The 56790-nt window shown below is 61.4% G+C and carries 52 protein-coding genes (2 of these 52 cut by a window edge); 19 read left to right on the forward strand and 33 right to left on the reverse strand.

Annotated elements, in window-relative coordinates; translation table 11 throughout:
* From hisD to ACN9MW_RS00815, 12 genes are all read right to left on the reverse strand, one after another.
* Positions 1-758 carry the 5' portion of a histidinol dehydrogenase gene (gene hisD, locus ACN9MW_RS00760; protein WP_426166618.1) on the reverse strand. 547 nt of this gene lie to the left of the window's left edge, so the window shows 758 of its 1305 coding nt (coding positions 1-758); it begins with the start codon at positions 756-758; its stop codon lies beyond the left edge, outside the window.
* Positions 758-1405 (reverse strand): ATP phosphoribosyltransferase, encoded by a 648-nt coding sequence (gene hisG / locus ACN9MW_RS00765; protein ID WP_426166620.1) that lies wholly within the window; start codon positions 1403-1405, stop codon positions 758-760. Before hisG ends, hisD begins: the two co-directional genes overlap by 1 nt.
* Positions 1406-1410: 5 nt before the next feature.
* A complete protein-coding gene (murA, locus tag ACN9MW_RS00770) occupies positions 1411-2661 on the reverse strand; it encodes a UDP-N-acetylglucosamine 1-carboxyvinyltransferase (protein ID WP_426166622.1) in 1251 nt (416 codons plus the stop codon).
* 7 nt (positions 2662-2668) lie between these two features.
* Positions 2669-2905: a BolA family protein gene (locus ACN9MW_RS00775; RefSeq protein ID WP_055938984.1), complete on the reverse strand. Its 237-nt coding sequence runs from the start codon at positions 2903-2905 to the stop codon at positions 2669-2671.
* Between the two features lie 18 nt (positions 2906-2923).
* Positions 2924-3685 (reverse strand): ABC transporter permease, encoded by a 762-nt coding sequence (locus tag ACN9MW_RS00780; protein WP_155455822.1) that lies wholly within the window; start codon positions 3683-3685, stop codon positions 2924-2926.
* Complete coding sequence (locus ACN9MW_RS00785) at positions 3682-4587, reverse strand: ABC transporter ATP-binding protein (RefSeq protein WP_426166625.1); 906 nt, start codon at positions 4585-4587, stop codon at positions 3682-3684. The genes ACN9MW_RS00780 and ACN9MW_RS00785 overlap by 4 nt, the downstream gene beginning before the upstream one ends.
* A gap of 206 nt (positions 4588-4793) precedes the next feature.
* A complete protein-coding gene (locus ACN9MW_RS00790; RefSeq protein ID WP_426166627.1) occupies positions 4794-5090 on the reverse strand; it encodes an STAS domain-containing protein in 297 nt (98 codons plus the stop codon).
* Positions 5090-5734, reverse strand: a complete 645-nt coding sequence (locus ACN9MW_RS00795) for an MlaC/ttg2D family ABC transporter substrate-binding protein (protein ID WP_426166629.1) — start codon at positions 5732-5734, stop codon at positions 5090-5092. The genes ACN9MW_RS00790 and ACN9MW_RS00795 overlap by 1 nt, the downstream gene beginning before the upstream one ends.
* A gap of 32 nt (positions 5735-5766) precedes the next feature.
* The gene (locus ACN9MW_RS00800) at positions 5767-6543 is read right to left on the reverse strand and encodes an MlaA family lipoprotein (protein ID WP_426166631.1); all 777 of its coding nucleotides are present in this window, start codon (positions 6541-6543) and stop codon (positions 5767-5769) included.
* Positions 6540-7010 carry an outer membrane lipid asymmetry maintenance protein MlaD gene (mlaD, locus tag ACN9MW_RS00805; protein WP_426166633.1) on the reverse strand — a complete coding sequence of 157 codons (471 nt, stop codon included), beginning with the start codon at positions 7008-7010 and terminating at the stop codon, positions 6540-6542. Before mlaD ends, ACN9MW_RS00800 begins: the two co-directional genes overlap by 4 nt.
* A gap of 88 nt (positions 7011-7098) precedes the next feature.
* Positions 7099-7881: a lipid asymmetry maintenance ABC transporter permease subunit MlaE gene (gene mlaE / locus ACN9MW_RS00810; protein WP_090435822.1), complete on the reverse strand. Its 783-nt coding sequence runs from the start codon at positions 7879-7881 to the stop codon at positions 7099-7101.
* A complete protein-coding gene (locus ACN9MW_RS00815) occupies positions 7878-8681 on the reverse strand; it encodes an ABC transporter ATP-binding protein (RefSeq protein WP_426166635.1) in 804 nt (267 codons plus the stop codon). Before ACN9MW_RS00815 ends, mlaE begins: the two co-directional genes overlap by 4 nt.
* 229 nt (positions 8682-8910) lie before the next feature.
* Between ACN9MW_RS00815 and ACN9MW_RS00820 the strand changes: the two genes are divergently transcribed.
* The 3 genes from ACN9MW_RS00820 to ACN9MW_RS00830 all read left to right on the forward strand — a co-directional run bounded on the left by ACN9MW_RS00820 (position 8911) and on the right by ACN9MW_RS00830 (position 12512).
* Complete coding sequence (locus ACN9MW_RS00820) at positions 8911-11226, forward strand: TonB-dependent receptor (protein WP_426166637.1); 2316 nt, start codon at positions 8911-8913, stop codon at positions 11224-11226.
* Between the two features lie 15 nt (positions 11227-11241).
* Positions 11242-11745 carry a hypothetical protein gene (locus tag ACN9MW_RS00825; protein WP_426166639.1) on the forward strand — a complete coding sequence of 168 codons (504 nt, stop codon included), beginning with the start codon at positions 11242-11244 and terminating at the stop codon, positions 11743-11745.
* A gap of 140 nt (positions 11746-11885) precedes the next feature.
* Positions 11886-12512: a class I SAM-dependent methyltransferase gene (locus ACN9MW_RS00830; RefSeq protein WP_426166641.1), complete on the forward strand. Its 627-nt coding sequence runs from the start codon at positions 11886-11888 to the stop codon at positions 12510-12512.
* Here ACN9MW_RS00830 and ACN9MW_RS00835 read toward each other — a convergent pair.
* The gene (locus tag ACN9MW_RS00835) at positions 12500-12799 is read right to left on the reverse strand and encodes a hypothetical protein (protein ID WP_426166643.1); all 300 of its coding nucleotides are present in this window, start codon (positions 12797-12799) and stop codon (positions 12500-12502) included. The genes ACN9MW_RS00830 and ACN9MW_RS00835 overlap by 13 nt on opposite strands.
* Before the next feature lie 68 nt (positions 12800-12867).
* Positions 12868-14295, reverse strand: a complete 1428-nt coding sequence (locus tag ACN9MW_RS00840) for a pectate lyase family protein (protein WP_426166645.1) — start codon at positions 14293-14295, stop codon at positions 12868-12870.
* Positions 14296-14454: 159 nt separating this feature from the next.
* On the opposite strand from ACN9MW_RS00840, the gene ACN9MW_RS00845 reads away from it, so the two are divergent.
* Entirely contained in the window at positions 14455-15528 is a 1074-nt protein-coding gene (locus ACN9MW_RS00845) for a DUF3592 domain-containing protein (protein ID WP_426166647.1), read from the forward strand.
* Here the strand turns inward: ACN9MW_RS00845 and ACN9MW_RS00850 are convergent.
* The 7 genes from ACN9MW_RS00850 to ACN9MW_RS00880 all read right to left on the reverse strand — a co-directional run bounded on the left by ACN9MW_RS00850 (position 15525) and on the right by ACN9MW_RS00880 (position 27933).
* Entirely contained in the window at positions 15525-15737 is a 213-nt protein-coding gene (locus ACN9MW_RS00850; protein ID WP_426166649.1) for a hypothetical protein, read from the reverse strand. The genes ACN9MW_RS00845 and ACN9MW_RS00850 overlap by 4 nt on opposite strands.
* A 90-nt stretch (positions 15738-15827) precedes the next feature.
* On the reverse strand, positions 15828-17291 hold the full coding sequence (locus ACN9MW_RS00855) for a glutamate synthase subunit beta (RefSeq protein ID WP_426166651.1): 1464 nt from the start codon (positions 17289-17291) through the stop codon (positions 15828-15830).
* Between the two features lie 15 nt (positions 17292-17306).
* Complete coding sequence (locus ACN9MW_RS00860; RefSeq protein ID WP_426166653.1) at positions 17307-22028, reverse strand: glutamate synthase-related protein; 4722 nt, start codon at positions 22026-22028, stop codon at positions 17307-17309.
* Positions 22029-22232: 204 nt separating this feature from the next.
* Positions 22233-22955: a transposase gene (locus ACN9MW_RS00865; RefSeq protein WP_426166657.1), complete on the reverse strand. Its 723-nt coding sequence runs from the start codon at positions 22953-22955 to the stop codon at positions 22233-22235.
* Between the two features lie 63 nt (positions 22956-23018).
* On the reverse strand, positions 23019-23699 hold the full coding sequence (locus ACN9MW_RS00870; protein WP_055939590.1) for a response regulator transcription factor: 681 nt from the start codon (positions 23697-23699) through the stop codon (positions 23019-23021).
* Between the two features lie 87 nt (positions 23700-23786).
* The gene (locus ACN9MW_RS00875; RefSeq protein WP_426166660.1) at positions 23787-24818 is read right to left on the reverse strand and encodes a PAS domain-containing sensor histidine kinase; all 1032 of its coding nucleotides are present in this window, start codon (positions 24816-24818) and stop codon (positions 23787-23789) included.
* Positions 24819-24822: 4 nt separating this feature from the next.
* Positions 24823-27933, reverse strand: coding sequence for a DEAD/DEAH box helicase (locus ACN9MW_RS00880; protein ID WP_426166662.1), 3111 nt, complete (start codon positions 27931-27933; stop codon positions 24823-24825).
* 192 nt (positions 27934-28125) lie between these two features.
* Between ACN9MW_RS00880 and ACN9MW_RS00885 the strand changes: the two genes are divergently transcribed.
* The 3 genes from ACN9MW_RS00885 (at position 28126) to ACN9MW_RS00895 (ending at position 31610) form a co-directional block, all read left to right on the forward strand.
* Positions 28126-30474, forward strand: coding sequence for a Tex family protein (locus ACN9MW_RS00885; RefSeq protein WP_426166664.1), 2349 nt, complete (start codon positions 28126-28128; stop codon positions 30472-30474).
* A 229-nt stretch (positions 30475-30703) separates the two neighbouring features.
* Positions 30704-31021 carry a Grx4 family monothiol glutaredoxin gene (gene grxD / locus ACN9MW_RS00890; RefSeq protein WP_057265627.1) on the forward strand — a complete coding sequence of 106 codons (318 nt, stop codon included), beginning with the start codon at positions 30704-30706 and terminating at the stop codon, positions 31019-31021.
* Positions 31014-31610: a UbiX family flavin prenyltransferase gene (locus ACN9MW_RS00895; protein ID WP_426166667.1), complete on the forward strand. Its 597-nt coding sequence runs from the start codon at positions 31014-31016 to the stop codon at positions 31608-31610. Before grxD ends, ACN9MW_RS00895 begins: the two co-directional genes overlap by 8 nt.
* 209 nt (positions 31611-31819) lie before the next feature.
* Here the strand turns inward: ACN9MW_RS00895 and ACN9MW_RS00900 are convergent, their stop codons facing one another.
* Entirely contained in the window at positions 31820-32230 is a 411-nt protein-coding gene (locus ACN9MW_RS00900; RefSeq protein ID WP_426166669.1) for a hypothetical protein, read from the reverse strand.
* A 269-nt stretch (positions 32231-32499) separates the two neighbouring features.
* Positions 32500-33564 carry an MBL fold metallo-hydrolase gene (locus ACN9MW_RS00905; protein WP_426166671.1) on the reverse strand — a complete coding sequence of 355 codons (1065 nt, stop codon included), beginning with the start codon at positions 33562-33564 and terminating at the stop codon, positions 32500-32502.
* 48 nt (positions 33565-33612) lie between these two features.
* Between ACN9MW_RS00905 and ACN9MW_RS00910 the strand changes: the two genes are divergently transcribed.
* The 6 genes from ACN9MW_RS00910 (at position 33613) to ACN9MW_RS00935 (ending at position 40181) form a co-directional block, all read left to right on the forward strand.
* Positions 33613-34017 (forward strand): MerR family transcriptional regulator, encoded by a 405-nt coding sequence (locus tag ACN9MW_RS00910; protein ID WP_426166673.1) that lies wholly within the window; start codon positions 33613-33615, stop codon positions 34015-34017.
* 66 nt (positions 34018-34083) lie between these two features.
* A complete protein-coding gene (locus ACN9MW_RS00915; protein WP_426166675.1) occupies positions 34084-35268 on the forward strand; it encodes an isovaleryl-CoA dehydrogenase in 1185 nt (394 codons plus the stop codon).
* Positions 35269-35291: 23 nt separating this feature from the next.
* Entirely contained in the window at positions 35292-37115 is a 1824-nt protein-coding gene (gene aceK, locus ACN9MW_RS00920) for a bifunctional isocitrate dehydrogenase kinase/phosphatase (protein ID WP_426166677.1), read from the forward strand.
* Positions 37108-38307 carry an acetyl-CoA C-acyltransferase gene (locus ACN9MW_RS00925; protein ID WP_426166679.1) on the forward strand — a complete coding sequence of 400 codons (1200 nt, stop codon included), beginning with the start codon at positions 37108-37110 and terminating at the stop codon, positions 38305-38307. The genes aceK and ACN9MW_RS00925 overlap by 8 nt, the downstream gene beginning before the upstream one ends.
* Positions 38308-38312: 5 nt before the next feature.
* A complete protein-coding gene (locus ACN9MW_RS00930) occupies positions 38313-38981 on the forward strand; it encodes an SDR family oxidoreductase (protein WP_426166681.1) in 669 nt (222 codons plus the stop codon).
* Positions 38982-39053: 72 nt separating this feature from the next.
* Positions 39054-40181: an acyl-CoA dehydrogenase family protein gene (locus tag ACN9MW_RS00935; RefSeq protein ID WP_426166683.1), complete on the forward strand. Its 1128-nt coding sequence runs from the start codon at positions 39054-39056 to the stop codon at positions 40179-40181.
* Positions 40182-40193: 12 nt separating this feature from the next.
* Here the strand turns inward: ACN9MW_RS00935 and ACN9MW_RS00940 are convergent, their stop codons facing one another.
* Positions 40194-40748: a tetratricopeptide repeat protein gene (locus ACN9MW_RS00940; protein ID WP_426166685.1), complete on the reverse strand. Its 555-nt coding sequence runs from the start codon at positions 40746-40748 to the stop codon at positions 40194-40196.
* A gap of 58 nt (positions 40749-40806) precedes the next feature.
* Here ACN9MW_RS00940 and ACN9MW_RS00945 point away from each other — a divergent pair, with 58 nt between their 5' ends.
* On the forward strand, positions 40807-41487 hold the full coding sequence (locus ACN9MW_RS00945) for a response regulator (protein ID WP_426166687.1): 681 nt from the start codon (positions 40807-40809) through the stop codon (positions 41485-41487).
* 32 nt (positions 41488-41519) lie between these two features.
* Here the strand turns inward: ACN9MW_RS00945 and ACN9MW_RS00950 are convergent, their stop codons facing one another.
* Positions 41520-42215 (reverse strand): hypothetical protein, encoded by a 696-nt coding sequence (locus ACN9MW_RS00950; RefSeq protein WP_426166689.1) that lies wholly within the window; start codon positions 42213-42215, stop codon positions 41520-41522.
* Positions 42215-43090 (reverse strand): MipA/OmpV family protein, encoded by an 876-nt coding sequence (locus tag ACN9MW_RS00955; RefSeq protein ID WP_426166691.1) that lies wholly within the window; start codon positions 43088-43090, stop codon positions 42215-42217. The genes ACN9MW_RS00950 and ACN9MW_RS00955 overlap by 1 nt, the downstream gene beginning before the upstream one ends.
* Positions 43091-43314: 224 nt before the next feature.
* Between ACN9MW_RS00955 and ACN9MW_RS00960 the strand changes: the two genes are divergently transcribed.
* The gene (locus tag ACN9MW_RS00960; RefSeq protein WP_426166693.1) at positions 43315-44619 is read left to right on the forward strand and encodes an ATP-binding protein; all 1305 of its coding nucleotides are present in this window, start codon (positions 43315-43317) and stop codon (positions 44617-44619) included.
* Here the strand turns inward: ACN9MW_RS00960 and ACN9MW_RS00965 are convergent.
* From ACN9MW_RS00965 to ACN9MW_RS00980, 4 genes are all read right to left on the reverse strand, one after another.
* Positions 44616-45527: a YihY/virulence factor BrkB family protein gene (locus ACN9MW_RS00965; RefSeq protein WP_426166695.1), complete on the reverse strand. Its 912-nt coding sequence runs from the start codon at positions 45525-45527 to the stop codon at positions 44616-44618. The two genes, ACN9MW_RS00960 and ACN9MW_RS00965, sit on opposite strands and share 4 nt — an antisense overlap.
* Positions 45528-45677: 150 nt before the next feature.
* The gene (locus tag ACN9MW_RS00970) at positions 45678-46640 is read right to left on the reverse strand and encodes a S66 peptidase family protein (protein ID WP_426166697.1); all 963 of its coding nucleotides are present in this window, start codon (positions 46638-46640) and stop codon (positions 45678-45680) included.
* Between the two features lie 112 nt (positions 46641-46752).
* Positions 46753-49509 carry a TonB-dependent receptor gene (locus ACN9MW_RS00975; RefSeq protein ID WP_426166699.1) on the reverse strand — a complete coding sequence of 919 codons (2757 nt, stop codon included), beginning with the start codon at positions 49507-49509 and terminating at the stop codon, positions 46753-46755.
* An 85-nt stretch (positions 49510-49594) separates the two neighbouring features.
* Positions 49595-51277: an ABC transporter substrate-binding protein gene (locus ACN9MW_RS00980; protein WP_426166701.1), complete on the reverse strand. Its 1683-nt coding sequence runs from the start codon at positions 51275-51277 to the stop codon at positions 49595-49597.
* Between the two features lie 133 nt (positions 51278-51410).
* Here ACN9MW_RS00980 and ACN9MW_RS00985 point away from each other — a divergent pair, with 133 nt between their 5' ends.
* Genes ACN9MW_RS00985 through ACN9MW_RS01000 form a run of 4 tightly spaced genes read left to right on the forward strand, consistent with a single transcriptional unit; the run spans position 51411 to position 54994 of the window.
* Entirely contained in the window at positions 51411-52649 is a 1239-nt protein-coding gene (locus ACN9MW_RS00985) for a nucleoside recognition domain-containing protein (protein WP_426166703.1), read from the forward strand.
* Between the two features lie 10 nt (positions 52650-52659).
* Positions 52660-54225 carry a D-alanyl-D-alanine carboxypeptidase/D-alanyl-D-alanine endopeptidase gene (gene dacB / locus ACN9MW_RS00990; RefSeq protein WP_426166705.1) on the forward strand — a complete coding sequence of 522 codons (1566 nt, stop codon included), beginning with the start codon at positions 52660-52662 and terminating at the stop codon, positions 54223-54225.
* Positions 54226-54234: 9 nt separating this feature from the next.
* Positions 54235-54495 carry a hypothetical protein gene (locus ACN9MW_RS00995; protein ID WP_426166707.1) on the forward strand — a complete coding sequence of 87 codons (261 nt, stop codon included), beginning with the start codon at positions 54235-54237 and terminating at the stop codon, positions 54493-54495.
* Positions 54479-54994, forward strand: coding sequence for a DUF2939 domain-containing protein (locus ACN9MW_RS01000; RefSeq protein ID WP_426166709.1), 516 nt, complete (start codon positions 54479-54481; stop codon positions 54992-54994). Before ACN9MW_RS00995 ends, ACN9MW_RS01000 begins: the two co-directional genes overlap by 17 nt.
* Here ACN9MW_RS01000 and ACN9MW_RS01005 read toward each other — a convergent pair.
* The 3 genes in view from ACN9MW_RS01005 to ACN9MW_RS01015 are tightly spaced (at most 13 nt apart) and all read right to left on the reverse strand, a layout consistent with a single transcriptional unit that may run on beyond the window.
* Positions 54989-55456 (reverse strand): hypothetical protein, encoded by a 468-nt coding sequence (locus ACN9MW_RS01005; RefSeq protein ID WP_426166711.1) that lies wholly within the window; start codon positions 55454-55456, stop codon positions 54989-54991. The two genes, ACN9MW_RS01000 and ACN9MW_RS01005, sit on opposite strands and share 6 nt — an antisense overlap.
* 13 nt (positions 55457-55469) lie before the next feature.
* The gene (locus ACN9MW_RS01010) at positions 55470-56081 is read right to left on the reverse strand and encodes a M15 family metallopeptidase (protein WP_426166713.1); all 612 of its coding nucleotides are present in this window, start codon (positions 56079-56081) and stop codon (positions 55470-55472) included.
* Positions 56078-56790, reverse strand: partial view of a LysR family transcriptional regulator gene (locus ACN9MW_RS01015; protein WP_426166715.1) — the 3' portion only. 193 nt of this gene lie beyond the right edge of the window; only the last 713 of its 906 coding nucleotides appear in the window; its start codon lies beyond the right edge, outside the window — the gene reads right to left on this strand; the stop codon is at positions 56078-56080. Before ACN9MW_RS01015 ends, ACN9MW_RS01010 begins: the two co-directional genes overlap by 4 nt.

Here is a 56790-nt window from a genome sequence, read left to right on the forward strand (position 1 = left end):
TCGGTAGTGCCGTCGCAGATCACCAGGATCTCGGACGGGCCGGCGATCATGTCGATGCCGACAGTGCCGAACACGCGGCGCTTGGCTGATGCCACGTAGGCATTGCCCGGGCCGACGATCTTGTCGACAGGCTGGATGGTTTCCGTACCGTGCGCCAGCGCAGCCACGGCTTGTGCACCGCCGATGCCGATCACGCGGGTCACGCCGGCGATGGCGGCGGCAGCCAGCACCATCTGGTTCTTCACGCCGTCCGGGGTCGGCACGACCATGATGATTTCTTCGACGCCGGCCACTTTCGCGGGCACGGCGTTCATCAGCACAGACGATGGATAGGCAGCCTTGCCGCCCGGGACGTAGATGCCCACGCGGTCCAGCGGCGTGATGCGCTGGCCGAGGATGGTGCCGTCGGCTTCGGTGTAGGTGAAGCCTTGTAGCTCCTGCTTCTGGCGCTCGTGGAAGACGCGGATGCGGTCGGCGGCGGTTTGCAGGGCAGCGCGCTGCGCGCCAGGCAGTGCGGCCAACGCGGCATCCAACTCCGGCTGGGTGATGTCGAAGTCGGCCATCGACGCCGCGTTGGTGCGGTCGAAGCGGTTGGTGTATTCCAGCACCGCTTCATCGCCGCGCGCGCGCACGTCGGCGATGATCTTTGCTACCGCGCCTTCGATAGCGTCATCGGTTTCAGCTTCAAAAGCCAGCAACGCGTCGAGGGTTTCCTGGAAGTCGTCTTGGGTGGAGTCGAGTTTGCGGATCATGACCATTACGCCTTCGCCAGCGAGGCGCGTTCAAATGCTTCGATAATCGGTTGCAGGCGGGCACGCTTCATCTTCAGCGCAGCCTGGTTCACAACGAGGCGCGAAGAGATGTCCATGATCTCCTCCACTTCCACCAGGTTGTTGGCGCGCAGCGTGCTGCCGGTGGAAACCACGTCGACGATCGCGTCGGACAGGCCAACCAGCGGGGCCAGCTCCATCGAGCCATACAGCTTGATCAGGTCGACGTGCACGCCCTTCTTGCCGAAGTGTTCGCGCGCGATCGAGGTGAACTTGGTCGCCACGCGCAGGCGGGCGCCCTGGCGCACCGCGGTCTCGTAATCGAAACCGGCACGCGTCGCCACCGACATGCGGCACTTCGCGATGTGCAGGTCCACCGGCTGGTACAGGCCTTCGCCGCCATGTTCCAGCAAAACGTCCTTGCCCGCCACGCCGAAGTCCGCCGCGCCATGCTGCACATAGGTCGGCACATCGGATGCGCGCACGATCAGTACGCGAATGCCAGGGTCCGAAGTAGGCAGGATCAGCTTGCGGGAGGTTTCCGGATTTTCGAGGACCTTGATGCCTGCAGCTTCCAGCAGCGGCATCGTGTCTTCAAAGATCCGGCCTTTCGACAGGGCGAGAATAAGGTCCATGATGATTATTTGATGCGGGTGATATTGGCGCCTACGGCGGACAGCTTCACTTCCATGCGGTCATAGCCGCGGTCCAGGTGGTAGATGCGGTCCACGAGGGTTTCGCCTTTGGCGGCCAGGCCGGCAATCACCAGCGACGCCGAAGCGCGCAGGTCGGTCGCCATCACCGGCGCGCCGATCAGCTGCTCGACGCCGTCGATGTAGGCGGTGTTGCCGTCGACGGAGATCTTCGAGCCCAGGCGGTTCATTTCCTGCACGTGCATGAAGCGGTTCTCGAAAATCGTTTCGGTCACCTTGCTGCTGCCGCTGGCGATCAGGTTCACCGCCATGAACTGCGCCTGCATGTCGGTCGGGAAGCCCGGGTATTCGGTGGTGCGGAAGGAAACCGGCTTTGGACGCTGGTCCATTTTCGCGCGGATCCAGTTGTCGCCCACGGTCAGCTCGACGCCCATCTCGCGCAGCTTGTCCAGCGCCACGTCGAAGATGTCGGTGCGCGTATTGCGGATAGTGATGTCGCCCCCCGCAGCCGCCACCGCGCACAGGAAGGTCGCCGCTTCGATACGGTCGGAGATCACGTCATGCTTGGCGCCGTGCAGTTCCTGCACGCCCTGGATCACCAGGCGGTCGGTGCCGATGCCATCGATCTTGGCTCCCATGGCCACCAGCAGGTGGGCCAGATCGGTCACCTCAGGCTCGCGCGCGGCGTTCTCCAGCACGGTCTCGCCTTCGGCCAGGGTGGCCGCCATCAGCAGGTTCTCGGTACCGGTCACGGTGATCATATCGGTCACGATGCGCGCGCCTTTCAGCTTCTTGCACTTGGCGTAGATATAGCCGCCGTCGATCGTGATCTCGGCGCCCATTGCCTGCAAGCCCTTGATGTGCTGGTCGACAGGGCGCGAACCGATCGCGCAGCCGCCCGGCAGCGACACCTTGGCTTCGCCGAAGCGGGCCAGCAGCGGCCCCAGGACCAGGATCGATGCGCGCATGGTCTTCACCAGCTCATACGGCGCTTCGTACTTGTCGATCTTCGAACCGTTCAGCGTGACCTTCTCGCCGTCCTGCTCAACCGACAGGCCGGTCTGGCGCAGCAGCTTGAGCATGGTCGCCACGTCGTGCAGCAGCGGCACATTGGTCAGTTCCAGGTCGCCCGCGGTCAGCAGGCCCGCGCACAGGATAGGCAGGGCAGCGTTCTTGGCGCCGGAAATCTTGATGTCGCCGACCAGGCGCTTGCCGCCGGTGATGAGCAGTTTGTCCATATTGTTCTTATCCTTGGAATTCTTCTGGGGTCAGGGTTTTCATCGACAGTGCGTGGATCTCTTCGCGCATGCGGTCGCCCAGCGCGGCATACACCAGCTGGTGGCGCTGGATCAGGCGCTTGCCGGCGAAGGCAGGCGACACGATCACGGCCTGGAAGTGCTGGCCATCGCCTTCCACTTGCAGGTGGGTGCATTCGAGGCCGGCAGCGATGTAGCTGTGGATTGCTTCTGGAGTTGTGGTCACTTTGAATTCCTCAATAAATCAGTGGCGCAAGCGGTAGCCGCTGCGCAGGAGTTTGATAGCGAGCAGCGCCAGCACCACCAGGAAGGCGGAGACGATGGCGACGCTGATCCATGGGTTCACGTCGGACTGCCCGAAGAAGCCGTAGCGGAAGCCGTCGATCATGTAGAAGAACGGGTTCGCGTGCGAGACGGCCAGCCAGAATGGCGGCAGCGAATGGATCGAATAGAACACGCCGGCCAGGAAGGTCAGCGGCACGATCAGGAAATTCTGGAAAGCAGCAAGCTGGTCGAACTTCTCGGCCCAGATGCCGGCGATCAGGCCCATGGTGCCGAGGATGGCAGCACCGAGCAGGGCAAACACCAGGATCCACAGCGGCGCGGTGAAGCTCAGGTGCGCGAACCAGGCGGTAATCGCGAACACGCCAAAGCCCACGGTAATGCCGCGCACCATCGAGGCCAGCACGTAGGCGGAAAAGATCTCCCAGTGCGACAAAGGCGTGAGCAGCACGAACACCAGGTTGCCGGTGATCTTGGACTGGATCAGCGAGGACGAGGAGTTGGCGAATGAATTCTGCAGGACGCTCATCATCACCAGGCCCGGGATCAGGAAGGCGGTATAGGTCACGCCCGGATACACCTCGACGCGGCCCGACAGCACGTGCCCGAAGATCAGCAGGTACAGCATGGCGGTCAGGATCGGCGCGGCGATCGTCTGCGTCGCTACCTTGTAAAAGCGCAGCGTCTCTTTGTAGACCAGGGTGCGGAAACCGGTGGTGATCATACGATGTTCTCGTCCATGATTTGCAGGAAGATGTCTTCCAGGTCGGCCTGCTGCAGCTGCATCTCGTCGATGCTGATGCCGCCCTGGCGCAAGCGGGCCAGGATGCCTTCGACCTCCGCGTAATCGTTGATGCGCAGGCTGTATTTGTTGTCTTCCGGCGGATGGTTCAGCAGCGGCTGCAGGTCTTCCGGCAGGGAGTTGTGCGGCAGGTGCAGCACCAGCTGCGAACCGGAGATGCGGCGAATCAATTGCGACATGGTGTCCAGCGCCACCACCTTGCCCAGCTTGAGCATGGCGACGCGCTTGCACATGGCTTGCGCTTCTTCCAGGTAGTGCGTGGTCAGCACGATCGTGTGGCCTTCGCGATTCAGGCGCGTGATGAACTGCCACAGGGTCTGGCGCAATTCCACGTCGACGCCGGCGGTCGGTTCGTCCAGCACGATGACGGGCGGCTTGTGCACCAGGGCCTGGGCCACCAGCACGCGGCGCTTCATGCCGCCGGACAGCGCGCGCATATTGGTGTCGGCCTTGTTGGCCAGGCCCAGCTCCTCCATCACCTCGTCGATCCACTTGTCGTTGTTGCCCAGGCCGAAGTAGCCGGACTGCAGGCGCAGCGTTTCGCGCACCGTGAAGAAGGGATCGAATACCAGTTCCTGCGGCACCACGCCCAGTTTGCGCCGCGCTGCGCGGAAATCGGACACCACGTCATGGCCGTGGATCTTGACGCTGCCGGCATCGGCGCGGATCAGGCCGGCGATGATGGAGATCAGGGTCGTCTTGCCGGCCCCGTTCGGCCCAAGCAAGCCAAAGAACTCGCCTTCCTCGATTTTCAGGGACACGCCGCCAAGCGCCTGCAGCGCCTTGTAGCGCTTCTGGACGTTGCTGATTTCGATTGCTGTCATGCTTACTTGTATAGATAACTGGGACAACGATGACCGTTGTAAAGGCGCGCGCTCATCAGGCGCGGTAGACGGTCAATTATATTGGAATTTTGGTTCGGGCTCGTTGAACCCGTATTTAGTTACCAGGATTTCCGGTGTCAGGTGCTGACAGGCGAAGCCTGTTGGCCCCTGATACCGCTGTTACTACGCAGGGGGTGAGGCGGGGGTCAATGATGATGCAGGTCGGCGGGCGACACGAGCGTGCACACGCCGTAGAGCTTGGTCAAGCTCTGGAGCTGTTCTGGCAGGTTGCGCAGTTCCAGCTTGATGCCGCTTTGGGCGGCAGCGCGCTGCCATGCCAGCATGACTGACACGGCAGCGGAGTCCACGGCTTCCACCTGGCTCAGGTCGAACACGGTCTGGCCGGCGCGCAGCGCAGCCAAACCATGTGCCAGCGCCTCCGTGGCGTTGGCCACGGTCAGCGACTTCAGCGACAGCTGATTGGAAACAGTGGTATCAGGCATTATTTACCTGCGGTCTTCAGCGGCTTGGAAGCCAGCTTCTTGTTCTTTTCGGACAGGGTCTTGATCAGGCCGTCGATGCCGCCCTTCGAGATTTCCGAAGCGAAAGTGCCTTTGTAGGCTTCCACCAGCCAGGCGCCCAGCACGTTGATGTCATAAATCTTCCAGCCGGCGTCGGTCTTGGCAACGCGGTAGTTCAGCTGGATCGGCTCGCCACGCGCCTGGTTCACCTGGGAACGCACTTCCACTTCAGTGTCGCCTGGGGACGAACGCATAGGCTTGAAATCGACGGTCTGGTCTTTCACCTGGGACAGCGCGCCCGAGTAGGTGAAGATCAGCAGGGTACGGAATTCGGCAGCCAGTTGCTTTTGCTGTTCAGGGGTAGCTTCACGCCAGTAGCGGCCGGCCGCGAGCGAGGTCATGCGCTGGAAGTCGACGTAAGGCAAGATCTTGGTTTCCACCAGGTCCATGACTTTCTTCTGGTTGCCGGCCTGGATGTCCTTGTCGGACTTGGCGGTTTCCAGCACTTCGGAGCTGATGCGCTTGACCAGCGCGTCCGGCGCTTCATTGGCAGGAGCAGGAGCGGCAAATGCGCTGGTAGCGAAAGCTACAGTTGCGACCGCGATCAGTTGTTTGATCAATTTCATTGTTCTTTACCTATGTAGGGTTGTGTTCCGGATCACAGGCTGGGTTTGGTTTCAGCCGGTTCCGGCATTATAGCCTGAGGCTGCTTTGGCGCCTCGTCCTCCACTTCAGGCTGCTTCTGCTTGTCCTTCGGACCGTCTTCGCCATCGTAAACCTGGCTGTTACGGCGCTGCATCCAACCGTCACGGATGAACTCGTAACGGTCGAGGGCGGCATCTTCCAGCAGTGTGGAGGCGTCCAGCAGAGCTGCACGCTGATCCACAACACGGGTAACGGTGCCGATGTTGCGCACGTTGACAGGATCTTTGTATTGCCATGGATCGGCGCTGATATCCACCGGCAGGGCGGCAGTATCGCGCACGGTGGATGGGCCCAGCAGCGGCAGCATCAGGTAGGGGCCGGACGGCACGCCCCAGGAGCCCAGGGTCTGGCCGAAATCTTCTTTATGTTTTTGCAAACCTGCTTCGGAAGCAATATCGAGCACGCCCAGCAGGCCGAAGGTCGAGTTGAAGGCCACGCGCATCAAGTCCGACATGCCATCGCCAACCTTGCCTTGCAGCAGGTTGTTGGCGGCGGTCCAGACGTCAGCCAGGTTGCCGAAGAAGTTGCTCACGCCGGTCTGGAAAAAGCCGGGGGTGACGTTCTTGTAGACGGTGGCGGTCGGCTTCAGCGCGTACTCGTCCACCTTGTCGTTGAAGTTGAACACGGCACGGTTATAGCCTTCGAACGGATCGCGCGGGTTTGGACCGGCGCAGCCGCTCAGCGTGCCAACGACGGCCAGGCTCAGGGCAAGTGTACGGAATTTGCTCATTGGGAGTCCTTTCCTTCGGCTGCCTTGCTATAGATGAACTGGTTGATCAGGTCTTCCAGCACGGTTGCGGACTGGGTGCGGGCGATACGGTCGCCAGCCACCAGGTTCTTCTCGTCGCCGCCGGCTTCGATGCCGATATACTGCTCGCCCAGCAGGCCGGCCGTCAGGATCTTGGCCGAGCTGTCTTTAGGGAACTTGAAGCCCTCTTCCATATCCAGCGTCACCACGGCTTTATACACCTTGTCGTCAAAACCGATCGACGCGACACGGCCAACCACCACGCCGGACGCCTTGACGGCAGCCTGCGGGCGCAGCGAGCCGATGTTGTCGAAACGAGCGGTCACCTGGTAGGTCTTGCCCATGGTCATCGAGCCGAGGTTGCCGGCCTTGAGTGCCAGGAACATGAGGGCGGCAGCGCCCATCACAATGAACAGACCAACCCAAACGTCGAGAGATTTACGTTGCATATCGAATCCTATAATCAGCGGTGTCAGGGCCAAACATACAACACGCTGCGCGTGTCGCATGTCAGGAGCTGACCCCGGTTGTTACTTGCTATTTGCTAAACATCAGCGCCGTCAGCATGAAGTCGAGCCACCAGATCATCAGCGAAGAGATGACCACGGTGCGCGTCGTCGCACCGGAAACGTCTTCCGGGGTAGGCTGGGCTTCATAGCCCTGGTACAGCGCGATATAGGTGATGGCTACACCGAACACCACACTTTTCACGAATCCATTGAATACGTCTTTCCACACGTCCACGCCACCCTGCATCTGCGACCAGAACGCCCCTTCGTCGACACCGATCAGCCCAACGCCGATCAGGTAGCCGCCCAGGATACCGACCGCGCTGAACATGCCGGTCAGCAGCGGAACCGAGATCACGCCAGCCCAGAAACGCGGCGCCAGCACGCGCTGGATCGGGTTCACAGCCATCATCTCCATGGCGGACAGCTGTTCGCCCGCCTTCATCAGGCCGATCTCCGCGGTCAGCGACGTACCGGCGCGGCCGGCGAACAGCAGGGCCGTGATGACCGGTCCCAGTTCGCGGGTCAGGCCCAGCGCGACCAGCAAGCCCAGCGATTCGGAAGCGCCGTATTTGTTGAGGGTGTAATAGCCCTGCAGGCCCAGCACCATGCCGACGAACAGGCCGGACAGGATAATGATCAGCAGCGAATAGTTACCGATCACATGAAGCTGCTCGACCAGCAGGCGCGGACGGCGCAGCAGGCCAGGCGACAGCCCCAGCATCGTGAAGAAGGTACGTGCGGAAAGGCCGATGCTTTCCACATAGTCGCGTGCGCCACCACCCACGCTCAGCAGGAAACGGCGCATCATTTGCGTGCTCCCAGGCCCAGGTCTTCGGCCAGCGATTTGCCCGGATAGTGGAATGGCACCGGGCCATCCGCTTCCGCGTGCACGAATTGCTTCACGTAAGGATCAGTCGAAACCATCATGTCTGCCGGAGTGCCGTGGGCAACGATCTTGCCCTGCGACAGGAAATACACATAGTCGGCAATCTGGAACGACTCTTTGACGTCGTGCGAGACCAGGATCGTGGTCGAACCGAGCGCATCGTTCAAGTTGCGGATCAGGTTGGCGGTCACGCCCATCGAGATCGGGTCGAGGCCGGCGAACGGCTCGTCGTACATGATCAATTGAGGGTCGAGCGCGATCGAGCGCGCCAGCGCCACACGGCGCGCCATGCCGCCGGAAATTTCGCCGGGCTTCAGCTTGGCAGCGTTGCGCAGGCCGACCGAATGCAGCTTCATCAGCACCAGGTCGCGGATCAGTTCTTCCGGCAGGTCGGTATGTTCGCGCAGCGGGAAAGCCACGTTTTCATACACGGTCAGGTCGGTGAACAGCGCGCCATGCTGGAACAGCATGCCCATTTTGCGGCGCAGCACGTAGAGTTCCTTGGTCTTCAGCTGGTGAACGACCTGACCCTCCACGCTGACGGTACCTTTTTGCGGGCGGATCTGGCCGCCGACCAAGCGCAGGACAGTGGTTTTGCCGCTGCCGGAGCCACCCATGACAGCTACCACCTTCCCGCGAGGAAAGTCCATATGGAGGCCGGACAGGATGGCCCGTTTTCCATAGCTGAAGTGTAAGTCCCGGATTTCGACTAAATTTGACACGGATGTCGCTCTTTGTTCTTGAGGCCACATTGTAATTCAGAAACGCTTATCTCTGCTTGGCGCGCCGTAGCGGCCCAGGTGGCACAGCTAAAGAGGCAAATTTTACAACACTAATAACCGCAAAGTCAGCAATTTACAAATTGAAACGCTTGTTGATTGGTGTTCAGTGCTGCAAGGCAGCAAATTCCTGCTATTTTAATAACTTTGGCTCATTCATAGGAAAAAAGGCATGAAAATTCGTCGGACGGTCGTTGCGTGCTCCCTGGCGGCTATCTCGGCCCAGGCCTTGGCGGATAGCGACAAGATCGAAGTGGTCACCGTGACTGCGCAAAAGCGCAAGGAAGACCCGAACAAGGTGGCGATGAGTATTTCCGCCATCAGCGGCTCGTCCCTGCTGTCGCAGCAGGTGGACGATTTCACCGACCTGACGCGGGCCGTGCCGAATATTTCCTTCACCGCCGCCACCGGCAATGGCGGCGCCGGTCCGGGAACTTCCAATATCGAAATTCGCGGCATCAGTTCCGCAGCCGGCCAGGCCACCGTCGGCATCTACCTCGGCGACGTGTCGCTCACCGTCGGCAACCTGTACACCATGGGGACGGTGGAGCCGAAGTTCTTCGACATTGACCGCGTCGAAGTGCTGCGCGGTCCGCAAGCCACGCTGTACGGCGCCAGTTCGATGGGCGGCACCATCAAGTTCGTGCCGAACGAACCGGACCTGAAGGAGCGCGAAGTCACGGCCTACGCCGAAGCCTCGTCCACCAAAGGCGGCAGCCCGGGCTATTCCACCAATGTGGTCGGCAACTTCCCGCTCATCGACAACGAACTGGCGCTGCGCATCGGCGCACAAGCCCAGCGCTCCGGTGGTTTCATCGACCAGGTCGACGGCGATGGCAAAGTACTGGCCAGCGATATCAACAAGATCAACGACCAGGAGCTGCGCGTTGCGCTGAAATGGGCGCCGACGCGCGACCTGACCATCACGCCTTCTATTTACTACCAGCGCGTGGACGCCAAGGATATCGCGGCCTTCAACCTGGATCGCCCGCCCTACCAGGCGCAAAAGCAGGTACGCGAGCCATCCATCGACAAGCTGCTGACGCCTAACCTGGCCGTCAACTGGGACTTGGGCGGAGCCGACCTGACCTCGAGCACCAGCTACTTCCAACGCAAATTCGACCGCACCCAGAACGGTTCGGCCTACAACAGTTACTCGCTGTCGACCTTCCTGACCTCGACCGACGATGGCGGCAAGGCCCCGCCCGAACTGATCGAAGCGATTGCAGGCCTGCCGTCGGCTGTGTACCTGAATAACGCAGTGCGCCAGATCTCGCAGGAGTTCCGCCTGGCGTCCAAGCCTTATGCGGCAGGCGGCTCGCCGGTAACCTGGCTGGCTGGCTATTACTTCTCCAACCAGCATACCAACCTGAATGAGAACGACCCGATCTTCGGCGTCAACGACACCTTCACCAGGTTCGGCTTCTCCAGCGCCGATCCGGACTTGCTGCCGGACTCATATCCCGGCGCCTTCCCGAACGATAACTCATTTGCCGGCGAATTCCACTACCGCGAAAAACAGCACTCAATCTTCGGCGAAGTAAATTACTACTTCTCGCCGGCGCTGCATGCCACCATTGGCGCGCGCTACCTGAAGGGCAAGTCCGCGCTTGCCCAGCGCAACAGCCTCTACCTGGCCGGAGCAGGCAACAACAGCACCACCAATCTGTCGTCGCATGCCTTCACTCCGAAATACGCGGTGACCTGGGAAGCTTCGCCTGACCACACCATCTACGGCTCTGTCGCCAAAGGCTTCCGCCTCGGCGGCTCCAATGTATTCGTGCCGCCAACCACCTGCGGTCCGGACCTGGAAGAAAACGGCCTGACTGCAGGCCCGCCAACCTATGCCTCGGACAGCCTGTGGAGCTATGAGGTCGGCAGCAAATCGCGCTTCATGCAAGGCCGCGTCGCCGTCAACGCCGACGTGTTCTACGTGAAGTGGAAGAACATCCAGCAAGGCGTGTACTTGCCGACCTGCGCCTACTCGTACAATGCCAATGCCGGCAACGCCACCAGCAAGGGCTTCGAATTCGACGTCAAGGCCAAGCCGATGGCCGGGCTGACCCTGAGTGCAGCCGGCGGCTACGTAAAGGCTGAACTGTCGAACGACGACGGCATCGCCAACGGCGTAGTCGGCGCAGTCAAAGGCGCGCAAGTGCAGGGCGTGCCGAAGTACAACGGCACCCTCACCGCGCAGTACAACTTCTCGACCGCCGGCGGCCGTAGCGCATTTGTGATGGGCGGAGTGCAGTGGGTCGGTCCTAGCAAAGGCTCGCTCAACCCCGAGCAGACCGACTACGAGCGTCCTTCTTACCACACGGCTAACTTCAGCGCCGGCATTTCGATTGACCGCTATCAATTGACCGCATTCGTGAAGAACGCCTTTGACGAAGACAAGGCAATCCAGCACCCGCAAGTCGCCTCGATCGTTCAGGGTTACCGCTTGGCGCCGCGCAGCATCGGCATGAGCATCGCTGCGAAGTTCTAAAGGAGAGATGGCGCTATGTACAAACGGATCTTGCTGTTATTTTTTCTAGCGGCCCATGCAGCACTTGCATCTGCTGCTAGCGACCGTGAACTGGAAGAGGGCCTGGCGAACGCGCTTCGCCTTAAACCCGGCACAACCGAACGTACCCGAGACTCTGGCAAAGCCATTCAAGCGTATATGCGTGAAGGAGTCGTGAACAAGCGGCCAAACGATCGCTGGGACTATACAGATTACTATCAGGTGAAGAAACCGGCTTCTTTCATGGGACATGACCTCGTCGTCATCGAAGAGGAGTACATGTCGAAGTTTATTGGTTGCTGTGTCAATCCGGGAGCTGGCGTCACGGTCAGGCTCAATGGGAGCCCACACAACCTGGAAAAATTTGCCGAAGCTAACATGTGCTCATTCGATGACAACGTAAGCGTCAAGGAAGGGTTGCGCGGCGTGCGAAACAAGACGGCGCTGCGCAAAGGGCGATACGCAACGTTGAGCTGTCGCGATAACGACACCCGTCGCTAACCTGATAGGGAACCAAAGGTCCCGACGGCCTTCGGAGTCTACATGGGCCTATGCGGTTTGGTCGGCTGGCACTTTCATCCAACCGCGGTGGTGGCACTGCTCTCCTAAAGCTAACCCATGTTTGAATAGACGTGAACCCAATGCGCGCTATCACGATTCCAGGAACCGAAGGCTATGCTGAAGATGCCGCGTGGCTGATCCCGCGCTATGAAAGCGTTTCCTTCGTCGATAAATATCGGGCTGTCTCTCATCTAATTCCTGCGGCACCAAGCACAATCCTGGATATCGGTGCCGGAACGGGTGTGGATTCTTCCTGGCTTGCCGAGCTTGGCCACGATGTCGTGGCCATAGAGCCTGTCACCGCATTCCGGGATGCTGGCATCAAGCTTCATCCCTCGCGCCGGATCGAATGGATTGATGACAGCCTTCCAGGATTGGTAAAGATCGCGCAACGCGAAAAGGAATTCGATGCTGTGTTGATTAGCGCGGTTTGGGGCCACCTTGCGCCAGATGAAAGAAGGCTGGCAATGTCCAACATTGTGCCCTTACTCAAATCTGCCGCGGTCCTCGTCATGTCGATCAGGCACGGCCTGGCTCCTGCTAATCGGCGAGTTTTCGAGATCTCTGCCGATGACACTATCGAATTGGCAAAGTCGTTCGGCCTTGAGATGACGCTGATTGCCCGCACGCCGTCAATACAGCCACTTAATTGCCAAGCGGGCGTCACCTGGTCCTGGTTAGCCTTCAAACGAAGTTATGCGCCATAGACCTTAGCCAGGATTGCGACCACCCCCAGCACGACGGTAAATAGCATGCCTGTGAGGATGCGAATTTCGACGCGGACACCGCGAATCTCCGCCCGAACGTCGCGGAAATTCTCCCTGGCCTCCGCCCGAAAGTCGCGAAAGTTCTCTCGTGTATCGTCCCTGAACTGGCTTAACAATTCTGACTGGTTTTCAGTGAAAACTTCGAGCCGCACCACTCGGTTTTCAACGTCACCATTCGGCTTACGCGTGGGGTCGCCATTCATCAGCCGCCTCGCTTTGGTATGCATGCACCGAGTTTACGCTCATGAGGAAGATCGTCAAGCGCACTGGGCTGTGCACTTGACGGGTGTGAAGATCAGTTCACCGTGATCTTGCCGGTGCCTGCGTTACTCAAGACCGATGCCTTAACAGCCGACGCGGCCAATGGTGAAACCGAATACGGCACACTCCAGCCGACCTGGTTGCTGAAGCTGCACTTGGTCGACAGGTTGAGCGCTGCGCCGTTCAACAGCGAACCGGCATCCGTGATCGCGCCGGTCTTGCTGGACGAGCCAGGGTTGGTCACGACCTGCGGGCAGCTCGAGGCGCCAGCGATATCAAATGCGTTGTTTTGCGAGATGATCTTGGCCTTGTAGGCGACGCCAATGCTGTAATGGTTCGGGTAGACAGCGTGCGAACGCGAGCCCTCGAAGTAGTTGTTATACAGGTGCACCTTGCCGAACCGTACGCGCGGGCCGCGTTCCGCCACATTCAGGAAGTGGTTGTTGTGGAAGGTTACGGTCAGGTGGCCGTCGTCAGTGGTCTTGCTGTCAGAAGAACCGATCAGGTTGTTCTTCTGGTGCAGTTCGAAGCGGTTGTTCGACACGGTCACGTAGTCTGAGCCGTTCTTCACATCCAGCGCGCCGTCGTGGCATTGCTTGACCTTGCCATTTTCGACTGGCAGCTTGTCGTCAGTGATCGAGCCGTCAGTGAAGACGTTGTGGTCGACCCAGACATTGCGGGAGTTCGAGATGGTGATGCCATCGTATTCCGAGTTCCAGTTGCCGCTGCTGCCATCGTTCGGATCCCAGACCGGGTAGAGCGAGCATGGGTTCTGGATCGTGAGATTGCGCACGATGACGTTCTGCACGCCGTTCAGCACGATGTTGCCGTTCACCAGGCGGGCGTCGTTGCCGACACCGATCAGGGTGGTGTTGCTGCCTGGTTTGATCTGCAGGCGCAGTCCCTCGTCGGTGGCGCTGGTGAATGGACCACCATTGTCGGCCGCGGCCATGTTAATGGTGCCCTGCAGTTTGATGATCTTCGGATTGTTGCCCTGCGCTTTCAGGGCAGCGACCAGTTGCGACCCAGTGTTGACCAGGTAGATGGCCGATGCCGGTGCTGCTGCGCCGCCGGTGGTGCCGCCACCTTGACCTGCCCAACCAGTGGAAGGTGCGGCTTCCTTGGTGGCGTTAGCTGCCGGCGCTGGTGCAGGGGTAGGGTCCGGGGTTGGCGTCGGGGTCGGCGTTGGCGTGGTGCTGGACAGGGGACCCACGGCGCACTTCTTGGTCACGCCTGGAGAAGGATCGCTGCCAAACGTGCTGGTAGCGCACAGGATGTCGCCAGCGAGCGTCTTGACGACCCATTTGTCCTTGATGCCATAGGAAACCTGTCGACTGCTGGTGCCGACCTTGCAGGTACCGCCCTGGTCAGCGCATTTGGAATAGCCACTGGGCCAATCGGCCGCGAATGAGCCGGCGGAATAGATCAACATCAGGGCGCCGCAAATGAAGCTTTTCTTCATAGCCTAGATATCTCCGAAAAATTGTTGAGGGAATTGACATGTAGGACAACCTTGTTCAAATAATCCATGTCATCAGACATCCTATAACATTACCGGCAGTTACGCAGAAATATTTCTATTGGACAACTACGAAAGTGTGGCTCCAGCTATACTTTGGAAATGGACAGGCTGCCTCTGACTCTCGTCGCGTTGGCTTTCGCGATCCTTTTTCCGCTCCTCGGCTTTGTTGCCGGCGTGAAGCCGCTCTATGAACACGGAGAGAATTGGTGGCGTTCCCGCACTTCCGTGGCAGTACCGGCCCGGGTCGAATCATTGGAACGGGTCGAGCATCTCAGCAGGAAAAGAATCGCGACGTATCGGGCCAAGGCCTCCTTTCGCTACACTTTCGAAGGCCGCCAATTCGTTGGCGGACAGGCCAGCTTCTATGACACTCCGGAACTTCACGGCGGCTTCCAGGACAAGTTGTACGATGAGTTAAAGAATTCTCAGCAGCGACAATCCCTGGTCGACATCTGGGTAGATCCCAGCCACCCCGAGCGCGCCGTTTTCAACCGTACGCTGGATTGGGAAACAACTGTCTGGAGCCTGCCATTTGCGCTGCTGTTCAACGGCTTCGGGCTGGCAGCCTGGGGCTACATATTTAATCTGTGGCGTCCCGGGCGCAACAAGACGATGGCTGACCGGCTCCGGGAAGGGCGGCCAATCCTGCTCGAAGGGACAGACGGCACAGCGCTGCTTTTTGTCTTTGCGCTGGCCTGGAACTCCTTTAGCTGGCCTTTCGCCACAATCGCGCTGGAACACATTCGCGCAAACGGCCTTTCGCTGGCGGCGATAGCGTTTCTGTTCCCAATCGCTGGCCTGGGTCTCATTCTGCTCACCTGGCTGCAGTTTCGGAATCGATGGTTTGCTGGACGGCCCGTTCTCGAAATTACCGGCCTTTCGCCGCTGCGTGGGTCCATCCATTTCAGCCCGGCGATCGGGCAGCGGTCGCCGCCACTTGAGCTGATGCATCATGTCAGCATCAGCCTTCGATTAGTGAAGAGCGTCAGAAGCAGCCAGAATAAGCCGATCAAGATTTGGGAACATTGCTTGCAGGACGGGCCTGTAGCCCGCGGCACCAAAGTCCTGGATTTCGTGGCCGGTCCACCACGCGAGCGCATGGGGGAACAGCTTGAACTCGTGCTTGAGCTGGCGGGCGCGAACTATTCGTTCCATTTGCCACGCAGCCGCTAGCTCCCGCCAAACACCTTCACAACCAATGCCGCAGTGCCAAGTCCCACGGTGACAATCATGCCAATCGTCGCAATTTGAAGACTAATTACCATCCGGAAATCAGCGCGGAGTTCACGAACATCTGTCAGGAGGTGCTCCGCTGTCGCTTCAAGGCGGGCCAGTCGGCTTTCAGTATCGCCCTTCTGCTTGCGGGAGGGTTCGTTCTGCATGGCAGCCTCGCTTTGAATGCGTGCTGCCAGTTTACGCTCATGGAAAACTTCGTCAAGCGCACTGGGCTGTGCGCTTGACGTGAGGCGGGATCAGCGCGGCAGGACCGAGGTGCCCATCAGGTACTCGTCGACAGCGCGGGCGCACTGACGGCCTTCACGGATCGCCCACACTACCAGCGACTGGCCACGGCGCATGTCGCCTGCTGCGAACACGCCAGGCTTGCTGGTCTTGTAGCTGTTGTCGCCTTCAGTCGCGGCGCGGGCATTGCCGCGTGCGTCCTTGTCGACACCAAAGGCGTCCAACACCTGCTGCACCGGCGAGACGAAGCCCATGGCCAGCAGCACCAGGTCGGCCTTCATTTCGAATTCCGAGTTCGGCACTTCGGTCATCTTGCCGTCTTTCCATTCGACGCGGCAGGCGACCAGCTTTTCAACCTTGCCGTTCTTGCCTTCGAGACGCTTGGTGGCGACGGCCCAGTCACGCTCGCAGCCTTCTTCGTGCGAAGACGAGGTGCGCAGCTTGGTCGGCCAGTACGGCCATACCAGCGGCTTGTTTTCCTGCTCCGGCGGCATCGGCATCAGTTCGAACTGGGTGACGCTGGCAGCGCCATGGCGGTTCGAGGTGCCAACGCAGTCGGAACCGGTATCGCCGCCGCCGATCACGATCACGTGCTTGCCGGTGGCCTTGATCTGGTCCTTGATCTTGTCGCCCGCGTTGACCTTGTTCTGCTGCGGCAGGAAATCCATCGCGAAGTGGACGCCTTTCAGTTCACGGCCCGGCACCGGCAGGTCACGTGGCTGCTCGGCGCCGCCCGCCATCACCACGGCGTCGAAATCTTTTTCCAGGTCTTCCGGGAAGATGGTTTCCTTGGAGCCGTTGGCAACGGTGGCCGGGAAGTCCTTGCCGATCAGGACGGAGGTGCGGAACTTCACGCCTTCTGCTTCCATCTGCTCGACACGGCGGTCGATGTGGTGCTTCTCCATCTTGAAGTCAGGGATGCCGTAGCGCAGCAGGCCGCCGATGCGGTCGGCCTTCTCGAACACGGTCACGTCATGGCCGGCGCGCGCCAGCTGCTGCGCAGCGGCCAGGCCTGCAGGACCGGAACCGACCACGGCAACCTTCTTGCCAGTCTTGACTTCGGCCGGCTGCGGCACGACCCAGCCGTGCTCCCAGCCTTCATCGATGATCTTGTGTTCGATCGACTTGATGCCGACCGGCAGCTCGTGGATGCCCAAGGTACAGGCGCTCTCGCAAGGCGCCGGGCAGATGCGGCCCGTGAACTCGGGGAAGTTGTTGGTCGAGTGCAGCACGTTCAGCGCTTCGCGGTAGTGGCCGCGATAGACCAGGTCATTCCAGTCCGGGATGATGTTGTTGACCGGGCAGCCCGAGTTACAGAACGGGATGCCGCAGTCCATGCAGCGCGCGCCCTGTACCTTGGCCTGGTCGTTGGTCAGGTGAATGACGAATTCTTTGTAGTTCTTGAGGCGAGCCTCGGGTGCCAGGTAGCTTTCTTCCTGGCGCTGGAATTCCATGAAACCGGTGATCTTACCCATTTTTCTGATCCTCTCTTACGCAGCGATTGCTTGAGTTTCCGCTTCGATCGCGGCGTTGTCTGCCATTTCCACCAGGGCGCGTTTGTACTCGCTCGGGAACACCTTGACGAACTTGGAACGGCTCTCGTTCCAGTTGTCGAGCAACAGGCGCGCGCGCGTGCTGCCGGTGTGTTTGAAGTGGCGCTCAATCAAGCGTTTGAGGATGATTTCATCGGCCTCCGGTTCGCCATTGCGATGCTGGCTATGCCAGGTGGCTTTGTCGACCAGCTGGTCGGCGGCCGCCTTCACTTCTTCCAGGCTCACCATGGACATATTGCACTTGCTGTGGAATTCGCCGTCCGGGTCGTACACGTAGGCGATACCGCCCGACATGCCCGCCGCGAAGTTGCGGCCGGTGGCGCCCAGCACGACCACGGTACCGCCGGTCATGTATTCGCAACCGTGGTCGCCCAAGCCTTCCACGATCGCGGTGGCGCCGGAGTTACGCACAGCGAAACGCTCGCCAGCCACGCCGTTGATGAAGGCTTCGCCGGCAACTGCACCGTACATGACGGTGTTGCCAACGATGATGTTGTTCACGGCCCAGCCGCGGAACTCGGTGTTCGGGCGCACGATGATGCGGCCGCCCGACAGGCCCTTGCCCACGTAGTCGTTGCCTTCGCCCACCAGGTCGATGGTGATGCCCGCTGCCAGGAAGGCCGCAGCCGACTGGCCTGCGGTGCCTTGCAGCTGGATGTGGATGGTGTCGTCCGGCAGGCCGGCGTGGCCGTATTTCAGGGCCACTTCGCCCGACAGCATGGTACCGACGGTGCGGTTGACGTTCTTCACCGGCGAGATGAAGGACACGCGCTCGCCCTTTTCCAGCGCAGGCTTGGCTTGTGCGATCAGCTTCAGGTCCAGTGCCTTGTCCAGGCCGTGGTCCTGCTCTTCGGTGTGGTAAATCAGCTTGCCGTCGTCCACTTTCGGCTGGTAGAACACATTGGTGAAGTCCAGGCCCTGTGCCTTCCAGTGGGTGATGGCTTTCGACTTGTCCAGCAGGTCGGCGCGGCCGATCAGTTCGTCGAAGGTGCGGATGCCCAGTTGTGCCATCAGCTGGCGCGCTTCCTCGGCGACGAAGAAGAAGTAGTTCACCACGTGCTCAGGCTTGCCCTGGAACTTCTTGCGCAGCTCCGGATCCTGGGTCGCAACGCCGACCGGGCAGGTGTTCAGGTGGCACTTGCGCATCATGATGCAGCCTTCCACCACCAGCGGTGCGGTGGCGAAACCGACTTCGTCGGCGCCCAGCAGGGCAGCGATCACCACGTCGCGGCCGGTACGCATCTGGCCGTCGGCCTGGACGCGCACACGGCTGCGCAGGCCGTTCAGCACCAAGGTCTGCTGGGTTTCGGACAGGCCCAGCTCCCATGGCGTACCGGCATGCTTGACGGAGGACAGCGGCGATGCGCCGGTGCCACCGTCATGGCCAGCCACCACGATGTGGTCGGCCTTGGCTTTCGATACGCCGGCGGCCACGGTACCGATACCGACTTCCGACACCAGCTTGACCGAGATCGAAGCGCGCGGGTTGGCGTTCTTCAGGTCGTGGATCAGCTGCGCCAGGTCTTCGATCGAGTAGATGTCGTGGTGCGGCGGCGGCGAGATCAGGCCCACGCCCGGTACCGAGAAGCGCAGCTGCGCAATGTACTCGGACACCTTGTGGCCCGGCAGCTGGCCGCCTTCGCCCGGCTTGGCGCCCTGCGCCATCTTGATCTGGATCTGGTCGGCGGAGTTCAGGTACTCCGCGGTCACGCCGAAGCGGCCGGATGCCACCTGCTTGATGCGCGAACGCAGCGAGTCGCCTTCCTGCAGCGGAATGTCGGATTCGACCTGGTCCTTGCCCAGCTCGGAAGCCAGCGTCGCACCGACCTTGATCGGGATGCCTTTCAGCTCATTGCTGTAACGGCGTGGATCTTCGCCGCCTTCACCGGTGTTGGATTTGCCGCCGATACGATTCATGGCGATGGCCAGGGTGGCGTGGGCTTCGGTCGAGATCGAGCCCAGCGACATCGCACCGGTAGCGAAACGCTTGACGATTTCCTTGGCCGGTTCCACTTCGTCCAGCGGGATTGCCTTGGTCGGATCGATCTTGAATTCGAACAGGCCGCGCAGGGTCAGGTGGCGCTTGCTCTGGTCGTTGATCAGCTGTGCATACTCTTTATAGGTCGAGTAGTTGTTGGAGCGGGTCGAGTGCTGCAGCTTGGCGATGGCGTCCGGCGTCCACAGGTGGTCTTCGCCGCGCACGCGGTACGCGTATTCGCCGCCTGCATCCAGCGCGTCCGCCAGCACCGGGTCATTGCCGAAGGCCAGCTTGTGCAGGCGCAGGCCTTCCTCGGCCACTTCGAACAGGCCGATGCCTTCCACGTTCGACTGGGTGCCGCGGAAGTACTTGTCGACCAGCTGGCGGTTCAGGCCAACGGCTTCGAAGATCTGGGCACCGCAGTAGGACATGTAGGTCGAGATGCCCATCTTCGACATCACCTTCATCAGGCCTTTGCCGACTGCCTTGGTGTAGTTGTAGATGGCGGTTTCCGGAGTCAGGTCGCCCGGCAGCGAGTGCGCCAGTTCGGCCAGCGATTCCATCGCCAGGTAAGGGTGGACTGCTTCCGCGCCGTAGCCGGCCAGCAGGGCGAAGTGGTGGGTTTCGCGGGCGGAGCCGGTTTCCACCACCAGGCCGGTGGAGGCGCGCAGGCCCTTGCTCACCAGGTGCAGGTGGATTGTCGACGTTGCCAGCAGGGCCGGGATCGCCACGCGGTCCGGACCGACGGTGCGGTCGGAAATGATCAGGATGTTGTGGCCGGACTTCACCGCGTCCACGGCTTCCGCGCACAGCGATGCCAGCGAAGCTTCCACGCCTTCCTTGCCCCAGGCCAGCGGGTAGCAGATGCTCAGCTCATAGGACTTGAACTTGCCGCCGGTGTGCTGGCTGATGGTCCGCAGGCGCGCGATGTCGTCGAAGCCCAGCACCGGCTGCGACACTTCAAGGCGCATCGGCGGGTTGACGTTGTTGGTATCCAGCAGGTTCGGTTTCGGGCCGATGAAGGACACCAGCGACATCACCATCGCTTCGCGGATCGGGTCGATCGGCGGGTTGGTTACCTGCGCGAACAGTTGCTTGAAGTAGTTGTACAGCGGCTTCAGCTTGTTGGAAGTGACGGCCAGCGGCGAGTCGTTGCCCATCGAGCCGACAGCTTCTTCGCCGTTAATTGCCATTGGCGCCAGGATGAAGCGCATGTCTTCCTGGGTATAGCCGAACACCTGCTGGCGGTCCAGCAGCGATGCGGACTGCTTCTCGCCGGCAGCCGGACCGTACTTGGCCACGTTGGCAGCGGTCTGGCTTTCGCTCATTTTGAGCTCGCCCAGCTTGATACGCACCGCGTTGATCCATGCCTTGTATGGCTTGGCGTTGGCGTAGGTGTCTTTCAGTTCCTTGTCGTCGATGATGCGGCCGGCTTCCAGGTCGATCAGGAACATCTTGCCCGGCTGCAGGCGCCATTTCTGGATGATCTTCGATTCCGGGATCGGCAGCACGCCCGATTCGGACGCCATCACGACCAGGTCGTCGTCGGTCACGATGTAGCGGGCAGGACGCAGGCCATTGCGGTCCAGGGTGCCGCCGATGTAGCGGCCGTCGGTGAAGGCCATGGCGGCCGGGCCGTCCCATGGTTCCATCATCGATGCGTAGTATTCGTAGAAGGCCTTGCGGTTGTCGTCCATCAGCGTGTGGTTTTCCCACGCTTCAGGAATCATCATCATCATCGCCTGCGCCAGCGGATAGCCCGCCATCAGCAGCAGTTCCAGCGCATTGTCGAAGCAGGCGGTGTCAGACTGGCCTTCATAGATCAGCGGGAACAGCTTCTGCAGGTCGTCGCCCAGCACGGCGGACTTCATCACGCCTTCGCGGGCGCGCATCCAGTTGAAGTTGCCCTTCACGGTGTTGATCTCGCCATTGTGCGCGATCAGGCGGTATGGGTGGGCCAGGGGCCACTCAGGGAAGGTGTTGGTCGAGAAACGCTGGTGCACCAGCGCCAGCGCGGAGATGCAGCGCGGATCCTGCAGGTCCTTGTAGTATACGCCCACCTGGTCGGCCAGCAGCAGGCCCTTGTACACGACGGTACGTGCCGACATGGACGGCACGAAGAATTCCTTGCCGTGGATCAGTTTCAGCGCCTGGATCGCGTGGCCCGACGATTTGCGGATGACGTACAGCTTGCGCTCCAGCGCGTCGGTCACCATCACGTCCTGGCCGCGGCCGATGAAGATCTGGCGGATGACCGGCTCTTTTTCGCGCACGCGCGGCGACATCGGCATCTCCGAGTCGATCGGCACGTTACGCCAGCCCAGTACGACCTGGCCTTCGATACGCACAGCGCGTTCAATTTCCTGTTCGCAAGCGATGCGGGAAGCATTTTCCTTCGGCAGGAACACCATGCCGACGCCGTATTCGCCTGGCGGCGGCAGTTCGACACCCTGCTTGGCCATTTCGTCGCGGTAGAACTGGTCCGGAATCTGGATCAGGATGCCGGCGCCGTCGCCCATCAGCTTGTCCGCGCCGACCGCACCCCTGTGGTCCAGGTTCTTCAGGATCAGCAGACCCTGTTCGACGATCGAGTGGCTCTTGTTGCCTTTGATGTGGGCGACGAAACCGACGCCACAGGCGTCATGTTCGTTGGCTGGGTTGTACAAACCTTGCGCTTGCATGCGATTCTCCGCTGAATTTTTGGTCACGAAAATCCAGAGTAATGCAGTGCACAAAATCGCGCAAGAAAAACAAATAGGGTCGGAGTCGAATTAAATCGGCGACAGTCGCGCGGAAATTTAATTGGGGACAGAGTGCCAGCCAAGACCGGTAAACCAGTGTCTGACCCATAGGGTCAGGCACTTTCGGCCCGCGTCCACCGCGTCTTAAAGGGTCTGACCCTGCGGGTCAGACCCTGGTTTACCTGTTTTGGCTGGCCGCCCCCGCTTAGCCGGCAGCACCTGCCGCTTCATGCGCCGCTCCAGTTCAGCCTTCCATTTGTCGCTGCCCAAAGGCCAGCCTTTCAGCGCCGCGCTCTCGATTGCCCGCTGGTCCACTCCAGCCAGCCCCTGCGCCGCCAGTTCTATATAGGCCGCCTCGCGCTGGAACGGCGTATTGCCCAGCGCCCAGTAGATCGGATGATCGTTCACCGCCCCATCCTGGCGAATCCCCGCATGGTGTGGATAGCTCGACCACTGGTAATGCTCCGGCCCTTCGGCCAGTCGCGCTCGGACCGCAGCGAATTCAATGTATTTAGAGCAAGAAATGAAGTAGCGCTCCGCCTCGATCACCGAGGTTTTATAGCGCCCCTGCCACAGAGTGCCGGCCCGGGAGTATTTCTGGTTGAAATAAGGGACATAGTGCCGCCCGATCCATTGCATCATGCCACCCAGGCCTTCCTCGTCGCTGGGAGAGGCTAGCAGGTGCAATTCGCCCGGCAAAAGGGTGTAGGCATGCACCGCCACCTTGTATTGGCGGGCGGCGGCGCGCATCCACGCGATGAAACTGCTGAAATCTTCAGCATCCAGGAACACTTCCTGGCCATTCAGGCCACGCTGGATGATGTAATGCGGCTGGTTGGGAACGACGAGACGAGGCAGACGGGCCATGAAAACAAAAAGGGTAGGATCGGGAAACCCCGATTCTACCCAGTTCGCTTGACTCTGTCCCTATTAAGAGAGATTGAAGCTGGCGGACAGGCTGTAACCCTCGCCGTAGGCCGAACGCAGGGGCAAATCCTGGCCCAGGCCGCTACGCGCCTTTTTGCGTAAACGATACACCAGCATGTCGACGCGGCGGCCGGCATCCGGATCGTCGCCGCCAATGCCAGCCACGATCACCTGGCGCGGCACCGGACGGGTGTTAATGGTCAGCAAGTGCAGGAAATTGCACTCTTTCTCGGTCAGGGTGATGGCCTGGCCCTGCAGTTCCAGCTGGCGGGCCGAGACCTTCAGGGTCCACTTGCTTGGAACAGGGATGGCTTCCTGCGGGCCGACGCGGCGGTCCAGCGCCTCGATATGGGCGGCCAGTTCCGGGAACTTGATCGGCTTGGTCAGGTAATGGTCGGCGCCCAGGCGCAGGCCCATGATGCGGGAGTCGAAGGCCACGCGGCCGGTCAGCACGAGCAGGCCGATCTGAGGGTACAGCTGGCGCATGCGCGGGATGACATTGAAGCCATCCTCATCCGGCAAGCCCAGGTCGAGCACGACAACGCCCACGGTGCCCTGGCTGAGGGCGGACCACATTTCCTGGGCGTTATTGGTGGTGTGAACTACATGGCCAAGTTCAGCCAGGAAATCCGCCATCTCTTCGGCGTATTCCAGGTTGTCTTCCACGATGAGTATTTGCGTCATTGATGCGCCATTTTCCATTCAGTCGCGAGCCGGGGTTTAGGGCTTGCGTCGAAGAATTATCACGGTTGGTCACGGGCTGCGCAAGCCTTAAGCAGCGACCGGGAGCCAAATCCGAAATTTCTTGCCGCTTTCAGGCAAATTTTCCACAGACAGTGTGCCGCCGTGGACCTCAACAACATTCCTGGCCATATACAGGCCGAGGCCGGAACCGGCATGCCCTGCGGCAGCCTTGCCTCGGTAACCCTTGTCGAAGAGTTTGCCTAGCTCATCATCCGGAACGGGAGCGCCGTGGTCGATGACGAGGAGTTCAACCCCGCCTTCGCTGGCTTTCCTACCCTGCAATTCTATCGCAACGTTGTCATTAGTGTACTTGAGGGCGTTATCTAAAAGTATGTCGAGACACAAACGCATGCCCTGCGGATCGCAACGCATCCATTGCGGCAAGCCTTCTGCACGCACCGTGATGTCGCCGCGACGCTGGCGCGCGGCTTCGGCCGCCGTTTCCAGCAAGGCTTCCGGCGAGATTTCGTCGGCCTGGCGCTTGCGGCCAATGCTGGCCATGCGCTCAGGGCTCAGGTATTCGTTGATCAACTCCAACAAGCGGTCGACCGACGTCTGTATCTTGCGGTAGCGCTTCTTGGTGTTTTCATCAGCATTGGCCGAAGTCATTTCCAGGCGCTGAATCGCACCGTCGATCGTGGAGAGCGGCGTGCGGAATTCATGCGACACCATGGACGCAAATTTCTTTTGCTGCTTCTCACGCTCGATGCGATCGCGGATATCGCGCACCGTGCCGACCAGGCGCAGCACGCCGCTATCGACGTCGGGCACCAGGGTCGATTCGATTTCGACCGGGATCATCACACCGTCGCGGCCCGTCATTTCCGCATCGCGCACGGTATGGCGCCGTGTGGTATCGCCGGAGGTGTAGGCTTCCAGCCGTTCCGGCAGTTCGCCCATCAAGTCGGCCGCAACCTGCTGAGCGCGGTCCGGCATGTAGCCAAACAGCTTTTCAGCAGAAGGGCTGACGTACAGCAGCTGGCCACTATCGCAGTCCAGCATCCAGTGTACGTCGCTGCTGTGGTCGAGGATCTGGCGATAGTGTTCAGCACTCAGCATGGGATCAATCCTGTAACGGTGCGAAGATCTGTTGCAGGTCTTCCTGGGTCAATGCCATCTTCTGCGATTCGCCTTCGGCCAGCACGGATTGCGCCAGGTCCGATTTCTTCTGCTGCAGCAGCTGGATCTTTTCTTCCAGCGTGCCCTTGGCGATCAGCTTGTACACAAACACCGGCTTGTCCTGGCCGATACGCCAGGCGCGGTCGGTGGCCTGGTTCTCGGCGGCAGGATTCCACCACGGATCGTAATGGATCACTGTGTCGGCTGCAGTCAGGTTCAAGCCCACGCCGCCGGCCTTCAGCGAAATCAGGAAGATCGGCACCGCGCCTTGCTGGAAGGCAGCCACCTGGGCGCCGCGGTCGCGGGTTTCTCCGGTCAGGATGGCGTACGGAATATCGCGTGCTTCCAGTTCTTCCTCGATCAGTTCCAGCATCGAAGTGAATTGCGAGAACACCAGGATCTTGCGCTTCTCTTCCAGCAGGTCTTCCACCATCTGCATCAGGTCGATCAGCTTGGCCGAACCAGCGGAGGCGGCTTTCTTGGTAGTCTTCACCAGGCGCGGATCGCAGCAGACCTGGCGCAGCTTGAGCAGCGCTTCCAGGATCACGATCTGCGAGCGCGCCACGCCCTTGCGATCGATCTCCTCGCGCACTTTCTGGTCCATGGCCAGGCGCACAGTTTCGTACAGGTCGCGCTGCGCGCCGCTGAGCTCCACCTTGCGCACCATCTCGGTCTTCGGCGGCAGTTCCTTGGCCACGCTGTCCTTGGTACGGCGCACCAGGAAAGGCTTGATGCGGCGGTTCAGCAACTGGCGGCGCTGCGGATCATCCTGGCGCTCGATCGGGTGGCGGAAGTTGCTGTTGAAGGTCTTCTCGTCGCCCAGCAAGCCCGGCAACAGGAAGTGGAATTGCGACCACAGCTCGCCGAGGTGGTTTTCCAGCGGCGTGCCGGACAGGCACAGGCGGTGGCGCGCACGCAGCAGGCCCGCGCTCTGGGCGGCCTTCGATCGGGTGTTCTTGATGTAGTGCGATTCGTCCAGGATCACCAGGTGGAAATCATGCTCGCGCAGCTTTTCCTCGTCGCGCGGCAGCAGGGCGTAGGTGGTCAGCACCAGGTCGACTTTCGGGATCTCGTCGAACAGCTCGGCGCGGTCCTTGCCCTGCAACAGCAGCACTTTCAGGCCAGGCGCGAAGCGGGCGGCTTCATCCTGCCAGTTGTTCATCAGGCTGGTGGGCGCGATGACCAGGGCTGGATGATCCAGGCGGCCGGCTTCTTTCTCCACCAGGATGTGGGCGATAGTTTGCACCGTCTTGCCCAGGCCCATGTCGTCGGCCAGGATGCCGCCGAAGTTGTACTCGCGCAGAAACTGCATCCAGCTCAGGCCGTCGGTCTGGTAATCGCGCAGGGTCGCTTGCAGGCCGGCCGGGGTCGGCACACGCTTGACCGAGGAGAACTGGTTGAGCTTGCGGCCCATTTCACGCAACTCTTCGCCGCCGGTCCACTGGAAGTCGACATTGCGCGCCAGCTCGTCCAGGCGCGCCGCATCCAGCGAGGACATGCGCACCGAATGGCGGATCTTTTCGCTGAAGTAGAGCTCGCCGATCGTCGCCAGGATAGGGCGCAGGCGGTTCCATGGCAGGGCCACGCGCGTACCGTCCGGCAGCGCGGCCAGCATCTGGTCCGAGTCGCCATGCACAGCCAGCGCTTTCGGGCTGAAGTCGTTCGGGAAATTGCGGATCATCTGCACCAGCACCGGCAGCAGCGGCACGCGCTCGCCATTGACGGTGATGCCGAGTTCCAGGTCGAACCAGGCATTGCCATTCTCGGTGGTTTCTTCCTCGACTTCGGCGTACCAGTCGTCGACCGCCACCATGTCGTAGCGGTACTTCGGCGATTTCTCGACGCGCCAGCCGGCAGCCAGCAATTCATCGATGCCGGATTCGGCGAAGCGGATCCAATCGGCCTGGTTGGCCAGCAACAGGCCGCCGCGCACGCTGGACAGCGGCAGCGCGGTCGGTTTCTTGAAGCCCAGCTGGGTCAGGGTTTCCAGCGCCGCCGCCTCGGCAGCCTCGTCACGCTGGATGATTTCGGTCACTTCGCCGCGCTGGCGCACCACGCGCTGCGACGGGTCGAAGGAAACGCGTTCGCCATCGTAGTCATAGGACAACACGGCATAGTCATTCCAGCGCTGCAGGGTGCCGTCGGCCAGTTGCGCCGAATCGAGCACCAGGATAGGCCGCGGCTTGACGTCGGTCCGCACGCGCTGGGGCAGCGGCTGTGGCAACGGCATCAATTGCTGCAGGCCGTGCGCCAGCAGCAGCTGCGATACCCGCATCTTATCGTTCGGCATCAGCAGCGGCGCCTGCGCCACCAGGGCCTGCAGGTCGGCCAGCGGAATGGTGGTGCCGCCCTGGTTCAGTTGCAGCACGCCGGTCGACAGGTTGTCGATATACCACGGCGGTTCGGTCGGCAGCATGTAGTCGATCTGGTCGGCGCCATGGTGGCGCGCCCCTTCCTGCACGTCGACCTGCCAGCCAAGGCGCAGGCCCTTGCCCTCCTCGCGCCAGGCCAGGCTGGCATTGCGCTTGTCGCCAGCCTTCATCGGATAGACCAGGCCGTTGCCCACGTCGGACCAGGAGTTCGCCCACAGCAGCTTGTCCTGTTCGGACAACATTTGCAGCAGCGCCGCGCCGATCTTGCCGCGCGGCTCAGTGGCGCTGCCGGTCTGGGAATTGGGCCCGCTGCGCATGGCCACGAAGAAGCGGACCAGGTCTTCATCGCCCGGCGCCAGGAATGCTGGCGGAGCGGAGAGCAGGGAAAACACTTCGCTGACCGGGGTGGCCGCAGCCACGTCCCCGTTCGGTTTCAGGCGCGCCTTGTACAGGCAGAGCGCGACATGGCGCCCGCCGCTGGTCGGCGCCAGCACATAAATCAGTTTGTAGTTGGTCTGTTTCGGGTCGATTTCGACCGGGGCCAGTTTTGGCTTGGGATGCGCGGCTGCATCCACCCTCTGCAACCATGTCGCCACAGCATAGGGAAGCTGGTTGGGCGGAGCAGCTGGTGCGGGAGCCGGTGCGACTGGAGTTTCGCGGGCTTCGTCGCGGGTAATATCCATTGGGCGCATTCTTTTAAATCAGCGGTTCAAAAACAGCAACATGCAATATTATCCGCCTTCCACGTTTTCGTGTTTGTGAAAATCCTAACTTAGTGCAACTACAAGTTAGACGGACAACATTGACTAATTAATAATAATCGATTCCCGGGCCCGTGTTGTATGATTTCGGCCTTCACAGTTTGGAATACCGTCATGCTGCCTTCTATCGAACAACGCCTTGCCCTCGAACTGGCCGCCAAGCCGGCCCAGGTCGCCGCCGCCATCGCCCTGCTGGACGAAGGCGCCACCGTCCCGTTTATCGCCCGCTACCGCAAGGAAGCGACCGGCGGCCTGGACGACACCCAGCTGCGCAATCTCGAAGAGCGCCTGCGCTACCTGCGCGAGCTGGAAGAACGCCGTGAAGCGATCGTCAACTCGATTACCGAGCAAGGCAAGATGACGCCGGAGCTGCTAGATGCGGTCATGCACGCAGAGGACAAGACCCGGCTGGAAGACCTTTACCTCCCCTACAAGCAAAAACGCCGCACCAAGGCCCAGATCGCCATCGAAGCGGGCCTGGCCCCGCTGGCCGACGCCCTGCTGGCCGACCCGACCCTGAATCCCGAGGAACAGGCCGCCGGTTACCTGCGCGAAGCCTTCGAGACCGCCGACGGCAAGAATCCTGGCGTGGCCGACGCCAAGGCCGCCCTCGACGGCGCCCGCCAGATCCTGATGGAACGCTTCGCGGAAGACGCCACCCTGCTGCAATCGCTGCGCGAATATGTCCAAGAGCATGGCGTAGTTGAATCGAAAGTTGTTGAGGGAAAGCAAGAAGAGGGCGAAAAGTTCGCCGATTACTTCGATTATTCCGAGCCGCTGGCCGCCGTACCGTCGCATCGCGCCCTGGCACTGTTGCGCGGACGCCGGGAAGGCATGCTGGACGTCACCCTGCGTCTCGATTCGGAAGAGGAAAAGCCGAAGTGGGACGCCCCGCATAACCCCTGCGAAAGCCGCATTTCGGCCCGTTTCGGCATCAAGCAAGCCGGCCGCCCCGCAGACAAATGGCTGGCCGACACCGTGCGCTGGACCTGGCGCGTGAAATCCTTCATGCACCTGGAAACCGAACTGATGGGCGCCCTGCGCGAAAAAGCCGAACTGGACGCCATCAACGTGTTTGCTACCAATTTGAAAGCTTTGTTGCTGGCCGCTCCGGCCGGCCCGCGCGCCACCATGGGCCTGGACCCAGGCCTGCGCACCGGCGTGAAAGTCGCCGTAGTCGACGCCACCGGCAAGGTTATGGATACCGCCACCATTTATCCACACCAGCCGCGCAACGACTGGCACGGCTCGCTGCACACCTTGTCGCGACTGGCCGCCAAGCACGGCGTGCAGCTGGTCTCGATCGGCAACGGAACCGCCTCGCGCGAAACTGACAAGCTGGCGCAAGACCTGATCAAGCAATGTCCGGAACTGAAGCTGACCAAGATCGTGGTCTCAGAAGCCGGCGCATCGGTGTACTCGGCCTCCGAATACGCCTCGCGCGAACTGCCGGAGCTGGACGTATCGCTGCGCGGCGCAGTCTCGATCGCGCGCCGTCTGCAAGACCCGCTGGCCGAGCTGGTGAAGATCGACCCGAAATCGATCGGCGTCGGCCAGTACCAGCACGACGTATCGCAGACCCAATTGGCGCGCTCGCTGGACGCAGTCGTAGAGGACTGCGTGAATGCGGTGGGTGTCGACGTGAACACCGCCTCGGCGCCGCTGCTGGCGCGCGTTTCCGGCCTGTCCGCCAGCGTAGCGCAAAGCATCGTCAGCTACCGCGACATGAAGGGCGCATTCGCCTCCCGTGCAGCGTTGAAGAACGTGCCGCGCCTGGGGGACAAGACCTTCGAGCAGGCAGCCGGCTTCCTGCGCGTAATGGGCGGAGAGAATCCGCTGGACGCGTCGGCCGTGCACCCTGAGTCATACCCGGTGGTCGAGAAGATCCTGGCCGACATCCAGAAAGACGTGCGCGGCGTGATCGGCGAAAGCAAGTTGCTGAAAGCGCTGTCCCCGGCCAAATATGCCGACGACAAGTTCGGCGTGCCGACCGTGACCGACATCATCAAGGAACTGGAAAAGCCGGGCCGCGACCCGCGCCCTGAATTCACCACCGCCACCTTCAAGGAAGGCGTGGAAGAGATCAGCGACCTGCGTCCGGACATGATCCTGGAAGGCGTAGTGACCAATGTGGCCGCCTTCGGCGCCTTCGTCGATATCGGTGTGCACCAGGACGGCCTGGTTCACATTTCCGCCCTCTCGAACACCTTCGTCAAAGACCCCCACACGGTGGTGAAAGCCGGCCAGGTGGTGAAGGTCAAGGTACTGGAGGTGGACGTGAAGCGCAAGCGTATTGCCCTGACCATGCGCCTGTCCGACAGCGCGCCCGTCGCCGGCTCCCGCCCAGAGCAGCGTAGCGACCGCAACGACCGCCGCGCCATGGGCCAGCAGCAAAAGCAGCAATCGCGCGAGCCAGTCCAGCAAAGCTCGATGGCCGCCGCCTTCGCCAAGCTGCGCAGCTAAACAAAAGTCGGGGTCAGGTCTGTCTTTTGGACAGCTAACGCAATCATTTGATCTTGCTCAATACGCGATTTCGCTACCTTTCGCGTATTGATTTTGATCAAAGGGTAGCGCTGTCTGTCCGAATGACAGACCTGACCCCGAATTACGCCAGGACATGACCTGTGTCATCAGGTAAGGCGCCGTTTCGCGGTAAAATGGCGGGATTCCAATCCTTAGCAGTGAGAATGCAATGAGCGACGTACAAACCTGGATCAAAGAAACCGTGACCAACACCCCCGTCGTGCTGTTCATGAAGGGCACCGCCCAGTTCCCACAGTGCGGCTTCTCCGGCCGTGCCATCCAGATCCTGAAAGCCTGCGGCGTTGAAAACATCGCCACCGTGAACGTACTGGATGATCCGGAAGTGCGCCAGGGCATCAAGGAATACTCGAACTGGCCAACCATCCCGCAGCTGTACGTGCGCGGTGAGTTCATCGGCGGCTCCGACATCATGTCCGAGATGTATGAATCCGGCGAACTGAAGGCCCTGCTGGACAATAATGGCTGATCGCCCGCAGCGGCTGGTCATTGCCATCACCGGCGCTACCGGCGCCGTGTACGGCGTGCGGCTGCTGCAGCATTTGAAGCAAGCGACGGGGCAGGATGGCCGTCCCGTCGAGACCCACCTGGTCATCTCCGACGCCGCGGTCCTCACCCTCCATCAGGAAACTGGCTTGCAGCGCAAGGAAGTCGAAGCGCTGGCCCATGTCGTCCATAAGCAGAACAATATCGGCGCTTCCATCGCCAGCGGCTCTTTCCAGGCCGACGGCATGGTGATCGCTCCCTGTTCAATGAAAACCCTGGCTTCCGTCGCGCATGGCCTGTCGGACAACCTGATCGCCCGTGCTGCCGATGTGATGCTGAAGGAGCGCCGCCGCCTGATACTGATGGTGCGCGAGACGCCTTTCAATCTTGCGCATCTGCGCAATATGACCGCTGTCACCGAAATGGGCGGCGTTATCTTTCCGCCATTGCCAAGTTTTTACCACCAGCCGGAATCCATCGATGAAATGGTGGACCACACCGTGGCCCGCGTGATCGACTTATTCGGCATATGTCACAATCTGGCCCCTCGCTGGAATGGCATGAACCCTTGAAAACATGCGCCTTTGCGGGCCAATGTATCAAGTTTGTTACAAAGTGGTCTGGTCGTTTGTGACATGGCAGGACACCATGTTGGCAGTATCAAAAACATCATTTTGACACTTGGGCGGGGCGCGCCGGGAGCCGGCGCGCTAAGTGAAACTCGGACGTGCTTTTGAAAGCAATTTGCCCCGTTTTGCGCAGGACAAATGGTGTCGTTTTGTTACTTTTGGTAGTTGACCCTCACCAGCATGCGAATAAATTCGCGCGCAATTTGCTTGTGATGGTCGTCCAGCCGTTGCAAATCAGCGATCAATTTGACGTCAGCCGACTCGAACCGGTTCAGGTTGCTACCGTTCGAATCTCCATTATGGTGCTCGATTTCGGCACCGCCAAAGCGCAGCCATTCAGCAGGAACGCCCAGCCACTGCGCAATCATGCGCAGCTTTTCCTGGGTCGGAATTGCCTCTCCAACCAGCCATTTTCGGGCGGCGTGGACCGTAATCGGTCTGCCCTCAAACCTGATGTTGAACTCTCTCGCCAGCCGGGTTGGGCTGTCCGGAGAGTAGTGGGCATTTTTCAAAGCCTGCTGGAGTCGCTGGCTGAAGCTTTCACGTTCGTTCGAAGAATTCATAGTTGCACTATTTCATGTCACAACATGAATGTCAGTCTCTAGAACCATCAGACCAATTGTGACAATTGTAGTTAACAACAATTAACAATTGGCGCTACAGACTGGACGATTTCCCGCTCTGCCAACCCGAATTTCTTTCGGTAAAATCGGTAAAAAGTAGCAGAATCTACTTGTCAGGGCGACAAATAATCGGTTACAACTTTGGAAATAAAGTTGCTTGGCGACTACAAACCTAGGGGCTGTCTTTGTTGTCGACCGGTCGGCTGGTATTAAAGACCGTCGGTAACTTTATGCGCCTTTATGAATTTCATGATGCCGTGATCTCCGGTATCCCGGCGCACGATACCATCCCGCCATAGCTTGTGAAGGTGGGCCAGCGCTTCGCCCAACGCGAAGCTGAGTTGGTGGGCATCCAGCGGGCGGCGGAACATGATTGGTACTATCTCTGCCGCGGAGCGCGGCTGATCCGTGCAGGCGGCCAGCACCTCGGCCAGGCGCGCCTCGTGGTGATCGCGCAACTGCTTGATGCGGGTGTGCAGGCCTCGGAATGGCCGGCCATGCGAGGGCAGCACCAGCACGTCTTCCGGCAGGGTGGCGAAGCGCTCGAGCGAATCGAGGTATTGCTGCAAGGGGTTGGCTTCGGGTTCAACCGCGAAAACCGACATATTGGTCGAAATGCGCGGCAAGACCATGTCGCCGGAAATCAGCACATTGAGCTGTTCGCAGTAGAGGGCGGCGTGTTCCGGCGAATGGCCGAAACCGGTGATCACGCGCCAGGTGGCGTCGCCGGCCGCGATCGCCTGGCCGTCCTGCAGGCGCACATAGGAAGCCGGCACAGAAGGCACCAGCGAGGGGTAGTAATTCTTCCGGGAGCGCATTTTCTCCAGCATTTCCGGGTCGACCAGGCCATGCCGTTCAAAATGGGGGACGGCCGAAGGGCCGTCGACGCCGGGCAAGCCGGCCGACATCATGCGTGCGAAGGCATACTCGCCCGCCGTCATCCACAACGAGACGCCAAAGCGCTGGCACAGCCAATCGGCGAGCCCGACGTGGTCCGGGTGACAGTGAGTGGCCACTACGCGCCGCAGCGGCTGGCCAGCCAGCGGCCCGGCCAGCACGGCATTCCAGGCTTCCCTGCTGGCGTCCAGCGCCACGCCGCAGTCCACCGCGCTCCAGCCATCGGCTTCGCGCAACAGCCACAGGTTGATGTGGTCGAGCGCGAACGGCAACGGCAGCCGCATCCACGCCACGCCGGGCGCGACTTCGAGCACCGTGCCGCTGGCCGGCAGGGTGTCGCCAAATGGATAGTCAAGCTGGGATTCGAGCGGGTTCATGGCGTACAATAGATTGACGTTACGTAAACGGAAGATCCATTGTAAGCCATGCCGACCTACACCATCACCGAACTGGCCCGTGAGTTCGATATCACCCCGCGCGCCATCCGCTTCTATGAAGACCAGGGCCTGTTGAGCCCATCGCGCGAAGGTGCCGGCGGCCGCAACCGCGTGTATACCCCACGCGACCGCACCCGCCTCAAACTGACACTGCGCGGCAAGCGCATCGGCCTGTCGCTCAGCGAAATCAAGAGCCTGGTCGACATGTATGAGTCGCCAAAGGACACCGAAGCCCAGATGAACCGCTTCCTGGGCGTGCTGTCGCAGCACCGCGAGACGCTGGAACAACAGCGCGAGGACATCGAAATGTCGCTGCAAGAGATCGCCACCCACGAGGAAGAGTGCAAGCGCCTGCTGGCAGCACTTGCCGAAAAGCAAACTACGGCTACTTGACGTTTACGTTAACGTCACTCAGGCGTATCATTTGCGCTTCAATACCCAACACCAATAGAGGAAGACATGCTCCATCTCCCAGGCCTGACCTTTGATCACGGCGAAGACATCGCCGCCCTGCGCGAAGCGGTACAGCAGTTCGCCGCCGCCGAAATCGCCCCGCGCGCCGCTGAAATCGACCGCACCGACCAGTTCCCGATGGACCTGTGGCGCAAGATGGGTGAATTGGGCCTGCTGGGCATCACCGTCGGCGAAGAATACGGCGGCTCGAACATGGGCTACCTGGCCCACATCATCGCGATGGAAGAAATTTCCCGCGCTTCCGCCTCGGTCGGCCTGTCGTACGGCGCGCACTCCAACCTGTGCGTCAACCAGATCAAGCGCAACGGCACCGAAGAACAGAAGAAGAAATACCTGCCGAAGCTGATCTCCGGTGAGCACGTGGGTGCGCTGGCCATGTCCGAGCCGAACGCCGGTTCCGACGTGGTGTCGATGAAGCTGCGCGCCGACTTCAAGGGCGACCGCTGGGTGCTGAACGGCACCAAGATGTGGATCACCAACGGCCCGGACGCCGACACCCTGGTGGTGTACGCCAAGAACGATCTGGAAGCCGGCCCGCGCGGCATGACCGCCTTCCTGATCGAGAAGGGCTTCAAGGGCTTCTCCATCGCCCAGAAGCTGGACAAGCTGGGCATGCGCGGCTCCCACACCGGCGAGCTGGTGTTTGAAGATTGCGAAGTGCCGGCCGAGAACGTGCTGGGCGGCCTGGGCAAGGGTGTCAACGTGCTGATGTCCGGCCTGGACTTCGAACGCACCGTGCTGTCCGGCGGCCCGCTGGGCATCATGTCGGCCTGTATGGACGCCGTGGTTCCTTACATCCACGACCGCAAGCAGTTCGGCCAGCCGATCGGCGAATTCCAGCTGATGCAGGGCAAGCTGGCGGACATGTACTCCACCATGATGGCTTGCCGCGCCTACGTCTACGCCGTGGGCCAGGCCTGCGACCGCGCCACCTCGCCTGAGCAGGTGCGCGCATTGCGCAAGGATGCCGCCGGCGCCATCCTGTACTCGGCCGAGAAGGCAACCTGGATGGCAGGCGAAGCAATCCAGACCTTGGGCGGCAATGGCTACATCAACGAGTACCCGGTCGGCCGCCTGTGGCGCGACGCCAAGCTGTACGAAATCGGCGCCGGCACCAGCGAAATCCGCCGCATGCTGATCGGCCGCGAACTGTTCGCCGAGACCAAGTAAGCGAAGCCGCCCGCAAGGCCGCCATGATCCACGCCGCCTTCCCCAAGCTGCTGTCGTCGCAAATCGCGTTCGACATCGCGCGCACCATCCGCGAGGGGTTCGACAAGCACTACCGCCTGTTCCGGCAAGCGGCGCAGGCGGCCAAGCGGCATTTCGAGCAAGGCGACTGGGCGGTGGCCCAGGTCGCGGCGCGTGAACGGATCGACTTTTACGACAAGCGCGTGCAGGAGTGCGTGCAGATGCTGGAGGACGAATACGATCCGTCCGAGCTGACCGATGAAGTGTGGCGCGAACTCAAGCTGCACTACATCGGCATGTTGTCCGGCCACAAGCAGCCGGAGCTGGCGGAGACTTTCTTCAACTCGGTGTGCTGCAATATCCTGCACCGCTCCTACTTCCACAACGAATTCATTTTCGTGCGCCCGGTCGTATCGACCGAGTACATCGACACGGAAGAAGTAGCTCCGACCTACCGCGTGTACTACCCGGGCAAGGACGGCCTGACCTTCACGCTCAAGCGCATCGTCACCAACTTCCAGTTGAACACCCCGTTCGCCAACCTGTCGCGCGATGTCGCGCTGGTGGAAGAACGGCTGTCCGACCTGTTCGGCGAACTGGAACCGAATGCGCAAATACAGATTCTTTCGAGCCTGTTCTTCCGCAACAAGGGCGCCTACATCGTCGGCCGCGCCATCAACGGCAGCCGCGAACTGCCTTTCGTGGTGCCTATCCTGCACAACAAGAACAAGCAGCTGGTGCTGGATGCAGTGTTGACGGAGCAGCAGGACATCGTTCTGCTGTTCTCGTTCACGCGCGCCTACTTCCTGGTCGACATGGAAGTGCCGTCGGCCTACGTGCAGTTCCTGCGCAACCTGCTGCCGCTCAAGCCACGCAGCGAGATCTACACCATCCTCGGCCTGCAGAAGCAGGGCAAGAATGCCTTCTACCGCGACTACCTGCAGCACCTGAAGCACTCGTCCGACCTGTTCGCGATTGCGCCCGGCATCCGCGGCCTGGTGATGCTGGTGTTCGCGCTGCCGTCCTTCCCTTATGTGTTCAAGGTGATCAAGGACTTCTATCCGCCGCCGAAGGAAACCACGCGCGAGCAGATCAAGTCCAAATACCTGCTGGTGAAGCACCACGACCGAGTGGGCCGCATGGCTGACACGCTGGAGTACTCCAACGTCGCCTTCCCGCGCAACCGCTTCAGCGAAGAGCTGGTGATGGAGCTGAAGCACTTCGCACCATCGCTGATCGAAGAAGAAGGCGATCAGCTGGTGATCAGGCACCTGTACATTGAACGCCGCATGGTGCCGCTGAACATGTTCCTGTCGCACGCCGATGAAGTGGGCGACGATGCGGCACTGGAGCATGGCATCATCGAATATGGCAACGCCATCAAGGACCTGGTGGCAGCGAATATCTTCCCGGGCGACATGCTGTACAAGAATTTCGGTGTCACCCGTCACAAGCGTGTCGTTTTCTACGACTACGATGAAATTGAATACATCACGGACTGCAACTTCCGTGTGATTCCGGCGCCACGCAACGAGGAGGACGAAATGTCCGCCGAGCCGTGGTACCCCATTGGAAAGCACGACGTGTTTCCCGAGCAGTTCGACAAGTTCTTGCTCGGTAACGCGAAAATCCGAAAATACTTTATGAAGCACCACGCCGAGCTGCTCTCGCCTCACTGGTGGGCCAGGAAAAAAGCGCTGATCGCCAGTGGTGTCATTGAGGACGTGTTCCCGTATCCCCAGCACGTCCGTTTCCGCAACCGAGATTCGCTGCCCGAGGCAGCGAAGCAAGCAACACCTTCCCTTTTGGAGACCTTTGAAAATGAATGACCCAATCGTAATCGTCGGCGCAGCACGTACCCCAATGGGCGCCTTCCAGAGCGACTTCGCAAGCCTGAGCGCCAATGACCTGGGCGCAGTGGCCATCAAGGCCGCCGTCGAACGCGCAGGCATCAAGCCGGAAGCGGTCGAACACGTCTACTTCGGCAACTGCCTGATGGCAGGCCAGGGCCAGGCGCCAGCACGCCAGGCTTCGATCAAGGCTGGCCTGCCGGTATCGGCCGGCGCCGTGACCCTGTCCAAGATGTGCGGCTCCGCCATGCAGGCAGCGATCTTCGCCTACGACGCACTGGCAGCCGGCAGCGCTGAAGTGATCGTGGCAGGCGGCATGGAATCCATGACCAACGCCCCTTACCTGATTCCGAAAGCACGCGGCGGCTACCGCATCGGCCACGGCATGATGTTCGACCACATGATGTACGACGGCCTGGAAGACGCCTACACCCGCGACGCCAAGACCGGCGCCGGCCGCTCCATGGGCACCTTCGCCGAACAGTGCTCGGCTGCCTACAAGTTCACCCGCGAAGCGCAGGACAACTTCGCCATCGAATCCGTCAAGCGTGCGCAAGCGGCACAGGCATCCGGTGCCTTCAACTGGGAAATCGCCCCGGTGACCGTATCCGGCCGCGCCGGTGACGTAGTGATCGACAAGGATGAAGGCCCGCTGAAAGCCAAGATCGAAAAGATCCCAGCCCTGAAGCCAGCCTTCGCCAAGGACGGCACCATCACCGCCGCTTCGTCCTCCTCGATCAACGACGGCGCTGCCGCCCTGGTCATGATGCGCGAATCCACCGCCAAGAAGCTGGGCGCCACCGTGATCGCCAAGGTCACCGGCCACGCCACCAACTCCCTGGTGCCGGAACAGTTCACCACCGCCCCAGTGGGCGCGATCCAGAAGCTGCTGGCCAAGACCGGCTGGAAAGTCGGAGACGTTGACCTGTTCGAGATCAATGAAGCCTTCGCCGCCGTGCCAATGGCAGCGATGCACGACCTGGACATCCCGCACAGCAAGGTGAACGTGCACGGCGGTGCTTGCGCCCTGGGCCACCCGATCGGCGCCACCGGCGCGCGCATCATCACCACCCTGATCGGCGCATTGAAAGCCAAGGGCGGCAAGAAGGGCGTGGCAGCACTGTGTATCGGCGGCGGCGAAGCCACTGCCATGGGCATCGAGCTGGTTTAAGCACGATGGCGCTGGCACTCGTTATCGGCGCCTCGCGCGGCATCGGCCTGGAACTGGTTCGCCAGTACCTGGCCGACGGCTGGCGCGTGATCGCCACGGCCCGCAGGAAAGAAGATGTCGCCATGCTGGCCGAGATGGGTGCCGAAGCCCATAAGCTGGATGTAACGAATGTGGAAGCCGTAGCAGGCCTGGGCTGGAAACTGGATGGCGAACAGCTGGACGTCGCCATCCTGAACGCCGGCGTGTACGGCCCGCGCAGCGACGGCTTCCCGATGCAAACCGATTTCGACGCCGTCATGCACATCAACGTGCTGTCGGCGATGCGGCTGCTGCCGATCATCGCGCCGCTGGTGTGCGCGGGCCGCGGCAAACTGGCCGTGATGTCGTCGCGCATGGGTTCCCTCAGCGAGCGCCAGGGTTCATCCGGCTCGCTGTACCGCGCCAGCAAGGCCGCGCTGAACTCCGTGCTGGTCGACACCGCGCACCAGTTCGGCCCGCAAGGCGCCACCTGCGTGGCGCTGCACCCGGGCTGGGTGCGCACCGACATGGGCGGCGCCGGCGCCGCGCTATCGGTCGAAGAAAGCGTGCGCGGACTGCGCAAGGTGCTGGCCGAACTGCCGGCATCCGAACAAGCCGTCTACCGAGACTATGACGGTTCACCAATAGGCTGGTAAAGCCGAGCCCGTGTCACACCCTGGGGTCACACCCCAAGTGTGACACGGGCCCAGCCGTACAGAAAGACAACAATGATCCTCAACGAACAACACGAAATGATCCGCGACGCGCTGCGTGCGTTTTCGCAGGAGCGCCTGGCGCCCAACGCAGCGCGCTGGGATAAGGAACATCACTTCCCGAAAGAAGAACTGAAGGAACTGGCGGCATTAGGCGCCTTCGGCGTCGCCGTGCCGGAAGAACTGGGCGGCGCGGGCCTCGATTACGTTTCGCTGGCACTGGTGCTGGAAGAAATCGCGGCCGGCGATGGCGGCACCTCCACCGTCATTTCGGTGAACAACTGCCCGGTGTGCAGCATCGGCATGATGTATGCGAACGAACAGCAGAAGCAGCAATGGCTGCGCCCGCTGGCGCAAGGTGAGATGCTGGGCGCCTTCGCCCTGACCGAACCGCACACCGGCAGCGATGCCGCCGCCCTGCGCACCACCGCCACGCTGGATGGCGGCGACTACGTCATCAACGGCACCAAGCAGTTCATCACTTCCGGCAAGCATGCCGACGTGGCGATCGTGTTTGCCGTGACCGACAAGGCAGCCGGCAAGAAAGGCATCAGCGCCTTCTGGGTGCCGACCAATACGCCCGGCTACATTGTGGCTGGCATCGAGCACAAGATGGGCCAGCATTCTTCCGACACCGCGCAGATCCTGTTCGAGAATTGCCGCGTGCCGGCAGCGAACATGATCGGCGAGCCAGGCCAGGGATACAAGATCGCCCTGTCCGGCCTGGAAGGAGGCCGTATCGGCATCGCTTCGCAATCGGTCGGCATGGCGCGTTCCGCCTTTGAAGCAGCGCTGAAATACGCACGCGAACGTGAATCGTTCGGCAAGCCGATCTTCGAGCACCAGTCGGTGCAGTTCAAGCTGTCGGAAATGGCGATGCAGCTGGAAGCCGCACGCCAGCTGATCTGGCATGCCGCGTCGCTGAAAGACGCCGGCCAGCCGTGCCTGAAAGAGGCGGCGATGGCCAAGCTGTTCGCCTCCGAGATGGCGGAGCGCGTCTGCTCCGACGCGATCCAGATTCACGGCGGCTATGGCTACACTGCCGACTTCCCGGTGGAACGCATCTACCGCGACGTGCGCGTTTGCCAGATCTATGAAGGCACGAGCGATATCCAGAAACTGCTGATCGCCCGCGCGTTGTGATGCAAGCGGGAGCTACGGCTCCCGCGTCGGCGGTTGTTGCGGCGAACCCGGGCAATCGCCGAGGCTGTCCAGGCTCTTTTTCGCCTGCTCCATTCCGTTCTGGCTCGCCATCGTGAACCAGTACTTCGCCTCGGTACACTTATCCGGGCTCGAAGTGCCCAGCACGCGCACGCCCAGGTTATATTGGGATGTCACGTGGCCATTTAATGCCGCCTTCCTGAACCAATAGTAGGCTGCTTCACGATTGCGGGTCGTAAAATCATAAAAGAAGCCCAGGCGGGCGGCCGCCCTGTTGTCGCCGGCATTAGCTTTGCCAACCAGTTCATTCCTTTCGGCTTCAGTCAACAAGAATGCAGAATTCGCATAATGCGGCTCTGCTTTTTTGGGCTGTTTATCATGCGCAATGACTTCAGTTGAAAGCAGGCACGCAGCGGAAAGCACGGCAATAATAGCGGTCGGTTTCGGCACATCGGTTCCCTTTGAGTTCTGGCAAGCATTACATGTTGCATGCCAAATGGCCAGCCCTTCGCGAATTTCGTCTGTTTGTAACACTTTGTCGGATTTCAAGTGCATATATGCTGAGAGGTTGTGGCTCTTATAAAATGTCCGCCATAAGGAGAAAGACATGGTTCATGTGATGTTGGTGGAAGATGATGAGCGCCTGGCCGAATTGGTCACGGAGTACCTCGCCGGTTATGAATTCAAGGTCGAGGTGGTGCCGCGCGGCGACGAGGCCCTGTCGCGCTTCAAGGCGGCCAATCCCGACGTCGTGGTGCTGGACCTGATGTTGCCGGGCATGGATGGCATGAAGGTCAGCCAGCAGATTCGCGACATCAGCGACGTGCCGATCCTGATCATGACCGCCCGAGAGGATTCCTACGATGAGGTATCGCTGCTGGAGCAAGGCGCGGACGATTTCATCAACAAGCCGGTGCAGCCGCGCGTGCTGCTGGCGCGCCTGCGCGCCCTGCTGCGCCGCCGCCAGGGCAAGCCGGAGGTGGACCACCTGAGCTTCGGCCAGCTGAGCATTGCGACCAGCGACCGCTCGGTCACCTGGCGCGGCCAGCCCTGTCCATTGTCGAATACGGAATACAAGCTGCTGCTGGTGCTGGCGGAAGCTGCGGGAACCGTGCTGTCTCGCGATGCGCTGCTGAAGACCATGCGCGGCATTGAATTCGATGGCCTGGACCGTTCGATCGATAACTCGATTTCAAAACTGCGCCGCAAGTTCGACGATACCGATGGCGAGAAGATCAAGACCGTTTGGGGCGAGGGGTACCTGTTCTCGCCGTCGGCCTGGAACTAGAACCGGTCAACCTGGGTCAGGTCCTGGCCCGCTCATTCAAACAGCGGCGCAATGGCGAGCGGGGTATTCTGGCTGACGACCTGGCCCTGCGCAGACCAGTCGGCAAAGCGGTAAGTAGCGGTACGATAAGTGCCGAGCGTTTCGCCGTCGAAGGCTGGACCATCAACTACTGGCAGGGGCGCTTCGCGCGGCCCGTATTTCGCCTGCACCAGCGCATCCGCGCGATTGCCGAACACGAAACGCACACCGCCGCACTTTTTCGAGCCGTAGGAGGAATCAATGTAGCGCTGGTAGGCCAGCGCCTGTTCGCACGCTGCCCGCAAGTCGGTCGACTCGTAAATGCCGTCGTTGCGCGTCAGGATCGTGACGCGCGGCGCAAAGCGGTAGCTGGCCATGCGGCGGTTCAGCGCCAGCACGGCGTTATCATCGTAGGCTGCCTTCAGCAGCGGGAAAACGGCGCGGCCGGTGGCGTCCAGCGGCAGGTTAAGCTGGGTGTTCTTGCCTGTCAGAGTCAGGTGCAAGCCTTCCAGCGTCGCCATCGGATCACGCGGGCTGACTTCGTAATGGATCTGCAGGAAATTCTTCGGCTTGCCGTATTTGGCAAACACGACCATCTGCTTGTAAGCGTCGCGATAGCTGACCCACTCCTCCTGCGCCTGGACGGCGCAGCTCACCACTGCCAGGCATACAGCCGGCAGCGTGGTGCGGAGCAAGGTCAAAATCTTCATCAGAATCGGTAAGCCAGGGCCGTGGAAACGGAATAGTTGGTAGCCCGTTCGACCAGCGGGCTGTCCTTTGCATCGCCGACAAGGCGGTTGACCGTGGCGCCGGAAGTCAGCATCCAGCTTGGGCTCAACGCCCAGTTCCAGCGCACGCCGGCGCGCACATCCTGAACGCCAGCGCCGGGGCGGTAAGCGCTATTGATGCCGGAGCGGTCGGCTTCGTCCTGGGTCACACCAAACCAGGTTTCGCTATAGGCGCGGTTGACCAGCGAAGCGCCGGCCGACAGCACCACGCTGTGGTGCGGCGCCACGTCTGTCATCATGTACTGCAAGGCGGTATGCAGGCGCGCACCATTGCGCTCCCTGCCGCTGCCATATGTCAGCGTGTTCGTCAGGCGCAGCTTGGGCGATAGGTAATAGTTGAAGAAGCCGCCTGCCAGGACGCGGTGTTTGATCACGTCCATATCGCGCAGCCGGTTGGAGTCAATTTCCTCGCGCTCACGGAACTCGTCAGGGCGAAGATTGGTGTGGGCTGTGCGCGCGCCGGATTCTGCGGACACGCCGCTGAAACTGAAGGAGACGCCATCCTGGTCGCGGCGCGGCGACAGTGCCAGCATCGGCCCGAATTCCACCGATGGCGTCTGCGACAGGTGCCAGCCCAGGGCGGTGCCGGAAACAAAAATACCATTGCTCCACTGGACCTGGAGTACCGGCATGGCCAGGGTGCGGTTGTCGCTCGATCCGTCGTAGCGGGGAACCGACTGGGCGCCAATACCAATATACATATCGCGGCTGCCGTCTGGCATCGGGTTGGTGGCCGGCGTCTGCGCAGCTACGGTGCTGCAGGCGCTGGCAATGGCGAGGAACAGGTACTGTCGCATATCAAAGGTGTGCGGTTGGGAATGGCGGACATTGTAATTGCAATACCCTCCCAGGCCGCTAAAACGCTCAGCTCCCTATCCCAGATTCGTTGCGAATTCACCGAAACGGTAGCGTAATCATATAAAAAATGACTGCCGAAATCCGCCCTGAGCTGTACGCTTTTTGTCGCAAATTTGTACGACAGGTTCACTGCAAGCCATTGTTTCTTATACAATACGCCTTGATGAATCGCCTGTTCTTCCGTTTTTTCATACTGGTGATGCTGTCCATCAGTGCGGCGGCATTCATCGTCTATTTCGCCATCAACCGCCTGTTTGGCGACCCCCTCGATTCGATTGCGCGGCGCCAGGCCGCAGCCCAGATCTTCCTCCTCGAGCAGTACATCGACCAGGCCCCGGCCGACCAGTGGCTGGACCGCCTGAACAAGGTGCGCGAGGTTTCCGGCGTGCGTTTCGAGCTGGTGCCGCTGGGCGATGTGCGGCGGCAGCTGTCCGGCATCGACGCGGCGGGCTTCGAGCGCGGCGACGTGGTGCTCGATATCGGGCGCAAGGCCTTCTACCGGCGTGTGGACCTGGTCGGTGAGCGCTATATCGGCAGCAACGAGGAAGCGCTAGTGGCGCAGGACTTGCCGATCGATATCGGCTTTGCGCTATCGATGGAGGCGGTGCGCTACCTAATCGTGGCCCTGGTGCTGCTGATTCCGATCGCGGCCTGGTCGCGGGCGCACTGGCAGGGGCTGCAGCAGCTATCCGATGTGGCGGACCGCTTCGGCGGCGGCGAACTGGGGGCACGGGCGCATATGGAGCCCAAGGACAGCATCTATCCGCTGGCGGAGCGCATCAACCACATGGCCGACCGCATCGAGCGCTTGCTTGATTCCCAGCGCAACCTGCTGCACTCGGTGGGGCATGAGATTCGCACCCCGATCGCACGGCTTGAATTCGCGCTGGAGTTGCTGCGCGATGCGGCGGAAAACCCGGCGCTGGACAAGCGCATCAACGCCATGGAAGGCGACCTGCGCGAACTGAAGGAGCTGGTCAACGAGCTGCTTGGCATGACCCGCCTGGATGCCGAACAGCACCTGCAGCGCCGTCCGTTCGACCTGAGCTCGGCACTGGCCCATTGCCGCGAGACCCTGCCGCCTTCCGAAGGCATGCTGCTGGAAATGGAATTGGGCGGCACGCTGGGCCAGTTCAGCGGCGACCAGCGCTTGCTGGAACGCGCGGTCGGCAACCTGCTGCGCAATGCGCTCAAATACGGCACGCGTTCGGTGCGCCTGGGCGCGGCGCGGATCGGCAGCGTAGTGCAGGTGGTGGTCGAGGACGATGGTCCCGGCATCCCGCATGCCGAGCGCGAACGCATTTTCGAACCCTTCTACCGGCTGGACCGCAGCCGCGACCGCAATACGGGCGGCTTCGGCCTGGGGCTATCGATCGCGCGCAAGGCGGTGCAACTGCATGGCGGCACCCTGGTGGCCGGCAGTTCCGCGCTGGGCGGGGCGCGCTTCACGATCACGCTGCCGGGCTAGCAGGCGGTCTTGGTCTGCAGGCGGTGCGGGGCCTTGTTCTGCTCCCCGCGACCGACCCGTTCGAATTCCGAAATCACCTGCGCGCCGAACAGCAGCAGGGTGGCGCCAATTTCCAGGCTGAACATGACGACGATGGCCGTCGTCATCGAGCCGTACACCAGGTTCACCTGCGACAGTGTGGTGAAGTACCAGACCAGCACATGGCGTGCTACTTCCCACAGCGCAGTGGCGGTGGCGCCGCCGATCAGGGCGTGCGGCCAGGACAGGCGACCGACCGGCATGACCAGGTAGATTGAGCTCAACATCAGAACCTCCCCCGCCAGTCCCAGCAGGTAGAGCAGCACGCCGGACAGGCCGTGCAGCGACCACTTATAGCCGAACAGGTGCACGCTTTCCTCGCCGATCACCTGCAGGCTGCCCGCCACCAGGGTCATCACCAGCGCCCCAACGCCAAGGAACAGGATGTAGCAGTAGGGCAGGACCGCCGACACCAGGTAATGACGCCGGCGCACCTTGGCGCGGTGCAGGAAGATGAAGCACATGGCGTTTTCCAGCACGGAGAAAGCCAGGGAGCTGAAGAACAGCATCACCAGCACCAGCGCCCAGCCGACCAGTTCACGATGCTCCAGGAAATGGCCGACTTCGGCCACCACGGCCTTTGACTGCCCGGGGATCAGCCACTCGAGATAGCGGCCGATAATCTGCAGCAGCTCCTGCTGTGGAATGATATGGGACAGCGCCACCACCACCAGCATCAGCAGCGGAACGATGGACAGCAGCGAGTAATAGGCCACGGCGCCGGCCAGCAACAGCCCCTGGTTGGCCCGGAAACCCTTCAGGCACTGCAGGGCAAAATCCAGGGGATGCGCCAGCACAAAAGCCACCGCCCTGTGCTTGAGTATTCGCATCGCCCCATTCTACGCCGAAGTCCGCTGACGAGCCCGTGTCACACCGTGGGGTCACACCCCGAGTGTGACACGGGCTCGACTGTGCATTAGTTGAGCTCGTGTCACTGTTAGGGTGTGACCCCATGGTGTGACTCGGGCTCTGCTGTGGCGCTAGGAGACGGCGGGTTCGAGCAGGGTGAGGGTCTGACGTTCGGTGTCGAGGCGGGCGCGGATGCCCATCGGGAGGGTGAACTGGTCGCGGATATGGCCGAAGCTGTAGCCGCTGACGGCGGGTACTTTCAGGGGCTTGAGGTGTTGGTCGGTGGTTTCGTCCAGCGTCAGGGAAATGTCGCTGTCTTGCGGGCCGCAGTTTTCGCAAATGCCGAGCATGATGCCGGCGGCCTGATCGAATTTGCGGTTGAGCTGGAGCTGCATCAGCATGCGGTCGATCCGGTACGGCGCTTCGTTTACCTCTTCCAGGAACAGGATGCCGCCCTTGTAATTGCTGGCGTATTCGGTGCCGACCAGGGCACTGACCAAGCATAGGTTGCCGCCAGTCAGCGGACCTTCACACTGACCGGGCACCACCGTGCGCAGTCCGTAGTGCGGTTCTTCCTCTGCCTTACGGCTGTTTTCCAGCGCCATCGGGATGGTGTATTCGTCCTCCGGTTGCATCAGCACATGCATCAGATGGGTCACCGAGTAGTCGGAGAAGGTGGAGGAGGCTACCGGGCCGTGGAATGTGACCAGTCCGACCTTCTTCTGGATCGCCAGGTGCAACGCCGTGATGTCGGAGTAGCCGATCAGGATCTTGGGATTGCGGCGGATCAGCTCGTAGTCGAGGTGCTCGAGCAACTGGATGCAGCCAGAGCCGCCACGAATTGCCCAGATCGCGGTAACTTCGGGGTCGGTAAACATGGCGTGCAAGTCTTCCAGCCGCTGCTCGGGGAAGCCTCCGTAGTTGCCATACACGGCTTCCAGGTTACGGCCCAGCTTGACGTGGAAGCCCAACGATTCAATATTCTTGATGGCCTTGGCAATCGCCGGGGCGTCGGTGTGCCCGCCGGGGGCGATCAGGCCCACCGTATCGCCAGCTTTCAGGCGTGGCGGCTTGACCAGGGCGGTTTTCTTCATGGTTGGCTTTCGGGAAACTGAACGGCCGCCTGCCGCTGCCGATACTCCAGGGAGTGTGGCAGCGGCCAGGGCGGCCGTTACGATTCGGCCAAAACTGCGCCGGGTAATCACATCAGTAGAACTTGTATTTCAGGTTGAGCGCGAAGGAGCGGCCACGGCCGTCTGCCACGCGCGGGTCCCAACCGGCGCCCACCACCTCGTCCACATTATGGGCGGTGAATGGCGGGTCGGTGTCGAACAGGTTCTGGATGCCGGCCGTGATGGTGGTGTTCTTGAAGCCGGTGTACGTGCCCGAAATGCCGAAGATGCTGTAGTGCTTGATCTTCGGGTCAAAGCCGGCGGGCGGCGTGCCTTTGCCGCCATTTGGCAACTGGTCAGCGTAGTGCGAGGCGAATTTGTTGTTGAACAGTACACTCCAGTCGCCGCGCGAGACGGTCAGGCCGGCATTGTGCTTCCAGCGCAGGTAGACGTCGCGGGTGGCGAACTGGCCGACTTGCTCGATGAATGGCTGGCCTTCGAACTCGGCGAACTTGAAGGACTGCATCCAGGTGCCATCCAGCGTGGCGGTGGTCTTGTACTCGCCGAACTTGCCGTCATGGCGCATGCCCAGGTCCAGGCCGCGGGTTTTCAGGCCGGCGGCATTGATCCAGCCTGCCTCCACGTGGTCGATCACACCGGTTTGCGGGTTACGGATGATGTAGTCGTTCAGGTACTGCCAGTTCTTCAGCACTATTTGCGGCGTGCGGTTCAGGATGCGGTTCTGGATGTTGATCGCCCAGTAGTCCAGCGAGGCGGTGAAGCCGGTGAACGGCGCGATCACCATGCCAAGCGTGCCTTGCTTGGAGGTTTCGGGCTTCAGGCCCGGATTGCCGCCCGAGAAGTAGTTCAGGCGTGGAATGGCGCAGAAGGCCGGGTCGCCCGGATGCTGGGCGCAGCCCTCCTGGTCGATGGTGCCGTTGGGCAGTTCGCCCAGCAGGCGGCCCGAATAGAGCTGGGTAAAACTCGGCGCCAGGAAGCCCTTCGAGGCGGAGCCGCGGAACATCAGGTTCTGTGATGGCTGCCAGCGGAACGACACTTTCGGGTTGGTGGTGGCGCCGATCACCGAATAATCGTCGCGGCGCACTGCGAGTTGCACTTCCAGGTCCTTGATCACCGGGACGATCATTTCAGCGTAAACCGCCTTGATATTGCGGCTGACCCGGTCCTGGTTGGCGTTGCCGGGAGCGAGCAGGATCTTGGTCGCGTCGACATCCTGCGCGAACTCGTAAGTTTCCTTGCGCAGGTCGAGGCCGACTGCCATCGATACGGCACCCGCCGGGAGCTGGAATACCTCGCCCGAGATCGAACCATCGAGCTGGGTCATGGTGGTCTTGCCATGCTGCAGGCGCCCGCGGAACTTGGTCGATTCGATCAGGTTCATGGCTTCGTCGGTCTGGCTCTGGCCGGGCAACAGCCACGGATTGATCTTGCCGGTGCCAAGGGCTGAGTAGATCTGGCTGGTCCAGCCATAACCGTCGACCAGGTCGGTCTTGGTGGTGCTCTGGGCGCGCGACAGGCCAAACTTGTAGTCGTATTTACCCGCCAGCACGCCTTCCATGCCGATCAGTCCGCGCAGGTTTTCGGTCACGTTCTCCTGGGTGCGGTTGCCCCAGGGGGTTGAGCGCCATTTGTAGATGATCGGCTTGGTCTTGTCGTAAGCAGGAATGAACTGCGTCATATCCAGGTAATACGGGCCATTGACCGGATAGGCGGCGCCATTGGCCAGGCTGGTCGAAATCTGCACCGGGGTCAGTTCGGCAGTCGCCTTGGTGCGCGAGCCCAGCAGCTCCGCGAACAGCTTGTGCTCAGGGCTCAACTGGAAAGTCGCGCGCGAGATAGCGTTGGTGCGTTCGACCGGGAAGCTGATCACGTAGTCCGCGCCATAGTCATAGGCACAGGAATACCTGGTGCGGGTTGGCGCCGTAACGTCTTTCCACAGGTCGGTCTGGTATTGAGACATGCCGGGAATGCTGCCGCACTTGCCCTGGAAGCTCAGCGGGCTGGCCTGTAGGTAGGTGGTGTTGTCTCCTGGGACCTTGAAGCCCGTTCCCAATGCCGTGCCGGCGCCGGTCAGGATGTTGGCGTAGGGCGTGCCGGTGGTGTCCGGCGACAGGCCGCGCTCCGGCTGGAAGCCATTGGCGAAGTCGCGCTGGCTGGACGACAGCTTGTCGTTGACGTCATGCGTCACGCTGGCCATCACGTTCCAGCCCTGTTCGGCCAGGCTGCCCACGCCGCCCAGCAGGGAGTACCGGCGCTGCATGCCGCCACCGGCTTCAGTTGCGTTGTAGCTGGCTTCCGCTTCCAGGCCGGTGTAGTCCGTCCGCAGGATGAAGTTGACCACGCCGCCGATCGCGTCGGTGCCGTAAATGGCAGAAGCACCGTCTTTCAGGATTTCCACGCGCTGGATGGCTCCGAGCGGAATCGAATTCAGGTCGACCGCCTTGCCGGAGGCGCCGTGGTTGCCCACGCGGCGGCCATTCAGCAGCACCAGGGTGGCGTTCGGGCCCAGGCCGCGCAAGGAGGCGAAGGAGGCGCCGCCGGACACGCGGTCGGCGTCGGCGCCGAACACGTTGTTACCCGAAGTCATATTGTCGGCGCCGGTACCGTTGGCGGAAATGCTGCGCAGCAGGTCCTCAGTGCTGGTGATGCCGGCCTTCTTGATGGCATCGAAGGTGATGACTTGTACCGGGAGGGCGCCTTCGGCCGCTACACGCTTGATGCTGGAACCGGTGATCTCGACGCGCTGCATCGGCTGCGCAGCTTCCTGTGCGATTGCGGGGCTGACCACTCCAATGAGCGCAATCAGTTGCGCCAGCTTTTTAACCTTCACGAGCCTCTCCCAAGATAGGTGTTTTTTGCAGGTTAGCTCCGGAGAAATCTTGTCATCCAATGAAAATTACTCTTACGTCCATAACCTAATGTAATGCCGGCGTCACATTGCTTTTTGCTTCAATGTCGAGGTAGCGCCAGTTGGTGAGTTCGACTGGGTGTCGGTTGTAGTTTTTAAGCCACGGTTGCTGGATATCGGCCGAGATCGGGTGGATCAGCAATACCCAGGGGTTATAGGCGTGGATCAGCTGGTTCAGCTCGCGGTACAGGGCGTTGCGCTCCGCACCGTCGCTGAGCTGGCGGGCTTTCTCGTAACGGGTGTTGTAGTCAGGCAGGTTGAAGCGGGCGTAATTGGCGCGGCCGCTATTTGGGCCCCACAGCAGCTGGAAGAAGTTGTCCCCGTCCGGGAAGTCGGCGATCCAGTTGGTTTCGAACATCTGCACCTTGCCGAGGCGGCTGGCCTTGATGATTTCGGTCTTCTTGTCGGTCTTGAAGCTGACCCGGATGCCCAGGGCATTCAGGTTCTTGCGCCACAGCTCGTCGCGCAGGCGGCCGACCATGGTCGGCTCGCTGTGCATGACCAGCGCCAGCGGTTGCCCGTTAGGCAGGGTGCGGAAGCCGTCCTTGCCCACCTTGTAGCCGAAGCGGTCGAGCAGGGCTTTGGCCAGCTTGGGGTTGTAGCTGATCGGGCTGCGATAGGCCCGGTCGTAGCCCAGCACGTTCGGCGGCAGCGGGCTTTGCGCGGGGATGGCCAGGCCTTTCTTCAGCAGGGCGATGTCCTCGGGGCTGTTATAACCCAATGCTATGGCGCGGCGCAGGGCGACCTTTTCCTTGCTGTAGCCGCCGATCACCGGATCGTCCATGTTCATCCACATGTAATAGGTCTGCAGCACCGGGAATGGGGACAGCACCATGCCACGTGCGGCCAGGTCCTTTTTCAGCACTGGCTTGGCCGACGACGGATCGAGCACCATGTCGCGCATCGACTCGGGCACCTGCTCGATATAGTCGAACTCGCCATTCAGGAAGCCCAGCACGCGCGACTGGTATTCCTCCATGATCTTGACTTCGACCTTGTCGACAAGCGGCAGGTGCTTGCCTTGCCAGACCTGGTGGTAGCCCTTGTTGGCGGCCAGCGTGATCTTGTCGCTGCGCTTCCATTCTTCGATGACGAAGGGACCGCTGCCGACCGGGTGGTTGCCGACCTGGCTGCCGTAGGCATCGGTCACCTCTTTCGCCACCGCGCCGGTAGCCGGCAGGGCAAGATAGAACAGCAGGCTTGGGTCGGGTTCTTTCAGCGTCAGGCGCAAGGTGTACTTATCAAGCACGCGCAAGTCCGCCAGTTTGCCCTCGAACATGAAGGACCAGGGCGACTTTAACGCCGGATCGAGGAGGCGTTCGATGGCGAATTTATAATCCGAGGCCGTAACTTCGCGCTTCTTTCCCTTAAATGCGGGATCATCGCTGAAGAACATGCCGGGCTTGAGGTGGAAGGTCCAGACCTTGCCGCTGGCATCGCTGGTCGGCATTTCGCGCAGGCTGCTGGGGGCCAGTTTGACCGGGCGCGCTTCGTAGTCGTAGCGCAGCATCGGCTCAAACAGGTTTTCAAGCAGGCTCAGGCTGGCCAGATCGGAGGCGACGGCAGGATCGAGGCCGGTTTCGCCCGTCGACAGGAAGGCGTGCAGGACTTTGTCGGCTGCCAGCACTGCCGGAGCTGCGCCAGCCAGGGCAAGGGACAGGGCGGCGGCGAGAACGCGAAAGTTTTTCATGCGGCGGAGCATAAGCCAGTGCGTGGCGATACGCCAGCTTATAACTTTTTTACATGAGCGAAGCGCATACTTTCATCCGCTGGCCCTATACTTTCGCTGCAAAATTGGTCATTCCACTACAAGAAGTACATCCATGTCCCTCAATTACATCTGGTCCGGATTTTTCCTCGTCGGCTTCGCAGCCGCCATCATCCAATGGCTGTTCATGGGCGATACGGAGATCTTCAAGAAGATCATCGACGGGACTTTCGAATCCGCCAAGCTGGGTGTGATGGACATTGCGCTGCCGTTGGCAGGCGTCATGACGCTGTGGCTGGGGATCATGAACGTAGGCGAAAAGGCGGGCGCAATCGGCTGGCTGGCCAAGATCATCTCGCCCTTCTTCTCGCGCATCTTCCCGGAGGTGCCGAAGGACCACCCGGCCACCGGTCATATGGTGATGAACTTCTCGGCCAACCTGCTGGGCCTCGACAACGCCGCCACTCCATTCGGCCTGAAGGCGATGGAAAGCCTGCAGTCGCTTAACCCGAACAAGGACACGGCCAGCAACGCCCAGATCATGTTCCTGGTGTTGCACACTTCCGGTCTGACCCTGATCCCGCTGGCGATCATGGCGCAGCGCGCCATCCTCGGCGCGGCCGATCCCTCCGATATTTTCATTCCGTGCATGATCGCCACCTACGCCGCTACGATCACCGGCATCATCGCGGTCGGCATCCGCCAACGCCTGAACCTGTTCGACCCTGTGCTACTGGCCTGGATCGGCGGCATGACGGCGGCCATCGCGGGACTGATCTGGTATTTCACCGCTTTCCTCACGCGCGAGCAGATCGAGGTGGTGTCCAAGGTGGCGTCCAACCTGATCCTGATTTCGATCATCGCGGCCTTCATCATCGGCGCCTTGCTCAAGAAGGTGAACGTGTACGAGGCGTTCATTGAGGGCGCGAAGGGCGGCATCCAGACTTCGCTGACGGTGATTCCTTATCTGGTCGGCATGCTGGTGGCGATCAGCGTACTGCGCAACGCGGGCGTCTTCGGTTTGGTAATGGATGCTTTCAACTGGGTGTTCAGTGCGCTCGGCCTGCGCACGGATTTCGTGCCTTCGCTGCCGACCGCGCTGATGAAGCCTTTCAGCGGTTCCGGTTCGCGCGCCATGATGATCGATGCGATGAAGACCTACGGACCCGACTCCTTCGTCGGCCGCCTGGCTTGCATCTTCCAGGGTTCGGCCGATACCACCTTCTATATCGTGGCGCTGTACTTCGGCTCGGTCGGCATCCGCAAGACACGCTATGCAATTTCCGCCGGCCTGATTGCGGATCTCGCGGGGGTTTTGACCGCGATTGCGGTAGCCTACGTGTTTTTCGGTTAAGGACCCATTGATGCGCCGCCTGCTTCTTGCCACATTGTTTGCCACATTGTTTGCCGCAATCAGCGCTTGCGCCCAGGCGGCGCTGCCGGAGCCGATCGCCAGGCTGGCCGCCGAAAAAGGCATTCCGGAAAATGCCATCGGGGCGGTGGTGCTGCGCGGCGATGAGGTGCTGGTGTCGCACGAAGCGACGCGTACCTTTACGCCTGCCTCGATCATGAAGCTGTTCACCACCATGGTGAGCCTGGATGTGCTCGGGCCCCAGTTCCGTGGCCGCACCGAGCTGCGCACAACAGGAGAAGTTGCGGGCGGCGTGCTGCATGGCGACCTGGTGCTGCGCGGCGGCGCCGATGGCGACTTCACTGCCGACGCCTTCACGCATATGCTGGAAAAACTGCGCACCAAAGGCATCCGCAGGATCGAAGGCAACCTGGTGCTGGACCGCCAGCTCTGGCAGCCGGCGCGTGCCGATGCAGGTGCGCCGCCGTTCGATGAATCGCCTGAGGCGTATTACAACCTGATTCCCGATGCGCTGCTGCTGAACATGAACCTGCAGACCCTCGATATCACGTCCGATGCGAAGTCGATCAAGGCCAGCGTGCTGCCGGAACTGGACAATGTGCGCGTGCGTTCCGAGCTGACCTTGGTAGACCGCGATTGCGCAAAGTGGGAGGACGGCTGGAAGATTCCCGAATACGTGCGCAACGGTCCAAACCTGACCGTGGTGCTGAAGGGGACATTCCCGCGCAACTGCAGCCGGACCAATGTGATCAATGTCCTGGACCGCACGGATTACGCCGAGCGCCTGTTCCGCGCGACCTGGGAACGGCTTGGAGGCCAGTTCAGTGGCCAGGCGGTCGAGGCTTCCGAGGCGCAGTCACGCGCCTTCAATAGCGGTTCGTCGACGCTGTTGGCCGAGCATGTGAGCCGATCCCTGCCCGAGATGGTGCGCGATACCAACAAGCTGTCCGACAATGGACTGGCCCGCACCATTTTCCTGAGCCTGGGCAGCCTGCAGGCCGATCCCTTGCTTGGCAGCCGGCCGCTGCCCGACCTCGCGGACGCTCCCGCCGCCCAGCCCCAATGCTGCGCCATGATGGATGCGCCACCTCGCATGCCCACGCAGGTCCGTGCCGAACTTGAGATCCGCACCTGGCTGCGCGGCCAGGGCGTCGACGATACCGGCATGGTGTTCGAAAACGGTTCCGGCCTGTCGCGCATCGAACGATTTACTCCCAATCAGATGGCCGGCCTGCTGAGGGTCGCGCAAACGTCCCTGTGGGCGCCCGAGTTCCTCACTAGCCTGCCGATTGCGGCGATCGATGGCACCATGAGGCGCCGCCTGAAAGAAAGCCCTGCAGCGATGCGCGCCCGCATCAAAACCGGTTCCCTCAAGAACGTGGTCGCGATCGCCGGCTACGTCCCCGACGCCAGTGGCCGCCAGTGTATCGTGGTGGTCATGGTCAACCACGAACGCGCTGGCAACGGCAATGGCCGCGCGCTGGCAGACGGCGTGATCGATTGGGTCGCGCGCAGCGCGGCACCGCAAGCGGCAAACGAGGTGCCGAGCGCACGATAAGGAGCATCCATGAGCGAAACGAAACAGTATTGGTTCCCAGCCAAAAGCCATGGCTGGGGATGGGGCGTGCCTGGCACCTGGCAGGGTTGGCTGGTGCTTGCCGCCTACGTGGTGGCCATGGCGGCCGGCGCAGTGGTGCTGAATCCTGCGCGTTCACCGCTTGGATTCCTGGTCCTGACCACGGCCGCCACGGCGATCTTTATCCTGGTTTGCTACCTCACGGGTGAACCTCCGCGCTGGCGTTGGGGGAACGATGGCAAGACGAAGTAAAGGGATTCCGAGCGCGCTGCTGGCGGTTGTAGTTGCGGTGGCGGCGTATTGGTACTGGTCGCCGCTGCTGGTTGTGCACCAGATGAAGGAAGCGGTGCGGGTGCATGATGTGGAGGCCTTCAATAGCCACGTCGATTTTCCGGCGCTACGCGAGAACATGAAGGACGATATCGCCGGCAAGCCGGGCGACGATGCGCTCAGCGGCTTCGGGCGCCTGCTCGGCGGCGTGGTGGTGGATGCACTGGTGCGGCCGGAGGCGGTGATGTTTGTGCTGGAGCACGGTGATTTTGCGAAGAAGCGCGACCGGCGCCACGAGGATCGCGACGCCCGTGACCGTGAGCGGGAACGGGACGAAGAGCCGGACTCCGGCGCAGCGAAACCGAAATGGGTGACCGAGCGCGATGGCGTCGACCGCTACATCGTCCGCAACGACAAGATCGCGCTGGTCTTCGTCCGCAACGGCTTTGCGGACTGGAAGCTGTCCGAATTTCGCCTATGACGCGCGCAGCACCTTGCGCGTGGCCCACACGATTGGAAGGCTGAACAGGAAGATGTGCGACAGGATGTCCATGCCCCATGAGAAGGCATTGAACGTCACCGGGCGCGGGAACGCCGATAGCGGCAGCACCACCAGTCGCATCGTGAAGAACACCAGCAGGCCGTAGCCGACGGCCGCCAGCAGCGGTTTGCGCGCCAATGCCGGGGCGCGTCGCGCCGCGAAGAAGAAGAGCGCCATCCACACAAAACTCAAGGCGAAGTGGCAGGCCAGGCCGAATGCAGCGGCGGGAGCGCCGCCGGTGAAGGCCGCCTTGCCCAGTGCACCGCTGGCCACCACTTGCAGCAGGCGCTCCGGCGGCATGCCGTTATAGCCGGCGAAGCTGATCGCGAACAGGATGTCCAGCAAGCCGCCCAGCGTGCCGCCGGTCAGGATTGCTCGTGTGGTAGACCAGGGCTGCTGCATAAGGGCTGTCTCCTTATAGGACTTTGGTGTAGTCGCGGCGCACCAGCACGCGGTCGCCGCAGTCGAAATGCCACCATTCGCTGTTGATGCCGGCGAAGCCAGCCTGGAACATGGCATCGCGCAGCAACTGGCGGTTGGCGACTTGTGCGGCAGTCAGTTCCCCGCTGGCGAGGTGCCGTGCCTCAAGCACCGGGTGCGACAATTCCGTCATGTCGTCGAAGCCCGTGCCCATGTCGAGCTCCTGGCCGGATGGGTCGAGGATGGTGATGTCGACCGCCATGCCGAAGGAATGGATCGAGCCGCGTTCCGGCGGCGCCAGGTACATCTGCAGGCTGGTGCCGGCCAGCGCCTGCCACAGCTCTTCCTGCACGCGGTGCGGGCGCAGGGCGTCGAGCAGCAGCGCCTTGTAGCCGGGAGCGCGCCGTGCCAGGTAAGCCACCACCCGTTCGATGGCGGCGGCGGCGTCGCGATGCAGCCAGGCGCAATCGAGCGGCGAATACAGGTCGCGGCCGACGAAGTTGTCCGGCCCCGCATAGCGCAGGTCGACCGCGATACCGGCGATGGTGGCCAGGTGGCGGAAGTCGGGGTTACCGAGAACGTCTTCGCTGCGGGTGGTCTTGCTCATTGCTTTCCTTGTTCCAGGCAGGCGCGCGCCATGCTGGCGATGGAGTCGGCCAACTGGCGGGCGCCGTGCGACAGCGGCGCGTGGCTGTTCGTCAGCAGGAAGAGCTGGATCGGAATGGCCGGCGCCCACTGGCGTTTCTGCACCTTGGCCGGATCGGCCGACGCCGCCGTGAAAGGATCGACCACGGCCAGGCCGGCGCCGGCTTCCACCAGCGAACGGGCAATCTGGTAAGTCTGCACCGTGGTGCGGAAGTTGGGCTGGATGCCCTGTGCTTCGCAGGAAGCCACGATCATCTCGCCCAACGGGTCGTTGTCGGCATGGCCTATCAGTTCACCGCTCAGGCCTTCCGCCGTCAGCGGCATGCCCGCTTCATCGCTGCGCCAGGTACCGGCCGGCGCGATCACCGTCATCACGCCTTGTGCAATCGGTTCGGCGATGATGCCGGGGTGGCGCGGGTCCTGCAGCGAAAGCGCCATGTCGGCTTCACCCAGGCGCAAGGTGTTGACGATTTCGGAGGTGTGGTGGGTGGCCAGTTCGCAGCGCGTGTCGGGAAATTCCTTGCGCCATTCGCTCATGGCTTGCGGCAGGACGCTGATAGCGATGGTCGGCGTCGACACCAGCCCCACGGTTTCGACGGCGCGGCCTTTCAGGCTGGCCGCCAGGCGGCGGATGCCCTGCAGGTCGCGGTGCAGTTTTTCGGTCTCGGCAA

The organism is Pseudoduganella sp. R-34 (assembly GCF_049904655.1).
Lineage (GTDB): Bacteria > Pseudomonadota > Gammaproteobacteria > Burkholderiales > Burkholderiaceae_D > Rugamonas.

Bases quoted from the DNA above. Each gene is read 5' to 3' on its own strand.
- hisG (WP_426166620.1), bottom strand. From the start codon at position 1,405: ATGGACCTTATTCTCGCCCTGTCGAAAGGCCGGATCTTTGAAGACACG.
- murA (WP_426166622.1), bottom strand. From the start codon at position 2,661: ATGGACAAACTGCTCATCACCGGCGGCAAGCGCCTGGTCGGCGACATC.
- ACN9MW_RS00780 (WP_155455822.1), bottom strand. From the start codon at position 3,685: ATGATCACCACCGGTTTCCGCACCCTGGTCTACAAAGAGACGCTGCGC.
- ACN9MW_RS00785 (WP_426166625.1), bottom strand. From the start codon at position 4,587: ATGACAGCAATCGAAATCAGCAACGTCCAGAAGCGCTACAAGGCGCTG.
- ACN9MW_RS00790 (WP_426166627.1), bottom strand. From the start codon at position 5,090: ATGCCTGATACCACTGTTTCCAATCAGCTGTCGCTGAAGTCGCTGACC.
- ACN9MW_RS00795 (WP_426166629.1), bottom strand. From the start codon at position 5,734: ATGAAATTGATCAAACAACTGATCGCGGTCGCAACTGTAGCTTTCGCT.
- ACN9MW_RS00800 (WP_426166631.1), bottom strand. From the start codon at position 6,543: ATGAGCAAATTCCGTACACTTGCCCTGAGCCTGGCCGTCGTTGGCACG.
- mlaD (WP_426166633.1), bottom strand. From the start codon at position 7,010: ATGCAACGTAAATCTCTCGACGTTTGGGTTGGTCTGTTCATTGTGATG.
- mlaE (WP_090435822.1), bottom strand. From the start codon at position 7,881: ATGATGCGCCGTTTCCTGCTGAGCGTGGGTGGTGGCGCACGCGACTAT.
- ACN9MW_RS00820 (WP_426166637.1), top strand. From the start codon at position 8,911: ATGAAAATTCGTCGGACGGTCGTTGCGTGCTCCCTGGCGGCTATCTCG.
- ACN9MW_RS00825 (WP_426166639.1), top strand. From the start codon at position 11,242: ATGTACAAACGGATCTTGCTGTTATTTTTTCTAGCGGCCCATGCAGCA.
- ACN9MW_RS00830 (WP_426166641.1), top strand. From the start codon at position 11,886: ATGCGCGCTATCACGATTCCAGGAACCGAAGGCTATGCTGAAGATGCC.
- ACN9MW_RS00835 (WP_426166643.1), bottom strand. From the start codon at position 12,799: ATGCATACCAAAGCGAGGCGGCTGATGAATGGCGACCCCACGCGTAAG.
- ACN9MW_RS00840 (WP_426166645.1), bottom strand. From the start codon at position 14,295: ATGAAGAAAAGCTTCATTTGCGGCGCCCTGATGTTGATCTATTCCGCC.
- ACN9MW_RS00845 (WP_426166647.1), top strand. From the start codon at position 14,455: ATGGACAGGCTGCCTCTGACTCTCGTCGCGTTGGCTTTCGCGATCCTT.
- ACN9MW_RS00850 (WP_426166649.1), bottom strand. From the start codon at position 15,737: ATGCAGAACGAACCCTCCCGCAAGCAGAAGGGCGATACTGAAAGCCGA.
- ACN9MW_RS00855 (WP_426166651.1), bottom strand. From the start codon at position 17,291: ATGGGTAAGATCACCGGTTTCATGGAATTCCAGCGCCAGGAAGAAAGC.
- ACN9MW_RS00860 (WP_426166653.1), bottom strand. From the start codon at position 22,028: ATGCAAGCGCAAGGTTTGTACAACCCAGCCAACGAACATGACGCCTGT.
- ACN9MW_RS00865 (WP_426166657.1), bottom strand. From the start codon at position 22,955: ATGGCCCGTCTGCCTCGTCTCGTCGTTCCCAACCAGCCGCATTACATC.
- ACN9MW_RS00870 (WP_055939590.1), bottom strand. From the start codon at position 23,699: ATGACGCAAATACTCATCGTGGAAGACAACCTGGAATACGCCGAAGAG.
- ACN9MW_RS00875 (WP_426166660.1), bottom strand. From the start codon at position 24,818: ATGCTGAGTGCTGAACACTATCGCCAGATCCTCGACCACAGCAGCGAC.
- ACN9MW_RS00880 (WP_426166662.1), bottom strand. From the start codon at position 27,933: ATGGATATTACCCGCGACGAAGCCCGCGAAACTCCAGTCGCACCGGCT.
- ACN9MW_RS00885 (WP_426166664.1), top strand. From the start codon at position 28,126: ATGCTGCCTTCTATCGAACAACGCCTTGCCCTCGAACTGGCCGCCAAG.
- grxD (WP_057265627.1), top strand. From the start codon at position 30,704: ATGAGCGACGTACAAACCTGGATCAAAGAAACCGTGACCAACACCCCC.
- ACN9MW_RS00895 (WP_426166667.1), top strand. From the start codon at position 31,014: ATGGCTGATCGCCCGCAGCGGCTGGTCATTGCCATCACCGGCGCTACC.
- ACN9MW_RS00900 (WP_426166669.1), bottom strand. From the start codon at position 32,230: ATGAATTCTTCGAACGAACGTGAAAGCTTCAGCCAGCGACTCCAGCAG.
- ACN9MW_RS00905 (WP_426166671.1), bottom strand. From the start codon at position 33,564: ATGAACCCGCTCGAATCCCAGCTTGACTATCCATTTGGCGACACCCTG.
- ACN9MW_RS00910 (WP_426166673.1), top strand. From the start codon at position 33,613: ATGCCGACCTACACCATCACCGAACTGGCCCGTGAGTTCGATATCACC.
- ACN9MW_RS00915 (WP_426166675.1), top strand. From the start codon at position 34,084: ATGCTCCATCTCCCAGGCCTGACCTTTGATCACGGCGAAGACATCGCC.
- aceK (WP_426166677.1), top strand. From the start codon at position 35,292: ATGATCCACGCCGCCTTCCCCAAGCTGCTGTCGTCGCAAATCGCGTTC.
- ACN9MW_RS00925 (WP_426166679.1), top strand. From the start codon at position 37,108: ATGAATGACCCAATCGTAATCGTCGGCGCAGCACGTACCCCAATGGGC.
- ACN9MW_RS00930 (WP_426166681.1), top strand. From the start codon at position 38,313: ATGGCGCTGGCACTCGTTATCGGCGCCTCGCGCGGCATCGGCCTGGAA.
- ACN9MW_RS00935 (WP_426166683.1), top strand. From the start codon at position 39,054: ATGATCCTCAACGAACAACACGAAATGATCCGCGACGCGCTGCGTGCG.
- ACN9MW_RS00945 (WP_426166687.1), top strand. From the start codon at position 40,807: ATGGTTCATGTGATGTTGGTGGAAGATGATGAGCGCCTGGCCGAATTG.
- ACN9MW_RS00950 (WP_426166689.1), bottom strand. From the start codon at position 42,215: ATGAAGATTTTGACCTTGCTCCGCACCACGCTGCCGGCTGTATGCCTG.
- ACN9MW_RS00955 (WP_426166691.1), bottom strand. From the start codon at position 43,090: ATGCGACAGTACCTGTTCCTCGCCATTGCCAGCGCCTGCAGCACCGTA.
- ACN9MW_RS00960 (WP_426166693.1), top strand. From the start codon at position 43,315: ATGAATCGCCTGTTCTTCCGTTTTTTCATACTGGTGATGCTGTCCATC.
- ACN9MW_RS00965 (WP_426166695.1), bottom strand. From the start codon at position 45,527: ATGCGAATACTCAAGCACAGGGCGGTGGCTTTTGTGCTGGCGCATCCC.
- ACN9MW_RS00970 (WP_426166697.1), bottom strand. From the start codon at position 46,640: ATGAAGAAAACCGCCCTGGTCAAGCCGCCACGCCTGAAAGCTGGCGAT.
- ACN9MW_RS00980 (WP_426166701.1), bottom strand. From the start codon at position 51,277: ATGAAAAACTTTCGCGTTCTCGCCGCCGCCCTGTCCCTTGCCCTGGCT.
- ACN9MW_RS00985 (WP_426166703.1), top strand. From the start codon at position 51,411: ATGTCCCTCAATTACATCTGGTCCGGATTTTTCCTCGTCGGCTTCGCA.
- dacB (WP_426166705.1), top strand. From the start codon at position 52,660: ATGCGCCGCCTGCTTCTTGCCACATTGTTTGCCACATTGTTTGCCGCA.
- ACN9MW_RS00995 (WP_426166707.1), top strand. From the start codon at position 54,235: ATGAGCGAAACGAAACAGTATTGGTTCCCAGCCAAAAGCCATGGCTGG.
- ACN9MW_RS01000 (WP_426166709.1), top strand. From the start codon at position 54,479: ATGGCAAGACGAAGTAAAGGGATTCCGAGCGCGCTGCTGGCGGTTGTA.
- ACN9MW_RS01005 (WP_426166711.1), bottom strand. From the start codon at position 55,456: ATGCAGCAGCCCTGGTCTACCACACGAGCAATCCTGACCGGCGGCACG.
- ACN9MW_RS01010 (WP_426166713.1), bottom strand. From the start codon at position 56,081: ATGAGCAAGACCACCCGCAGCGAAGACGTTCTCGGTAACCCCGACTTC.